Consider the following 57,475-nt stretch of genomic DNA (forward strand, 5'->3'; position numbering starts at 1 on the left):
GGAGGGCGGCGAGTTGCTGCTCGGTATCGGCGAGGCGCTGCTTGAGCTGGTCCTCCTTCTGCCGGAAGCTCGTCTCGGCCTCGCGCTGCAGGCGCTCGACCACCACGAACGGCCGGCTGAACCGGCCGCGGGAGCGCACGCTGATCAGCGCGTCGGTACCCGACAGGTTGTCCAGCGCGTTGACCACCAGCGCGCCGTTGTCGGCCCAGGGCTGCGGCACGCGCTGGCCGAAGAAGTCCTGCACCTGGACCCACATGCGGTCGCTGAGCAGGTCGGTATCGGCCACGACGATGACATTGATGTTGCGCGCCTCCTTCAGGCCTTCGCGATGCCCCTCGATGCCCTCCGCGAAGGCACTCTTCGCCGGCCCCTGGATACGGGCGGCGAGAGTATGCCGCCGGCTGCTCGGGCGCAGCTCGCGCATCAGATCGCCGGGGTCGCGCAGCAGGCCGAAGCGCGAGGCATCGAACGGCATCGCCTGGGTCGAGCTTTGCAGCAAAGGCGTGAAGCTGGTACTCGCTCCGGAGAGCCTTTCGAGGATGCCGGGCGTCGCCAGGGTCAGGCTTTCCAGGCCGGCAGTGGCGATGTCGTCCTGGTCCAGCGCCTCGCGCGGCAAGCTGAGCCAGGCCGGATGCCGGGCCGGACGCTGGTCCCGGCCAAGACTGATGGACATCGCATAGGCGCCGTCGCCGAGCACCTTGCCCGGCAGCAGGCGCAGCCCCCAGGCCTCGAACAGCGGCGCGAGGTCGGACGACTTGTCGCCATCCAGCGTAGCGGCGAAATCGCTGCCGCTGTCGGCCTCGCTGAAGGGGTCGACGAACGCCAGCAGCTTGCCCCCGCGCAGGACGAACTGGTCGATGGCGTATAGCGTCTGCTCGGGCAACTGCTTGGGATGCACCAGCAGCAGCACCGAGACCTCCGGCGGGATTTCCGTGGCATCGCTCTTGAGGCTGCGCAGGTCGAATTGCTGGCGGATTTCCTCCATGACCATCCACGGCGAGGTCGGTTGCCGGCTGGCCATGTCGAAGCCGCCATTGAGCGGCAGCGACGACATCAGGCCGACCACCGGCCGCTGCGGCTGGGCCAGGGTCTGCACCAGGCGGCTGATGTCGTATTCGAGGAACTCCTCCTGATCGAGCGGGAAGAAGGGTATGACCTGGACTCCGTCCAGGGCGTTGCTGCCGGCCAGGCCGAAGTACAGGTTGTCGCCGCCCTGCTGCAGGGGAATTCCTTGCAGGCCGAACTCGGTGGCCTTGTCCTCGTTCTCGGAGAACGGCTCGGGATCGATCACCTGCAGGCGAATCCTGCCGTTCGCCTCGCGCTCGTAGGCACGCAGCAGTTCTTCGACGCGCCTGGCGTAGTTGCGCAGCGGCACCAGTTCCCGGGCACCGCTATCCGAATAGAAGAAGTATAGGTTGATCGGCTCGTCGAGGCCGGCCAGGATCCGCTTGGTTCCGGGACTGATGGTGTAGAGCTTCTGCTCGGTCAGGTCGAGCCGCACGCCGCTGAACAGCAGGCCGGAGACCATGTTGAAGGCCAGGAACGCCAGCGCGATCAGCAACAGCCCGGCGCCAGAGGACAACACGCGTTTCATCGACTCCCCCTCATTCGGCTTTCTTCAGGTCGACCGCCACCGCCGTGGCGGCCAGCCAGGCGACGATCAGGCTGACGAAATACAGCAGGTCGCGCAGGTCGATGACGCCCTTGCTGACAGCATCGAAGCGGGTCAGCAGGCTCAGCGAGGCCACCGCATCGAGCAACCACTGCGGTGCCCACTGGCTGAACGCATCGAGCACCAGCGGAAAGCCGCTGAGCATGAACAGGAAGCAGGCGGCCACGGCGAGGATGAAAGCGATCACCTGGTTCTTCGCCAGGGCCGACATGCACGAACCGATGGCCAGGTAGCCGCCGGCCAGCAGCCAACTGCCCAGGTAGCCGGCGAGAATCGCACCGTTGTCCGGCTCGCCCAGGTAGTTCACCGTGAGCACCATGGGGAAGGTCAGCAGCAGCGCGATACCGGCGAACGCCCAGGCAGCCAGGAACTTGCCGGCCACGGCTTCGAAGCGGGTCAGCGGCAGGGTCATCAGCAGCTCGATCGAGCCGGACTTGCGCTCCTCCGCCCACAGGCGCATGGCCAGCGCGGGAACCAGGAACAGGTAGAGCCAGGGATGGAAGGCGAAGAAGGAGGCCAGGTCGGCCTGGTTGCGTTCGTAGAAGTTGCCCAGGTAGAAGGTGAACACGCCCGCCAGGACCAGGAAGATCACGATGAACACATAGGCCAGCGGCGTGGCGAAATAGCTCGCCAGTTCGCGCTTGAAGATCACCGGCAGTTGCTTCATGCCGCCGTCCCCCGGGTCAGGTTGCGGAAGACCTCGTCGAGCCGCCCGCGCTCCACGTCCAGTTCGCGGACCCGCCAGCCGCGCTCGGCGACCAGCCCGCTGACCTGGGGGAAGATCACCGCGCCCGGCTGCGCCAGGACGGTCAGGCTGCCTTCGGCGGGGTTCTCCTCGATACCCGCCACGCCCGGCAGCACCGCCAGCGCCACGGCATCCAGGGGCTCGTCGCTGTAGAGCGTCACCGCCTGGTGGTAGCGCGAGCGACTGGCCAGCTCCAGCGGCGTGCTGTCCGCCAGCAGCCGCCCGCCGCCGATCACCAGGGCGCGGCTGCACAGCGCCGAGACTTCCTCGAGGATATGGGTGGAGATGATCACGATGCGCTCCTGCGCGAGGCCGCGGATCAGTTCGCGGACCTGGTGCTTCTGGTTCGGATCGAGCCCGTCGGTGGGCTCGTCGAGCACCAGCGCCCGCGGTTCGTGGAGGATCGCCTGGGCCAGGCCGACGCGCCGGCGGAAGCCCTTGGAGAGGGTTTCGATGGTCTGCCGGCGCACCTCGTCCAGCTCCAGCAGCCCCAGTGCCCGCGCGACCCGCTCGCGCTTGCCGGCACCACGGTAGCCACGGATCTCGGCGATGAAATCGAGAAACCCCTGTACGGTCATTTCCGCATAGCAGGGCGAACCTTCCGGGAGGTAGCCGATCAGCCGCTGCGCCTGCAGCGTGCGGTTGCGGATGTCGAAGCCGAAGATGCTCGCGGTGCCGGCGCTGGGCGCCAGGAAACCGGTGAGCATCTTCATGGTGGTGGACTTGCCGGCGCCGTTCGGACCGAGGAAGCCCAGTACTTCCCCCGTCTCCACCTGGAAGGACAGGTCGTCCACCGCCACCCGCGAGCCGAAGCGTTTGCCGAGGTTTCTTGTTTCGATCATGGTCCCCTACCTGTTCCGGCGGCCGCCGCCATGTCCGGCCAGGGCCGCGAAAAACGCGCAGGGACTATAGCCGAAGCGCCCCGCCGCCTGGCAATACGGGGCACCGGGAGAACCTTGGCAAAACGTGACAGAACCCGACCGCCTGCCAAAGGTTCTACATTCGCAACCTGTTCGCCGCCGTTCGCCGTAGGACGCGTTGCGTTCTTTTGCGGCCCTCCGGGGATTGCGGCAAACTAGCCGCGCCCGTCACGCCGGGTCCCGATCAACTGCCAGTAGACACCGTATGCCCCGCTACCCTTTCCGCCGCTTTGGTTTTGGCGCCCTGCGCCGCCTGCTGTACCTCTGGGTACGCTCGGAAACCATCAACCAATCGGCCTTCACCCTGAAGATCGACCGCAGCAAGCCGGTGCTCTACGTGCTGCAACAGCCTTCGGTCAGCGATCTCGCGGTGGTGGATACCGAATGCCGCAAGGCCGGGCTGCCGCGTCCGGTGATGCCGGTAGCGGTAGGCGACGCCATCGAGCCGGCGGCGTTCTTCTACCTGACGCCCGAACCCGACTGGCTCGGCCGCCAGGATAAGCGCGGCGCCTCGCCGACCCTGGTGCGCATGCTCGCCGCGGTCGGCCAGAACGGTCTCGACGACGCACAGATCATTCCGGTCAGTGTGTTCTGGGGACAATCGCCGGACAGCGAATCGAGCCCCTGGAAGCTGCTGTTCGCCGACAACTGGGCGGTCACCGGGCGCCTGCGCAAGCTGGCGCGCATCCTCATCCTCGGACGCAAGACCCGCGTGCAGTTCTCCGCGCCGATCCACCTGCGCGAACTGGTGGAACAGGGCAAGGGCCACGAACGCACGCTGCGCATGGTCAACCGTATCCTCCGGGTGCACTTCCGCAACCTGAAGACCGCGGTGATCGGTCCCGACCTGTCGCACCGCCGCAACCTGGTCAAGGGCCTGCTGCGCGCGCCGCTGGTACGCCAGGCGATCAGCGAGGAATGCGAGAGCGAACGGATATCCCAGGAAAAGGCCGAAGGCATCGCACTGCGCTACGCCAATGAAATCGCCTCGGACTTCTCCTATCCGGTGATCCGCTTCCTCGAAGTCATCCTCAGCTGGTTCTGGAACAAGCTGTACGAAGGCGTCAAGGTCAACCATATCGAACGGGTGCAGGACGTGGCCCAGGGCAACGAGATCGTCTACGTGCCCTGCCACCGCAGCCACATCGACTACCTGCTGCTGTCCTACCTGTTGTTCCGCAACGGCCTGACCCCGCCGCACATCGCCGCCGGGATCAACCTGAACATGCCGGTGATCGGCTCGATCCTGCGCCGCGGGGGGGCCTTCTTCATGCGCCGCAGCTTCAAGGGCAACCAGCTCTACACCGCAGTGTTCAACGAATACCTGCATACCCTGTTCTCCCGCGGTTTCTCCACCGAGTACTTCGTCGAGGGCGGCCGTTCGCGCACCGGGCGCATGCTCCACCCTCGCACCGGGATGCTCGCCATCACCCTGCGCAGCTTCCTCCGAGACTCGCGCCGGCCGATCGTCTTCGTGCCGGTCTACATCGGTTATGAGCGCGTGCTGGAAGGCCGCACCTACCTCGGCGAACTGCGCGGCGCGACCAAGAAGAAGGAGTCGATCTTCGACCTGTTCAAGGTGGTCGGTGCCCTGAAGCAGCGTTTCGGCCAGGTCTGGGTGAACTTCGGCGAGCCGATCCATCTCGACCAGTTCCTCGACCGCCACCAGCCGGACTGGCAGGACCAGGACCTCGGCCCGGAATACCGCCCCGACTGGCTGCCGCAGACCACCAACCTGCTGGCCAAGGACGTCGCCCGCCACCTCAACGACGCGGCGGCGATCAACCCGGTCAACCTGGTCGCCCTGGCGCTGCTCTCCACCAGCCGCCAGGCCCTCGACGAAAGCGCCCTGGCGCGAATCCTCGACCTCTACCTGGCGTTGCTGCGCAAGGTGCCCTACTCGCCCAGCGCGACCCTGCCGGATGGCGACGGCCAGGCCCTGATCGAGTACGTGAAGAGCATGAACCTGCTGGCCGAGCAGAAGGACGCGCTGGGCCGCATCCTCTATCTCGACGAACAGAACGCGGTGCTGGCGACCTACTACCGCAACAACGTCCTCCACGTCTTCGCCCTGCCGGCGCTGATCGCCAGCTTCTTCCAGAGCAACTCGCGGATCAGCCGCGAACAGTTGCTGCGCTTCGCCCGCGCGCTCTATCCCTACCTGCAGGCGGAACTGTTCATCCGCTGGAGCCTGGACGAACTCGACGCGGTGATCGACCAGTGGCTGGCGGCCCTGGTGGAACAGGACCTGCTGCGCCAGGAGAACGACACCTTCATCCGCCCGGCGCCAAGCTCGCGGCAATACGTGCTGCTGATCCTCCTCGCTCGTTCGGTGACCCAGACCCTGCAGCGCTTCTACATGGCCATCGCCCTGCTGCTCAACGCCGGGCAGAACGCCCTGACCGCCGAGGAACTGGAGAACCTCTGCACCGTGATGGCCCAGCGCCTGTCGATCCTGCATGGCCTGAACGCCCCGGAGTTCTTCGACAAGAGCCTGTTCCGCCACTTCATCCAGACCCTTCTCGACCTGCGTGTGCTGCGCAAGGACGAGGCCGGCAAACTGAGCTACCACGAACTGCTCGGCGAACTGGCCGAAGGCGCCGCCAAGCGCGTGCTGCCGGCGGAGATCCGCCTGTCGATCCGCCAGGTGGCGCTGGAGCGTCCCGCCGAGGAAGCCGCCGCCGAAAGCAACGACGCAGCCGCCAACTGAGACCCGGCGCCCGCCCCGCGAGGGACGGGCGCCGCTCCGCTGAAATATCCTGCGACCTTTCCCTGTTCCGGCCCGGCAACCTATGCTGGTTTCCCGGGTCAGAGGCCCGCTCGTTTTTTGTTCCGTCTGAAAGGAGGCTCCCATGAAAAAACTGCCATTGCTGCTCGCCGCCAGCATCCTCGCCGGCTGCGGTACCCAGCAATCGACTTCGAACGCCAGCTTCGATGGTGAGGTCTTCTACCGCGAGCGTATCGCCCTGCCGCCCTCGGCGCGCCTGAGCGTGAGCCTGGAAGACGTGTCCCTGGCCGACGCCCCCTCGGTGCAACTGGCCAGCCAGACCCGCGAGATCACCAGCCAGGTGCCGCTGGCGTTCCACCTGGAGTACGACCCGAAGCAGGTCAAGCCGGGCCACAGCTATGCAGTGAGCGCGCGCATCGAGCTGAACGGCCAGTTGCTGTTCATCAACACCACCCGCCACTCGGTGAAACTCGACGGCAGCGACCCGCAGCCCTATCGCGTGCAGGTCGAATCGGCGCGCTGAAGCACGCAGCGGCAAGCCGCCGGTGCGAACCGGCGGTTCCCTCCAGTACACTCCACCTCCTATTCGCAACCGGTTGCCGATCCACCTCACGACGAGCGGCCGGATACCCCGTACGTTCCACATCAAGGACGCTGTCATGTTCCGACTCACTGCCCTCTGCGCCGGCCTGCTGCTCTCGGCCAACGCTCTCGCCCTGTCCCTCGCCGACCTGTCGCAGAACGACGCCTCCAGCGGCCTGAAGGACGCCCTGACCCAGGGCGCGCAGATTGCCATCCGCCAGCTTGGCCAGCCGGGCGGCTTCAACAACAACCCGGACGTGCGCATCGAACTGCCCGGCAAGCTGGGCAAGGCGGCGAAGCTGATGAAGCAGTTCGGCATGGGCGCCCAGGTCGACCAGCTCGAGGCGAGCATGAACCGCGCCGCCGAGGCCGCCGTGCCGCAGGCCCAGGGCCTGCTGGTGGAGGCGGTGAAGAAGATGACCGTGACCGACGCCAAGGGCATCCTCAAGGGCGGCGACGACGCCGCCACCGAATACCTGGACAAGTCCAGCCGCGAACAGCTGCGCGCGAAGTTCCTGCCGATCGTCAAGCAGGCCACCGACGAGGTCGGCCTGGTCAAGCAGTACAACGCCTTCGCCAGCCAGGCGGCGACCCTTGGGGTGGTCGATGCGAAGAGCGCCAACGTCGAGGGTTATGTCACCGAACAGGCCCTCGACGGGCTCTTCGAGATGATCGCCAGGCAGGAGAAGAGCATCCGCCAGAACCCGGCGGCGGCCGCCACCGGCCTGGCCAAGAAGGTCTTCGGCGCAGCCAGGTGAGTCGACGGCCGGGGCGCGTTCGCCCCGGCCCCTTCTCCCGTCAGGCCGGCGCCTCGTCCTTCTTCACGCGGAACCAGGCGGCATAGAGCGCCGGCAGGAACAGCAGGGTGAGCACGGTGGCGACGATCAGCCCGCCCATGATCGCCACCGCCATCGGTCCGAAGAACACGCTGCGCGACAGCGGGATCATCGCCAGCACCGCCGCCAGCGCGGTCAGCACGATGGGCCGGAAACGCCGCACGGTAGCCTCGATGATGGCGTGCCAGCGATCCAGTCCATGGCTGATGTCCTGTTCGATCTGGTCCACCAGGATCACCGAGTTGCGCATGATCATGCCGGCCAGGGCGATGGTCCCGAGCATCGCCACGAAGCCGAACGGCTGGCGGAACAGCAGCAGGAACAGGGTCACGCCGATCAGGCCCAGCGGTGCGGTGAGGAATACCATCGCCATCCGCGAGAAGCTGCGCAACTGCACCATCAGCAGGCTCAACACCACCACGATGAACAGCGGCACGCCGGCGTTCACCGAACTCTGGCCCTTCGCCGCGTCCTCTACCGTGCCGCCCACCTCCAGCAGGTAGCCGTCCGGCAGCTCGGCGCGGATCGGTTCCAGGGTCGGGGCGATCTGCGCGACCAGGGTCGCCGGCAGCGAATCGTCGTAGATATCGGCGCGCACGGTGACCGTCGGCAGGCGGTTGCGGTGCCAGATGATGCCCTCTTCGAAACCGTATTCGAGCGTGGCGATCTGCGACAGCGCCACGCTCCGACCATTCTCGGTCGGCACCGCCAGGCTCGGCAGCAGCGACAGGTCGCGACGCTCCTGCTCGGTGCCGCGCAGGAGGATCTCGATCAGCTCGTTGTCTTCGCGGAAGAAGCTCACGTGCGAACCGGTCAGCGCGCTCTGCAGGAACTGCGACAGGCTGGCGGTGCTCACCCCCAGGGCACGGGCGCGCTCCTGGTCGATGCTCAGGTACACCACCTTGCTCGGCTCTTCCCAATCCAGGTGCACATTCACCACGTGCGGGTTCTCGCGCATCTTGTCGGCGACCTTGCGCGCCAGTTCGCGAACCTGCGGGATGTCCTCGCCGGAAACCCGGAACTGCACCGGATAGCCCACCGGCGGCCCGTTCTCCAGGCGACTGATGCGGCTGCGCAGGTGCGGGAAGTCCTCGTTCATCCGCTCGATCAGCCACTTGCGCAGCGCCTCGCGCCTCTCCAGGTCCTTGGCCAGCACCACCACCTGGGCGAAGCTGGCCGCCGGCAACTGCTGGTCCAGCGGCAGGTAGAAGCGTGGCGAGCCGGTTCCCACGTAGGCCACGTAGTTGTCGATGCCCTCATGCCCCTGCAGCATCTTCTCCAGGCGCTGGACTTCCTCGCTGGTCGAGCGCAGCGAAGCGCCTTCGGCCAGCTTGATATCCAGTAGCAGCTCCAGGCGCGCCGATGGCGGGAAGAACTGCTGCGGCACCAGGCGGAACAGCAGCAGCGCGCCGGCGAAGGCGGCGAGGGTCAGGACGATCACCGTCTTGCGGTAGCGAACGCACCACTCCACCAGGCGCCGGAAGCGCTGGTAGAAGGCCGTTGCATAGGGATCGTAGCCATCGGCGCTGCCGCCGTGCTTCTGCGCGTACAGCCTGGCCAGGTCCGGCAGCAGCCTGGCCCCCAGGTAGGGAACGAAGACCACCGCGGCGAACCAGGAGACCACCAGAGCGATGGTCACCACCTGGAACAGCGAGCGGGTGTATTCGCCGGTGCCGGACTGCGCGGTGGCGATCGGCAGGAAGCCGGCGGCGGTGATCAGGGTGCCGGTGAGCATCGGGAAGGCAGTACTGGTCCAGGCGAAGCTGGCCGCCTTGAGACGGTCGTAGCCCTGCTCCATCTTCACCGCCATCATCTCCACCGCGATGATCGCGTCGTCCACCAGCAATCCCAGCGCCAGCACCAGGGCGCCGAGGGAAATCTTGTGCAGGCCGATGCCGAAGTAATGCATGGCGGCGAAGGTCATCGCCAGCACCAGCGGGATCGACAGCGCCACCACCAGGCCGGTGCGCAGGCCGAGGGAGAAGAAGCTCACCAGCAGGACGATCACCAGCGCCTCGGCCAGTACCCGGATGAACTCGCCGACCCCGGTACGTACCGCCGCCGGCTGGTCGGACACCTTGCGCAGTTCCAGTCCGGCCGGCAGCGACTGCTGCAGGCGGGCGAACTCGGCTTCCAGGGCCTTGCCCAGCACCAGGATGTCGCCGCCCGGCTTCATCGAGACCGCCAGGCCGATGGCGTCCTCGCCCATGAAGCGCATGCGCGGCGCCGGCGGATCGTTGAAGCCGCGGCGAACCTCGGCCACGTCGCCGATGCGGAAAGTGCGGTCGCCGACGCGGATGGGGAAGTCGCGGATCTCCTCCACCGAATCGAAACGCCCGGAAACGCGCAATTGCACGCGGTCGCTGGCGGTCTCGAAGAACCCGGAGGAGGCCACCGCGTTCTGTTCCTCCAGCGCCTTCTGCACCGCCGCCAGGGGCAGGCCGAGGGTGGCCAGCTTGGTGTTGGACAGGTCGATCCAGATCTTCTCGTCCTGCAGGCCGATCAGTTCGACCTTGCCGACGTTCCTGATCCGCTGCAATTGCAGTTGCAGGCGGTCGGCATAGTCCTTCATCACCGCATAGTCGAAGCCCTTGCCGGTGAGCGCATAGATGTTGCCGTAGGTGGTGCCGAACTCGTCGTTGAAGAACGGGCCCTGGATGCTTTGCGGCAAGGTGGCGCGAATGTCGCTGATCTTCTTGCGGATCTGGTACCAGAGTTCGGGGATCTCGCTGGAATGGATGTCCTCGCGGGCCATGAAGGTCACCTGCGAGACGCCGGGGCGGGAGAAGGACACGATGCGATCGTAGTCGCCGGTTTCCATCAGCTTCTTCTCGATACGCTCGGTGACCTGCCGGGCCACCTCTTCGGCGCTGGCACCCGGCCAGTTGGTCTGCACCACCATGGCCTTGAAGGTGAACGGCGGGTCTTCGCTCTGCCCCAGCTTGCTGTAGGACAGCGCGCCAACCGCGCCAAGCAGGAGCATCAGGTACAGGACGATCTGGCGATTCTGCAACGCCCAGGCGGAAAGGTTGAAGGACATGCGACTACTCCTTGGCCGCCAGTTTCACCGTGCGGTTGGCCCGGTCGATCGGACGCACCTGCTGCCCTTCGCGAAGCACCTGGACCCCGGTGGCCACCACCCAGTCGCCAGCCTTCAGGCCTTCGAGCACCGGCACCCGGTCCTCGGCATAGGGACCGGTGCGCACCGGCTGCCGGCGCAGGGTCGAGCTGCCCGGTTCGACCACCCAGACGAATGCCTGGCCGGCCTCTGCGGTCAGCGCCGACAAGGGAACCGATAACGGCACCGCCTCGGCGGCGGCGACGTAGACCCGCGCGCTCTGGCCCAGTTCGGCCGGAGTCGCGCGGTCGTCGAAGGCCACCCGGGCGGCGAAGGTACGCGATTGCGGATCGGCCGCGGGCGAGAGCTCGCGGATATGCCCGGCGAAGCGTCTGTCGCGTTGCGACCAGAGTTCGACCGACACCGGCTGGCCGATGCGGAAACGTTCGAAGCTGTGTTCCGGCAGGCCGATCAGCACCTCGCGCTCGCCGTCGGCGGCCAGGCTGAAGACCGTCTGCCCGGCCGCCACCACCTGGCCCACCTCGACGCGCCGGCTGGCGATCACACCATCCTGGGGCGAGCGCAGCACGGCGTAGCCGGCCTGGTTGTCGGCGACGTTGAATTCGGCGCGGATCTGCTTCAACCGCGCCTCGCCGGCGCGGTAGCTGTTCTGGATGTTCTCGAACTGGGAATGGCTGACCAGGTTGCGGTCGAGCAAGGTGCGGTAGCGCCGGTACTCGGCGCGCACGGTCTGCAGGTTGGCCTCGGCGGCACTGACCTGGGCCCGCGCCGCCTCCAGTTGCAGGCGCACGTCCTGGGGATCGAGTTCGGCCAGGGGCTGGTCCTTCTTCACCCGCTCGCCGACTTCCACCAGCCGGCGGATGACCTTGCCGCCGATGCGGAAGGCCAGCTCCGGCTCGTGGCGGGCGCGGATCTCGCCGGGAAAGGCCTGGCTCACCTCCCCCGCCGGCTGGGGCTGGACGACGATCGCCGGACGCGCCGCGGCTGGCGGCGGCGTGCCGTTGCCGCAGGCGGAGAGGAACAGGGAGGAAAGCAGGGACAGGGCGACGAGCGGGATATGGCGGTACATGTGACACCTTCCGCAAACTGCGTTCGAGTTCTTATACTGGGCGGTATAGTAAAAATACAGAACCCATCAGTCCAGTATTTCAATTGTATAAGCGCATGTCAGAACCCACCTCCTCCGTCGGTCCCGGCCGGCCCAAGGACCCGGCCAAACGGGAAGCCATTCTCGAGGCGGCCAAGCGCCTGTTCCTCTGCAACGGCTACGACGGCAGCAGCATGGAAGCCATCGCCTCGGAAGCCGGCGTTTCCAAGCTCACCGTCTACAGCCACTTCACCGACAAGGAAACCCTGTTCAGCGAAGCGGTGAAGGCCAAGTGCGCCGAGCAGCTTCCCGCCCTGTACTTCCAGCTGGCCGAAGGCGCGCCGCTGGAAAAGGTCCTGCTGAATATCGCCCGCGGCTTCCACCGGCTGATCAACAGCCACGAGGCGATCGCCCTGACCCGCCTGATGGCCGCACAGGCCGGACAGAATCCCAAGCTCTCCGAGCTGTTCTTCGAGGCCGGGCCAAAGCAGGTGATCGACGAGATGGAGCGCCTCCTCGAGCAGGCACGCCGCAGCGGCAAGCTGGCGTTCCCGGACGCGCGCCACGCCGCCGAACACTTCTTCATGCTGGTCAAGGGCTGCGCCAATTACCGTCTGTTGATCGGCTGCGCCGAACCGCTGGACGAGGCCGAGGGCGAGCGGCACGTGGAAGAAGTGGTGGCGCTGTTCCTGCGCGCCTTCGCCGTAGGCGGCTGAGGCGGCTCAGGCGCGACGGCGGAAACGCACCCGCGCTCGCTGCGGACGCAGGGAAAACCAGCCGCGCGGCGCCAGGTCGCCGTCGTGCATGATGTCCCAGTGCTCGACCCAGTAGGCCAGCGCCGCCGCCAGGTCGATCATCGCCATCGCGGTGCCGGGGCAGGCGCGGTCGCCGAGGCCGAAGGGAAAGTAGGCGCCGCGCGGCCAGCGCGCCGGTTCGAGGAAGCGCTCGGGACGGAAGTCCAGCGGCGCCTCGAACCACCGGGGATCGCGCTGGGTGATCCAGCTCGAGACCATGGTCACGTCGCCGCGCTTCAGCCGCTGGCCGAACACCTCGATGTCCGCCGTCACCTGCCGCGGCGCCAGGCCGTAGGCCGGCGGGTACAGGCGCAGGCACTCCTGCAGCACCGCCCTGAGCAGCGCGCAATCGCGCAGGTCGGCGACCGAGCGGATCGCCGTCCAATTCACTCCCGCCAGCTCGGCGCGTAGCCGCGCGAGCAACTCGGGACGCTGGGCCAGCAGCAACAGGCTCCAGGTCAGGGTCACGCCGGTGGACTGGTGGGACGCCATGAGCAGGGTGCAGAGTTCATCGCGCAGGTCCGCCAGCGGCCGCGGCGAGCGCTCCGCCACCTCGCCCACCGCCTCGCGCAACTGGCCCAGCGCCCAGCGCTTGCGCGGGCACAGTTTGCTCGGGAACCAGTGGCCCAGCGGCAGGCCGGTGCTCATTTCCAGCAACGCCACCCGCGACAGCAGGCGCACCGCCTTGGCGATCCGATAGGCCGACGGTTGCAGGTCGACGTCGAACAGCGCGTGACCGCTGAGGGTGACGCTGAACGCAGCCATTTCCAGGTCGAGGTCGTATTCGCGCCCCTCCTCCACCCGCTCGCCCCACTGCGCTGCCAGGCGGCGAACCTCGCTGGCCGGCGGCGGCGCCAGGTGCGGCCGTACCTCCTTGCGCCGGGCCTGGGCGGGGGCGCCCTCGCGCATCATGAAGCTGCGCCCGTTCCACTGTTTCAGCATGCACAGCGCCGGCTGCCAGCGTTGCAGGTCATCACGGCGATCGACCATCAGCTCCTGCACCGCCTGCGGATGAAACAGGCACCAGAGACGCTGCGGGCCCATGCGGGCGACCGCGAGGTCCGGCTGCGCGACGTGCATCTTCTGCAACCAGGCCAGCGGATCGCGCTGCATCTCCAGCCAGTGGCGGGCGCCGGCACGCCCGTCGTTAGCCCAGGGCAGGTGCGCCAGGCGCCGGCGAATCGGACAATCGATGGTCTGCTGCATGCTCGCCGCCTCCCTGCGGGGTCGACACTCAGCCCTTGCCCAGGGCCTTCTTCGGGTAGATGTCGTAGCGGCTGGACTTGCCTTCCAGGCTATAGCCGGGCTTGGGCCCTTCGATGATCGGCGCCTTGCGCGGGCGCTTCACCACCACCCGATGGCTGGCCAGGGCCAGGGCCGCCTGCAACAGCGCCGGGGCGTCGAGATCGTCGCCCACCAGCGGCCGGAACAGACGCATTTCCTTCTTCACCAATGCGCTCTTGTCGCGATGGGGAAACATCGGGTCGAGGTAGACCACCTGCGGCGCCTCGCCATCCCAGGCGCGCATCAGGTCCGCCGAGTTGCCGCCGAGCAGACGCATCCGCGCGGCGATCGGCGCCACATCGGGATCGCGCCGGGCGCGCTCCAGGCCATCCTCGAGCAGGGCGGCGATCAGCGGCTGGCGCTCGACCAGGGTCACCTCGGAGCCCAGGCTGGCGAGGACGAACCCGTCCCGGCCCAGACCGGCCGTGGCATCCAGGACACGCGGACGGATGCCCGGCTGGACGCCGACCGCCTTGGCGATCATCTGTCCGCTGCCGCCGCCGAACTTGCGCCGATGGGCGCTGGCGCCCTCGACGAAATCGACCCGCACCGGACCGGGGGAGTCCGCCCCCAGTTGCAAGACCTGCAAGCCCTGCTCGCCGACCTGCACGGCGAACTCCGCCTCGTCGTCCGCCGCCAGCGGCAGGCCGAGCCGCTCCGCCCAGCGCCGCGCAGCCTCGGCGCAATCGGCGGACAGGGCTTGGACATGCAGGCGAGGAGCGGCGGAATCGGTCATGGTCGGGCAATCGTCGGGGAAAGCGCGGATTTTGCCAGAGTTGGCCCGCGCGCGCTCAACGGCAGACCTTCCATAGGCCCATGTCGAGGTGAAAGTGATCCCGGTGGGCGGCGTTGTAGTCGGGCCCCAGCACCGCATTGAAACTGGCGCAGGCGCCGTCCCGCACGCGGCGCAGGAAGCGCCCGTCGGCGCTCGCGCCGGCCCAGTCCGTGGCCAGGCGGATCCGCTTCCCGTCGGCCAGGCGGAAGCCGCTGATGTCCAGGGCATTGGCCGAAGCATGCTGGCTGCGCCGGCCGTTCTCGCGGTTGTAGACGTTGCGGCAGGCGAAGCTGCCGACATGCTCGACCCGCGCCAGCGGCTGGCCATAGATGTCCAGGGCTGCCGGTTGCAGCACGTGGCGCTCGAACAACGCATAGCTCACCGCCAGCGGGCAACTGGCGAGGAAGCTGCTGCTCAACTCCAATGCCGCCCCCCGCACGCGCAGGCTGTTGCTCAACGGGCAGGTAGCCGATGGCGGGTCGTCGGCGACCCGCTGGTAGCGCAGTTGCGAGGTGGCCAGGGCGGCATCGCAGAGGCTCCGGTCGTCGGCCAGCCGCCATAGCTTGTAGCGGGTCAACAGGTTCGGCGGTTCGCGCACGTCCAGCGGCAGCCAGGGATTCCAGCGCGCCGGCAGATCGAGCCACTGGTAGCGTAGGGTGCCGGCGCTCCCCGCCAGCAGCAACGGCAGCAACCAGGCCAGGCGGCGCACGGGTTCAGCGGAACAGATCGTTGATGCGGTCGAAAGGCATCGCCGCGCGGGTCGCTTCCAGGTCGCGCCGCGCCAGCGCCTGCGCCGCCTCATGGAAAGCGCCGAAGGCGACCCGGGCAAGATTCGAGCCCAGGCTCACGCGCTTGACGCCGAGGGCTTCCAGCTCGTCCAGCGACAGCTCCAGGCGCGGCGAACCAACCAGCACGTTGACCGGCTTCGGTGCCACCGCTTCGAGCACCGCGACGATCTGTTCGCGGCGGTTCAAACCGGGCGCGTAGAGCACATCGGCGCCAGCATCGGCGTAGGCGCGCAGACGCCGCAGGGTATCGTCGAGATCCTCGCGACCATGCAGGAAGTTCTCCGCGCGGGCGCAGAGGGTGAACGGGAATGGCAACGCACGGGCCGCCTCGACCGCGGCAGCGACCCGCTCCAGCGCGGCGGAGAACTCATAGATGGGTTGTCCGGCGCGCCCGCTGGCATCCTCGATGGAACCACCGACCAGGCCGGCCTCGGCGGCCAGGCGGATGGTCGTGGCGCAGTCTTGCGGAGCATCGCCGTAGCCGTTCTCCAGATCGGCGGCGACCGGCAGACCGGTGGCGGCGACGATCGCCCGGGCGTTTTCCAGCGCCTCGGTCCGGCTCACCGCGCCTTCCGCATCGCGCCGGCCCAGGGAGAACGCCAGGCCGGCGCTGGTGGTGGCAAGGGCGTCGAAGCCGAGGCTGGCGAGCATCTTCGCCGAACCGGCATCCCAGGGATTGGGCAGGACCAGCATGCCGGGCCCCTGGTGCAGGTCGCGGAAACGTTCGGCGCGTTGGCGTTGGCTGGTCATGGCGGCGGGCTCCGTGGCGGGGAAAGGACTCCCTAGCCTAGGCGCAGGCCGGCGGAGCGTCGAGCACCGCGCTCAGAGCAGGCCCAGTTGCTCCACTTCCGGGGCCGGGATCGGCTCGGGTAGCGCCGGCAAGCCTGGCAGGCGCTGACCCAGCAGGGCATGGAAACGCTGGGCCTGCTGGGCCGCCAGGTGATTGTCGGGGGTATGCAGGAAGACGTATGGAGTCAGGCCGGCCTCGATCCAGTCGGCCACCTTGTCGACCCAGGGCAAAAGGAACACCTCGTTGGCCGGCAGCTCGGGGCCGCCGATGAAACGCACCTGCGGCGTATCGCTGAAGGCCGCCGGACGGATCGGCAGGCGCGGCTTCTTCGACTGGGCGTGGAGCACCGCCGGATCGTCCGAACGGCAACTGAACAGCGCCCGCGAATCCAGGCAGATGCGCTCCACGCCACGCTCGCGCAGGTGGCGGTTGAGCAGGCGCTCGTCCTCGCCTTTGTCGAAGAACGCCGGGTGGCGTACTTCCACGGCAATCCGTCGCGGACTCAGCTCATCGAGGAAATACAGCAGTTCGCCCAGGCGCTGCGGGGTGAACGCCGCCGACAGTTGCAGCCACAGCGGGCTGACCCTTTCGCCAAGCGGCGCCAGCAGTTCGAGGAAGTCGCCGGCGGCCTCGAGCCGTTCGCGCAGGTCGCCTTCGTGACTGATATCGCGGGGAAACTTGGCGCAGAAGCGGAACCCCGCCGGCATCGTCTCGGCCCAACGCTGCACGGTTTCCGCCGAAGGCCGGGCATAGAAGGTGGTATTGCCCTCGACCGCGTTGAAGATGCCGCCGTAGTGTCCGAGGTAGTCGGCGGAACGCAATTCGCGCGGATAGAAGCTGCCGCGCCAGGCCGCCTCGTTCCAGGATGGACAACCGAGGAAATAAGGAAGGGAAACCACGGGAGCGCGGGGAGCCGCTCAGGCGTAGAGGTCGAGGCCGAGGACATCCTCGGCGCCGGCGTCGATGTTGAGGCTGGCGGTGGAGTTGTAGCTGGCCAGGGCCATCGCCGCATGGCTGCTTACCGGGCGCTGGAACGCCAGCAGGTCGCGGGCGCTGACCGGCAGGCTCTCGCCGCCCGCCGAACTGGCCTGGACCTTGCGCGCCTGCGGTGCCTGCTCGAAGCCCTGGCTGCCGGAAACCGGCGCCGGCTGCTCACGCCGCGCCTCGACCTCGCGCTGCACGTCGCGATACGGCGTGACCGCGGAGCCCGGTCGGGCGCTGCGCTCCAGCGGCAACGAAGAGGAAGAAAGTCCGTCGATACGCATGATCAAGACCCAGGGAAGTCTCCACACTCTAGCCAGCCCCGAAAGGCTTGGCAATTACCGCTGCGCGGCATTTTCAGGGCGCCTTTTTCGGCGTCGCCACGTTGTCGCGCAGGTACACCGGCAGCGCCTGTTCCGCCTCCACGCCTTCCCCGCGCGCCCAGGCGAAGCCGGCCAGGCTGAGCAAGTCCTCGGCATGCGGCAGCAGGCTCGCGTCCAGCGCGGCCGGGCGCTGCGGCATGCGCTCGACGTAGCCCCAGCCGGTGCCGGCGCCGAACCAGTCCGCGGCAGCGGCGTCCCACGGTACGGCGACCCGCTCGGGCGGCAGTACCGCTTCGCTGCCGGCCAGGCGCATCTCGCCCTGTTGCAACTGGTAGCAACCCCAGTAGACCTCGTCCATCCGCGCGTCGATGGCCGCGGCGACCCGCTCCGCGCCCTGCTCGCGGTAGGCACGCTGGGCCAGGATCGCCAGGTCGGAGATCGCCAGTACCGGGCGCTGCAGGGCGAAGGCCAGGCCCTGGACCACGCCGATGGCGATGCGCACGCCGGTGAAGGCGCCCGGACCGCGCCCGAAGGCGATGGCGTCCACCGCGGACAGGGCGACGCCGGCCTCGTCGAGCAGGTCGCGGACCATCGGCAGCAGGCGCTGCGCATGCAGGCGCGGGATCACCTCGTAGTGACTGAGCGCCCGCCCCTCGTGGAGCAGGGCGACGGAGCAGGCTTCGGTGGAGGTATCCAGGGCCAACAGAGTGGACATCGACGGTTCCGCGTGGTGAAAAAGACGCCGATTGTACCAGCCTTCGTCGCCCCGGAAACGCCGACGGCCCGCAAGCGGGCCGTCGGTGCTACAGCGCTGCGGATCAGCTCAGGGCCGAAAGCACTTTCGCGGTGATCTGCTCGACCGAGCCGACGCCGGCGATGCTGTGGTATTTCGGGGTGCCTTCGGCGGCCGACAGCTTCTGGTAGAAGTCGACCAGCGGCTTGGTCTGCGAATGGTAGACCGACAGGCGGTGACGCACGGTCTCTTCCTTGTCGTCCTCGCGCTGGATCAGGTCTTCGCCGGTAACGTCGTCCTTGCCGGCGACCTTCGGCGGGTTGTGCTCGGTGTGGTACACGCGACCGGAGGCCGGATGCACGCGACGACCGGCGATACGCGACACGATCTCCTCGTCGTCGACGGCGATCTCGACCACGTGGTCGATGGTCACGCCGGCGTCCTTCAGTGCTTCGGCCTGCGGGATGGTCCGCGGGAAACCGTCGAACAGGAAGCCCTTGGCGCAATCGGCCTCGGTGATGCGTTCCTTGATCAGGGCGATGATGATGTCGTCGGATACCAGGCCGCCGCTGTCCATCACGCCTTTCACCTGCTGACCGAGCGGGCTGCCGGCCTTGACCGCGGCGCGCAGCATGTCGCCGGTGGAGATCTGCGGAATGCCGAACTTCTCGGTGATGAACCGTGCCTGGGTGCCTTTGCCGGCACCGGGTGCCCCGAGCAGAATCACACGCATCGATATGCTCCTTAGAATTGGTAAGCGAAAATCTGGATCCGCCTCGTGGGGCCAATCTCGTATTTGCAGGAAACGGCACTGTATGGCGCCGAAAAGGCTGTCCAAGATACACAGCGCCCCCCCACCGCACAAGACACCGAAAGTTGGCCCCCGCCCTCCCTCATCCGGTGTTGCGCAGTCCGGCGGCGACCCCCGCGACCGTCACCAGCAGCGCCTGCTCCAGGCCGCCGCAGGCGTCGCCCCGGCAGCGCCGCGAACGGGCCAGGAGCTCAGCCTGGAGCAGGTGCAGCGGGTCTAGATAGCTGTTGCGCACGCTGATCGACTCGCGGGTCTCGCTGGCGTGGGCGAGCAGCAGCGACTGCCCGGTCAGTCCCAGCACCACGCGCACCGCCTGCGACAATAGGTCGCGTAAACGACGCCCCAGCGGACGCAGCTCGAGCGGCACTAGACGTTCGTCGTAGAGCCGCGCGATATCCGCGTCGGCCTTGGCCAGGACCATTTCCAGCATGTCGATGCGGGTGGTGAAGAACGGCCAGCGCTCGCGCATCTGCCCGAGCAGCGCGCCCTCGCCACGCTCGATGGCGTTCAGCAAGGCGGTCTCCCAGCCAAGCCATGCCGGCAGCATCAGGCGCGTCTGGGTCCAGGCGAAGATCCAGGGAATCGCCCGCAGGCTCTCCACCCCGCCTTCGCGGCGCTTGGCCGGGCGGCTGCCCAGCGGCAGGCGACCCAGTTCCTGCTCGGGCGTGGCCAGGCGGAAATACTCGACGAATTGCGGATCGTCGCGCACCACCCTGCGGTAGGCCAGCAGCGCGTCCTTCGCCAGGCGGTCCATCTGCGCGCGCCAGGCCGGCTCCGGAGCCGGCGGCGGCATCAGGGTCGCTTCCAGCACCGCGGCGAGGTAGAGATTGAGGTTCTGTTCGGCGATGTCCGGCAAGCCGAACTTGAAGCGGATCATCTCGCCCTGTTCGGTGACCCGGAAGCGCCCGGCCACCGAACCCGGCGGCTGCGACAGGATCGCCGCGTGGGCCGGCCCGCCGCCGCGACCGACGGTACCGCCGCGGCCGTGGAAGAGCAGCAACTCGACCTCGTGCTGGCGGCAGATCTCCACCAGTTTCTCCTGCGCCCGGTACTGCGCCCAGGCCGCCGTGAGAGTGCCGGCGTCCTTGGCCGAATCGGAGTAGCCGATCATCACTTCCTGCACCCCGGAGAGCCGCGAACGGTAGCCCGGCAGCGTCAGCAGGCGCTCCATGCAGGGGCCGGCGTTGTCCAGGTCGTCGAGGGTCTCGAACAGCGGCACCACGCGCATCGGCCAATCGACTCCGCTCTCCTTGAGCAGCAGTTGCACCGCCAGCACGTCGGACGGCTGGCCGGCCATAGAGATCACGTAGGAACCCAGCGACGCCGGTGGCGCGGCGGCGATCGCCCGGCAGGTGGCGAGCACTTCGGCGGTCTCCGCCGAAGGCTGGTAGTGCGCCGGCAGCAGGGGGCGGCGGCTGTTCAGTTCCTCGAGAAGGAATTCCAGGCGGGTCTTTTCGTCCCACTCGTCGTAGCTGCCCAGCTCCAGGTACTCGGTGATCTCGCTCAGTGCGGCGGCATGGCGGGCCGAGTCCTGGCGCACGTCCAGGCGTACCAGGAACAGGCCGAAGGTGGCGGCACGGCGCAGGCAGTCGAGCAACGCGCCGTCGGCGATCACGCCCATGCCGCAGGCGTGCAGCGACTCGTGGCACAGTTGCAGCGGCTCGACCAGGTCGTGGTTGTGCTCAAGGACGCCCTCCGTGGCCGGCACCTCGCCGGCCAGGGCCTGGTGGGTCCAGTTGCGGGTCACGCGCAGGCGCTCGCGCAACTGCTTGAGCAGGGCGCGATAGGGCTCGGCGCTATCGCCGACCCGCGCCAGCAGCTGCGGCGAGGCCTGCTGCATGGACAGCTCGGCGGCCAGTCGGTCGATATCGCGCAGGTAGAGGTCGGCGGCCATCCAGCGCGCCAGCAGCAGGACCTCGCGAGTCACGCTGGCGGTGACGTTGGGATTGCCGTCGCGGTCGCCCCCCATCCAGGACGCGAAGCGCAGCGGCGCGGCGGTCAGCGGCAGGCGTTCGCCGGTGCTGCGCAGGAGTACCTCGTCGACGTGCCGAAGGACGTTCGGCAAGGCCTGCCAGAGAGAATGCTCGATCACCGCGAAGCCCCATTTCGCCTCGTCCACGGGGGTCGGCCGGACCTTGCGGATCTCGTCGGTATGCCAGGCCTCGGCCACCAGCCGCTGCAGGCGCTGCTGGATGCGACTGCGCTCCTCCGGCAGCAGGTCGGCATGGTCCTTGGCCGCCAGTTGCGCGGTGATCGCATCGTATTTCTGGATCAGCGTGCGCCGCGCCACCTCGGTGGGATGGGCGGTCAGCACCAGTTCGATCTCCAGCCCGGCGAGTTGGCGAGCCAGTTGACCGGGGGCATGCCCGGCGTCCTTGAGACGCCCCAGCAGCTCTTCCAGCACCAGGTTCTCGAAGGGTTCCGGCTCGTTCGGCCGGCGCCGGCGGATACGGTGGTATTGCTCGGCGATATTGGCCAGGTTGAGGAACTGGTTGAAGGCCCGCGCCACCGGCAGCAGTTCGTCTTCCTCGAGCCCGTCGAGGGTGGCGGTGAGCTGCTGGGCGCCCTCCGCGGAACCGCGGCGGGCAGCCTTGGCGCCCTTGCGGATCAGCTCGATCTTGTCGAGGAATCGCGGGCCGTACTGCTCGCGGATGGTGTCGCCGAGCAATTCGCCCAGTTGGTGGACGTCCTCGCGCAGGCGCGCATCGATTTCCGGCATGACCTGTCTCCACTGCGGGTGGGAAAACAGCTTGGCCCAGGCGCCCCCGCGCTTACAAGCCCGCAGGGTGCCAGTACGGCGCCGCCGGGCCGGAAACGAGGCTACCGGCGCCGATCGGGTCTAGGCTGAAGGAAGTGCCCGCACCGGGGCACGTCCCCACGAGGGCACCCCCAGCACGCCCGCCACGACCGGGCTGAAGAGGTCAGCATGAAGATCCGTGAGCTTGTCCGCCATTGGGAACACACCGCCAAGGGCCGCATGGCCCGCAACCACTACAGCATCCCGCTGGACGTCGAAAGCGCCGCGCGCCTCGCCGCGCTGCACGAGATGTATCCGCGGCGCAGCGTCGAGGAACTACTGGGCGAGCTGGTCGGCGCCGCCCTGGAGGAACTGGAGGCGAGCTTCCCCTACGTGAAAGGGAGTCAGGTGGTGGCCACCGACGAACAGGGCGATCCGCTCTATGAAGATGTCGGCCCTACCCCACGCTTCCTGTCGCTCTCGCGCAAGTACCTGCACGAACTGGTCGCGCAACAGGACACCTCCAGTCACTGAGCGCGGCTTCAGCCATGCCGGCGGTGCACGCCGGGAACGTGCATGTGCCCGGCCTCGGCGCATTCCTCGGGGATAGGCGACAGCGGCGCGGGCTGCTCCAGTTCGCGGAGGATGCCGCAGGCCTGGCTGTTGCCGGCGACCGTGCAGCGCGAACCGAGATCCCGCAGTTGCTCGCGCAATGCCTGGAGTTCGGCGATGCGCACCTCGACGTGATGCAGGTGCTCGTCGATCAGCCGGTTGGCGGTGCCGCAATCCGCCTCGGGACGGTCGCGCAACGCCAGCAGGGTACGGATTTCCTCCTGGGTCATGTCCAGCGAGCGGCAGTGACGGATGAACGACAGGCGCTCGACATGCGCCAGGGTGTATTGCCGATAGTTGCCTTCGCTACGCGTGGGCTCGGGCAACAGTCCTTCGCGCTCGTAGTAGCGGATGGTCTCCACCGGGCAACCGGTTCTTTTCGCCAGTTCACCGATCTTCATGCCAACCCTCCTCCAATCGCCGACGCGGCTACCCGAATTGGCAGTGCCGCTTGACTCTGTAGTTGCTACAGGGTGTGCAATCGCACCCAACACGTCAAACGGGAATTGTTTCCATGAGCCACGAACACGCCGACACTTGCTGTCACGGTCACGGTCACGGTCACGGTCACGGTCACGGACATGATCATGGGCACCGCCACGCGCCTCGCCCGGCGGTGGCCGCCATCGGAACCCTGGCCGGCAACGCCGAGTTGCGCTGGAGCGACCTGCGCATCGAAGCGATGGACTGCCCGACCGAGGAACGCCTGATCCGCGACGCCCTCGGTCGCCAGCCGGCAGTGGAGTCGCTGGAATTCAACCTGATGCAGCGCCTGCTGCGCGTCCAGCATCGCTTCGACAGCGTCGAGCCGCTGCAGAAGCTGATCGCCGGCCTCGGCATGCAGGCGGTGCCGCTGGATGCCGGCGAAAATACCGACGGCCCCTCGCAAGCGCCGGCGAAGCCCTGGTGGCCGCTGGCCCTGGCCGGCGCGATGGCGCTGGCCTCGGAGATCGTCGAATGGTTCGGCCTGGCGCCGGACTGGGTGGTCGCCGGCCTCGCCCTGCTGGCCATCCTCGGCGCCGGCCTGCCGACCTACCGCAAGGGCTGGATCGCCCTGAAGAACCGTAACCTGAACATCAACGCCCTGATGAGTATCGCCGTGACCGGCGCCGTGCTCATCGGCCAGTGGCCGGAAGCGGCGATGGTCAGCGTGCTGTTCGCCATCGCCGAGTTGATCGAGGCGAAGTCCCTGGATCGCGCGCGCAACGCCATCCGCGGCCTGCTGCAACTGGCTCCGGAACAGGCCACCGTGCTGGTCGGCGGCGAATGGAAGGAACTGCCGGCCAAGCAAGTGGAACTGGAAGCCACCGTGCGCGTGAAGCCCGGCGAACGCATCGCCCTCGACGGCGAGGTGACCAGCGGCCGCTCCAGCGTCAACCAGGCGCCGATCACCGGCGAAAGCCTGCCGGTGGAGAAGGAGGTCGGCGAGCCGGTGTTCGCCGGCAGCATCAACGGCGAGGGCGCGCTGGAGTACCGCGTCACCCGTCGCGCCGACGACAGCACCCTGGCACGGATCATCCACGCCGTGGAGGAAGCCCAGGGTTCCCGCGCACCGACCCAGCGTTTCGTCGACAGTTTCGCCCGCGTCTACACCCCGGTGGTATTCCTCATCGCCCTCGCCACCGCGGTGCTGCCGCCGCTGCTGTTCGGCGGCGCCTGGCTGGACTGGATCTACCGCGCCCTGGTGCTGCTGGTGATCGCTTGCCCCTGCGCGCTGGTGATCTCCACCCCGGTGACCATCGTCAGCGGCCTTTCCGCCGCGGCGCGCCTGGGCATCCTGATCAAGGGCGGGGTGTTCCTCGAACTCGGTCGCAAGCTGTCCTGGGTCGCCCTCGACAAGACCGGCACCATCACCCATGGCAAACCGCAACAGACCGATTACCTGCCGATCGCGGAGGCTGACGGGACGGATGCGCGCCTGCTCGCCGCCAGCCTGGCCGCGCGTTCCGACCATCCGGTATCGCGCGCCGTGGCCAACGCAGCGGAAGAAGACGGCCTTGCCCTGGGCGTGGTCGAGGATCTCGCCGCCCTGCCGGGACGAGGCGTCAGCGGACGCATCGACGGCGTCCTCTACCACCTCGGCAACCATCGCCTGGTGGAGGAACTGGGCCTCTGCTCGCCGGCCCTGGAAGAGCGCCTGGACGCCCTGGAGCGCCAGGGCAAGACGGTCATCGCGCTGTGCGATCCGCAGCGCGTGCGGGCCCTCTTCGCCGTCGCCGACGGGGTCAAGGACAGCAGCCGCGAGGCGATCCGCGAGCTGCACGCGCTGGACGTGAAGACCCTGATGCTCACCGGCGACAACCCGCACACCGCAGCCGCCATCGCTGCCCAGGTAGGCATCGACGCAGCTCGCGGCAACCTCCTGCCGGAGGACAAGCTGCGTGAAGTGGAAGCGCGCCAGGCCGACGGCTCGCGGGTCGGCATGGTCGGCGACGGGATCAACGACGCGCCGGCCCTGGCCCGCGCCGACATCGGCTTCGCCATGGGCGCGGCGGGCACCGACACGGCCATCGAGACCGCCGGCGTCGCGCTGATGGACGACGACTTGCGCAAGTTGCCGCAATTCGTCCGGCTGTCGCGCACCACCCACGCGATCCTGATCCAGAACATCAGCCTGGCCCTGGGCATCAAGGCGGTGTTCCTCGCCCTGACCCTGGCCGGCGAAGGCACCCTGTGGATGGCGGTATTCGCCGACATGGGCGCCAGCCTGCTGGTGGTGTTCAACGGTCTGCGACTGTTGCGCAAGCGTTTCTGAAAGGCCCCACTGGCCTCCTCCAGCCCCACTCAGGTGGGGCTTTTTTCTGCCCGAGCGTTCCGTCCTGGAGCGCTGCGGCAGTTGTGCGTTTCGTGGACTAGAGCCCCGTAGGACGGGCTTTAGCGACGAGAGATGGCATTCTGCGACCACGCCGGAAGCCGACTGTTCAGTCAGAAAATTTCAGATTTTTTTTTGAACCCCTGAACGAGCGGGTGAGTCACTAAAAGTACATGGCCAATCGCCAAGCCCCTGAAACAGAGGCCTGGCAGAGGCTTGCTCAGTGAGCAGGAAGAAAAGACCGGAGGGCCGGAAACCCGCCCACGGTAATGGCCAGAGATGAAAGCCAAGGAATCAGCATCCCTGTCAGAGGAAATTTCCCATGGAGCAAAAAGCGATGAGCAAGCAACACACCGGTTCCCTGCGTGGCCTCAAGCTGGCCCTGCTGGCCGTAGGCAGCAGCCTGGTCCTGGCCGGCTGCGCCGGCAACCCGCCGACCGAGCAGTTCGCCGTGACCGAGTCCGCGGTGAACAACGCGGTGAGCGCCGGCGGCCCGGAATATGCCCCGGTCGAGATGAAGTCCGCCCAGGACAAGCTGAGCCAGGCGCGTATCGCCATGAACGACAAGGAATACGACCAGGCCAAGCGCCTGGCGCAGCAGGCCGAGTGGGACGCCCGGGTCGCCGAGCGCAAGACCCAGGCCGCCAAGGCGCAGAAAGCCGTGAAGGATGCCCAGCAGGGCGTCATGGAACTGCGTGAGGAAGGCATGCGCGATACGCAGCACTAAGCCGGATTCCGCCCTTCTTTCGTCGATTCGTGATTAAGGATGACCCCTATGCGTAAGTACATTGCCCCCCCCGCCGTATCCCTGCTGGCCTTGGCGCTGGCCGCCTGCTCCACGCCGCCGAACGCCAACCTGGAACAGGCCCGCAGCAACTTCTCCGCGCTGCAGTCGCAGCCCGACGCGACCAAGGTCGCGGCCCTGGAAACCAAGGACGCCGGCGACTGGCTGGCCAAGGCCGACAAGGCCTATCAGGATGGCGAAGACCAGCGCGACGTGGACCAACTGGCCTACCTGACCAACCAGCGCATCGAACTGGCCAAGCAGACCATCGTCCTGCGCAATGCCGAGGCGCAGTTGCAGAACGCCTCCGCCCAGCGCGCCCAGGCCCGCCTCGACGCGCGCACCGCGCAACTGGACAAGCTGCGTAGCCAGCTGAATGCCAAGCAGACCTCGCGCGGCACCATGGTGACCTTCGGCGACGTGCTGTTCGATCTCGACAAGTCCGACCTGAAGCCCGGCGCCATGCGCAATATCCAGCAGTTGGCCGAGTTCCTCCAGCAGAACCCGGAGCGCCAGGTGATCGTAGAGGGCTACACCGATAGCACCGGTTCCGCCAACTACAACCAGCGCCTGTCCGAACGTCGTGCCGACTCGGTGCGCATGGCCCTGCTCAGCCGCGGCATCAGCCCGGAACGCGTGGCGACCCGTGGCTACGGCAAGGAATATCCGGTCGCCAGCAACGGCACCAGCTCCGGCCGTGCCATGAACCGTCGGGTGGAAGTCACCATTTCCAACGATGCCAAGCCGGTCGCGCCACGCTCCTCCGTCAGCGGCTGACAAGCCCTACGGAAGCCCAAAAGCCCCGCCATCCGGCGGGGCTTTTTCATGGGCGGGGCCGCAGCTCTCCAGGTATCAGCGGGCCACAGGCCGCTCGCCGAGCAAGCGCTGGTAGCGCTCGGCCATCGAGCTATCGAAGGCAACCAGGACGATTTCCTCCAGGCTGCTGTGCGCCGGGCGTTGCCGGCAGACCTCTTCGACGGCGATGGCCGCGGCCTGCTCCAAGGGATAGCCGTAGATGCCGCAGCTGATGGCGGGGAACGCGACGCTGGCCGCCCCGGCCTGCTCGGCCAGCGCCAGGCTGCGCCGGTAGCAGTTGGCCAGCAGCTCCGCTTCGCCGTTGTCGCCGCCGCGCCAGACCGGGCCGACGGTGTGGATCACGTGGGCCGCCGGCAGACGGAACCCGCGGGTGATCTTCGCCTCGCCGGTCTTGCAGCCGTGCAGCAGGCGGCAGGCCGCCACCAGTTCGGCACCGGCGGCACGGTGGATGGCGCCGTCGACCCCGCCCCCGCCGAGCAGCGAGGAATTCGCCGCGTTGACGATGGCATCCACCGCAAGACGGGTGATGTCTCCCTGCCAGACGCGGACCTCGGTCATTTCACTTCCTGCGGGACTTCCTGTCCGGCGCAGCGCACGGCGTGCTTCCTGTTGTCCACCAGCACGCCGGAAAGGCCCTTCTGCTCGGTGTCGAACAGCACCAGGACGCCATCGATGCACTGCGCGACCTGCTTGGCCGGCTCCAGGGACAGCTTCACATCTTCGCCGGGCAGGCTCTTCAGCATGGTGAAGTCGGCCAGCAACAGGGCGTCCTGCGGCTTGGCGAAATGCAGGTAGCCGTAGTACCAGAGCACGCCGACGGTGACGAAGATGGTACCGATGCCGGTCAGGATGCAGGGGAGTACGTTACGGTCGCTCATGGATTGCCTTCGGGTTGCGCGGATTCGCGGTTCGGGATTTCGGCCAGCCGGCGCAGGCCGGTGAAGCCATGGGGATCGTCGAGGAAGCGCAACATCACTTCCTGCCAGGTCGCTTCGGAGAAGGTCTGCACGTGGCCGCCCCGGGTCAGTTGCAGGACCTTCGGCGGCCGCGCCTGGCGGTACAGGGCGATGCCGTTCTCGAGGGGCACAATGGTATCGTCGATGCTGTGAAAGAACAGCATGGGTGCGCCAGAAAGCCGCGCCACCGAATGGATGGCGCTGTCGTCGTCGGGCACCAGCCAGGACAGCGGCACCTGCAGCGGCCAGGTCAGCCAGGAGCCGTCCAGCATGTGCCGGGCGATGCCACGGTAGCTCGCCGGCACCCCGTCGAACACCAGCGCCTTGAACTGGCCCTGGCGCTGCGGATGCTCGACCAGGTAGTGGATCGCCAGCGCGCCGCCGAGACTCTGCCCCAGCAGCACGCGCTCGGTGCCCTTCACCTCCGGCGCCTGGTCGAGCCAGGCGAACGCCGCGTCGATGTCGCGATAGACCTCCGGCAGTCCCGGCTCGCCCTCCGACTGGCCGTAGCCGCGATAGTCGAGCATCAGCACCTGGTAGCCCTCGGCGGGCAGCCACCAGGTGCCGCCGAGGTGCCAGGACAGGTTGCCGCCGTTGCCGTGCAGGTAGAGTACGGTGCCTTTCACCGGCACGCCTTTCTTCGCCGGCAGCCACCAGGCGCGCAGGCGCACCCCATCGGCGGTGGTCAGGGTGACGTCGCGGTACTCCAGCCCGGCGCGCGCCGGGGTGATCTGCACCACCGGCTCGGGATAGAACAACAGCGAACTGCAGCCACCGAGGAACAGCGCGCCGAGTACCAGCAGCGGGATCAGTAGGCGTCTCATCCGTTGTTGGTCCTCACCTCTTCGCGGGCGCGAAAGGTGGCGTCGTAGATGCGCCCGGCCAGGCGCGAGAACGGCAGGCTCTGCAGCCAGACGGTGCCGCTGCCCTTGAGGGTGGTCAGCAGCAATCCTTCGCCGCCGAACAGCATGCTCTTCAGGCCGCCGGCCAGTTGCACGTCGTAGTCGATGCCATCGGTGAAAGCCACCAGGCAACCGGTGTCGACCCGCAGCGTCTCGCCATTCAACTGGCGCCGGATCAGCGTGCCGCCGGCGTGGATGAAGACCAGGCCATCGCCCTCGAGCTTCTGCAGGATGAAGCCCTCGCCGCCGAAGAAACCGGCGCCCAGGCGCTTGGCGAAGGCAATGCCGACCCGGGTGCCATAGGCTGCGCAGAGGAACGAGTCCTTCTGACAGAACAGGCGCCCGCCGACATCGTCCAGGTCCACCGCCACCACGCTGCCCGGATAGGGCGCGGCAAAGGCCACGTGCTGCTTGCCCTGGCCTTCGTTGGTGAAGTGGGTCATGAACACCGACTCGCCACTGAGCTTGCGCTTGCCGGCGCTCCACAGCTTGCCCAGCAGGCTGCCGTCGGAGCCGTCGCCCATCCGCGCGGTGAAGCGGATGTCGCCAGTCATGTAGTTCATCGCCCCGGCCTCGGCAATCACGGTTTCCCCGGGATCGAGTTCGATCTCCACGGTCTGCATGGATTCGCCGAGGATACGGTAGTCGAGTTCGTGGCTGGCCATCGCCGTTCTCCTTGCTTGCCGGTCGACCGCCCGCGCGCACCGGGATGGACCGGCACGGCGGGGGAACGGGCAGAGAATGTTCGCGTAGTCCGCTTCGATGCGGTCCAGGCTGAGGTGGTTGAGGAAGTTCGAGAAGCACATCCAGGCCGACAGCGCGTTGAGGTCGCGGAACTGCGGCGGCAGGTACTTCGGCGGCGCCACCAGGCCCTCGTCCACCAGTTGGCGCAGGGTGCGCATGTCTTCCAGGGTGGTCTTGCCGCAGAACAGCAGGGGGATCTGTTCGAGCTTGCCCTTGCGCACGGCGAGCTGGATGTAGTTGTAGATGAGGATGAAGCCCTTCAGGTACGACAGGTCCTTGGTGAACGGCAGGCCATCCGGGGTCGAGCCGCGGAAGACCCGGCTGGCGTTCTGGTAGCTGTCCTCCAGGCTGTAGCCCTGCTCGCGGTAGAAGTGGAACACGTCGAGGAAATCGGCGCCCTCCTCGGCCATGTGGATCGCCCGGGTGCGATTGGTCAGCTTGCGCAGGCGGGTCGGGTAGGAGGCGAAGGCGATCACCTCCATCAGGATCGCCAGGCCTTCCTGGGTCACGGTGGAGGACGGCGGTCCCTTGGCGAGGAAGGTGCAGATCGGCTGGCTCAGGCCGTTCAGGGTGGTGCCGACGTGCACCAGGCCCTCGTGGACCTCCAGCGCGCGCACGTCGCGCTCGTTGAACAGGGCGTCGGCGCGCACCTTGATGTAGTCGGCGCCGGCCGCCGCGTCGGCGACGATGCCGTCGGACTCGAACACGCGGATGGTGCCCTCCTCCTCGCCGAACACGGTGTTCAGCCGCGCCTGGAGGATCGGCACGACCTCCTTGGCGGTCAGGGTCTTGGGTTCGTCCTTGAGATCGCCGCGGTCGGCGATGTTGTTCAGGTAGTCGGAAAGCATCAGGCCGAGGTCGGCCAGGGTCGGATCGCCGGCATGGAAGGCGTCCGAGGCCGAGCCGTAGAGTTCCTGGGAGATCAGCCCGAGGTCCGGGGTGCCGCGCGCCTCGAGCATGCGAATGACCATCCGGTATTCCTTGCACATCCGCCGCATGATCTGCCCGACCGGGTTGAACTGGCCCAACTGGCGGGTGATGTCGCGCTCGATGTTCTGGAACTCCTGCTTCTTTACGCTGGCATCGAAGGCCAGCGGGCGGCTGTCGTAGTAGCCGCGGTCGACCTTCGGCGCATGCTTGCCGCGGCCCTTGAGGAAGTCCTGGCGGATCCCGTCGTCCCATTTGATCGCATCCAGCACGCGGATCGGCGTCTGCGCCTCGACGATGCGGTCGGACAGGGAGCGGATGATCTTCTGGTAGTCGTTCTGCGCCTTGCGCTGGCTCATCGGCAATCTCATTGGGTGACCCGCTGGAAGCGGGCGGCCTCGACGAACACGTCGGAATTGGCGGGATCGTTCAGGTAGGCGAAGACCTTCGCCAACGGGCTGCGCACCAGCGCGCCCTTGCCCTGATCGCTGTCGACGGTCTCGCCGTCGAGCTGGCCGGCGCCGAGGTCCTCGACGATACGCTCGACGTCGAGGTTGTAGATCACCAATTCGTCGCCGTCGGTGATCTCGAAGCCGGCGATGATGAAGTTGCCGCCCAGGCTCTTCGGCAGGCCGGCCGACAGGTACCAGCGCTTGCCCTGGTGGGAGACGGTGAAGCCGTAGTCTTCCAGGCTCTCGGTATTGTCCTTGCTGTCCACGTAGCTGAGCGCACGGTAGACATTGCTGCCGGAACGGGTGATCTCCAGGAATTGTTCTTCCTTCCACTCGTTCTCGCGGCTCCAGGTCCCGAGCAGATGGCTCGGCGCCGCCTCGCGCGGCGGTATCGGCTCCTTGAAGGTGACCAGGCAACCGCCCAACAGCAGGAAACTCAGGACCACCAGGCAACGCCAGGCTTTCATCACACGCTCCTTAGGAACCCTCCGCAACCTGCGACCGGCTGGCCGAGGGAAGGTTCGGGTATGAAAAACCCCGCCATGGCGGGGTTGACGCTCAGGTCACAGGCCCATGACCAGATTCAGGTACCGTCTGAGTATGGCGCGCATTTCGTCCACGGCCAGTTGCTCGACCCCGTCCACGAGGCCCTGATATTCCATCTGCAGAATAATCGACGTCAACACCTTGGCGTCCTGCTCGGGCTGCCCGGAACCTAGCACCTGGAAGAAATGCACGGCGCCGAGGGAGAGGATCCGCTGGTGGGCATCGGCCAGTTCGCGCAGGCGCGGGTTGAGCAGCGCCTCCTGGCGGAAGGCCTGTTCGGCCAGCAGGTGCTCGCGGCGCTCGGTGAGCTGGACCTGGACATACTGCACGGCCAGTTCGACGATCCGTTCCACCAGCGAGCCACGGGCGCCGGGGTCGCCGGCCAGCACCGCAGCCATCTCCTGGAGGTCGCCCTCCACGCTGCTCCAGAACGCCGACAGCGCCTCTGCGTTGCGTTCGACGAAGAGAGCAAAGGTGTCGGTGATGAGATCGTCGATATCCTTGAAGTAGTAGGTGGTGGCCGACAACGGTACCTGGGCCTCGGCGGCCACCGCGCGGTGGCGCACGGCCCGTACGCCGTCGCGGACGATCAGGCGCATGGCGGCATCGAGAATCGCCTGGCGCCGCTGCTCGCTGCCCTGGCGGCTGGCCTTGCGGCCCTGGTAACGAACGCTTTCGGCTACCGCGCTGGCGGCCTGCGCGGCGCTGTCTCTGGGAGCTACTCGGGACACGGTGTTTCCTCCGCTCGCGGACGATGGGGCATTGTTCGGACTTTTTCGCGTGGAATCAATCGGCCGCTATCGGGGAAGCTCCGATCCCGCTCGCACCTCCCGTGGTCAGCCGGCGGATCGGCGGCCATCTGCCCCTGGCCCGGCGGCCGGGACACCGCGCGGCCATGAAAAAACCGCCCGAAGGCGGCTTTTCCATGGACTGTTGCGGCGCTCAGGCCTGCGGGCGCATGTGCGGGAACAGGATCACATCGCGGATCGACGGCGAGTTGGTCAGCAGCATCACCAGGCGGTCGATGCCGATGCCTTCGCCGGCGGTCGGCGGCATGCCGTATTCCAGGGCATTGATGAAGTCGGCGTCGTAGTGCATCGCCTCGTCGTCGCCGGCATCCTTCTCCTTGACCTGCAACATGAAGCGCTCGGCCTGGTCCTCGGCGTCGTTCAGCTCGGAATAGGCATTGGCGATCTCGCGGCCGCCGATGAACAGCTCGAAGCGGTCGGTGACGCTCGGGTCTTCGTCGTTGCGGCGGGCCAGCGGCGAAACCTCGAAGGGGTAGCGGGTGATGAAGTGCGGCTGCTCCAGCTTGTGCTCCACCAGTTCCTCGAAAATCATCACCTGCAGCTTGCCCAGGCCTTCGTGGCCGAGGACCTTGGCGCCGGCCTTCTTGGCGATGGCCCGCGCCTTCTCGACGTCGTTGAGGTCGGCGGCGGTGATCTCCGGGTTGTACTTGAGGATCGAATCGAACACCGACAGGCGCACGAACGGCTCGCCGAAGTGGAAGACCTTGTCGCCGTAGGGCACGTCGGTGGTACCGAGTACCGCCTGGGCCAGTTCGCGGAACAGTTCCTCGGTCAGGTCCATGTTGTCTTCGTAGTCGGCGTAGGCCTGGTAGAACTCGAGCATGGTGAACTCGGGGTTGTGCCGGGTCGAGACGCCTTCGTTACGGAAGTTGCGGTTGATCTCGAAGACCTTCTCGAAACCGCCGACCACCAGGCGCTTGAGATACAGCTCCGGGGCGATGCGCAGGAACATGGCCATGTCCAGCGCGTTGTGATGGGTCTCGAACGGCTTGGCCGCGGCGCCGCCGGGGATGGTCTGCAGCATCGGGGTCTCCACTTCGAGGAAACCGCGCTCGCTGAGGAAACGGCGGATGTGGGCGATGACCTGGGAACGCACGCGGAAGGTGTGACGGGTTTCCTCGTTGACCATCAGGTCGACGTAGCGCTGGCGGTAACGCTGCTCAGTGTCGGTCAGGCCATGGTGCTTGTCCGGCAGCGGACGCAGCGACTTGGTCAGCAGGCGCACGCTGGTCATGTCGACGTACAGGTCGCCCTTGCCCGAGCGGGCCAGCACGCCTTCGGCGCCGATGATGTCGCCCAGGTCCCAGGTCTTGATCTCGGCCAGGGTTTCTTCCGGCAGGGTCTTGCGGTTGACGTAGACCTGCAGGCGCTCGCTACTGTCCTGAAGGACGATGAAGGAACCGCGATTGAGCATGATCCGACCGGCGACCTTGACCGGGATCGCTGCGGCTTCCAGCTCTTCCTTGGTCTTGTCGGCGTACTGTTTCTGCAGGTCCGCGAAGTAGGCGTCGCGGCGGAAGTCGTTGGGGAAGGCGATGGCCCGGGCTTCGCGCACGGCAGCAAGTTTTTCCTTGCGCTGGGCGATCAGCTTGTTTTCTTCCTGTTGCAGTTCGTGCTGGTCGAGTTGTTGGTCGCTCATGGTCTTGGTGGTTCCTGGTTAGGCTCTCTTGCCTGTGGAAACGGATTGCGCAACAGGGGCGAAAAGCGTAGCGAGCGCCGGCCAGACAAGGCGGGAAATGGCGAGGACGCGGAGTTCACGATCGTAAACGAGCAGTCCGAACCATTTTCCAACGCGGCCTGGCCAGGCGCAGCAGCTCTACAGCCCCTGTTTGAGGCTGGCTTCGAGGTATTCGTCTAGATCGCCGTCGAGCACCTTGTCGCAGTCGCTGCGCTCGATACCGGTACGCAGGTCCTTGATCCGCGACTGGTCGAGCACGTAGGAGCGGATCTGGTGGCCCCAGCCGATGTCGGACTTGGAGTCCTCCAGAGCCTGGGACGCGGCGGTACGCTTCTGCATTTCCAGCTCGTACAACTTGGCCCGCAGCATCTTCATCGCGGTGTCCTTGTTGGCGTGCTGGGAGCGTTCGTTCTGGCACGCCACCACGGTATTGGTCGGCACGTGGGTGATCCGCACCGCCGAATCGGTGGTGTTCACGTGCTGACCGCCCGCGCCGGAGGAGCGGTAGGTATCGATGCGCAGGTCGGCCGGGTTGATCTCGATCTCGATGTTGTCGTCGATTTCCGGCGATACGAACACCGCGGTGAACGAGGTGTGGCGACGGTTGCCGGAGTCGAACGGGCTCTTGCGCACCAGGCGGTGCACGCCGATCTCGGTGCGCAGCCAGCCGAAGGCGTACTCGCCCTTGATGTGCACGGTGGCGCCCTTGATGCCGGCGACCTCGCCCTCGGACAGCTCGATGATAGTGGCGTCGAAGCCGTGCTTGTCGGCCCAGCGCAGGTACATGCGCAGCAGCATGTTGGCCCAGTCCTGGGCCTCGGTGCCGCCGGAGCCGGCCTGGATGTCCAGGTAAGCGTTGTTCGGGTCCATCTCGCCGCTGAACATGCGGCGGAACTCCAGCTTCTCGAGAATCTCGCGCAGACGCTCGACTTCGTTGGCAACGTCGTCGACGGCGCCCTCGTCGTCTTCCTCGACCGCCATGTCCAGCAGGTCGCGGGAGTCGGCCAGGCCGCTGGTCAGGTCGTCCAGGGTTTCCACCACCTGCGCCAGCTGGGCGCGCTCGCGGCCGAGGTTCTGGGCGTATTCGGGGTTGTTCCAGACGTTGGGGTCTTCGAGCTCGCGGTTTACTTCGACCAGGCGATCATGCTTCTGATCGTAGTCAAAGATACCCCCGAATGGTCTGGGTGCGCTCGGAGAGGTCCTTGATGCTGTTGAGGATCGGGTTGATTTCCATGGCTGGCGCTCACTCGCGGGAAAACGTCGAAAAGCTGCGAAGTATACTGCACTTGCGCCCTGCGGGCAGTACGCCGGCCTCTATTTAATGCCGGCCGGCGACGCATGGCCGCCGCGCGCCGCTCAGCCCGCCGGGGCCGGCGGCACCGGCTGTTCCATCAGGCCGACCTGGTTGCGGCCATTGTTCTTGGCCTGGTAGAGCGCCTGGTCGGCCATCTCGATGAGAACCCGGAAGGTTTGCCCGCCGCCGCCCGGCACCAGGGTGCTGACGCCGATGCTGACGGTCAGGTGCGAGCCCGGGCGTGGCTGGTCGTGGCTGATCTGCAGGCTCTCCACCGTACGCCGGACCTTCTCCGCCAGCAACCGCGCGCCGCCCGGCGAGGTACCAGGGAGGACCATGGCGAACTCCTCGCCGCCGTACCGAGCCGCCAGGTCCGAGGAGCGACTGCAGCCCTCGCGGATGGCCCCGGCGACCTGGCGCAGGGCCTCGTCGCCAGCCACGTGGCCGAAGGTGTCGTTGTAGCTCTTGAAATAGTCCACGTCGATCATCAGCAGCGACAGTTGCGACTGCTCGCGCAGCGAGCGGCGCCACTCCATCTCCAGGTATTCGTCGAAGTGACGACGGTTGGAGAGCCCGGTCAGGCCGTCGGAGTTCATCAGCCGCTGCAGCACCAGGTTGGTCTCCAGCAACTGCTGCTGGCTCTCGCGCAGCGCCCGATAGGCCTCGTCGCGTTGCTGCAGGGCGATGTACGAACGCGAGTGGTAGCGGATCCGTGCCACCAGCTCGATGGCGTCCGGCAGCTTGACCAGGTAGTCGTTGGCGCCGGCGGCGAACGCCGCGCTCTTCACCGTCGGCTCTTCCTTGGTCGACAGGACGATGATCGGGATGTCGCGGGTCGCCGGGTTGCCGCGATAGGCGGCGAGCAGCGTGAGGCCGTCGACGCCGGGCATCACCAGGTCCTGGAGGATCACCGTCGGCTTGATCTGGTTGGCCACCGCCACCGCCTGCTGCGGATCGGAACAGAAATGGAAGTCGATGCCCGCCTCGCTCGCCAGCGAGCGACGCACAGCCTCTCCGATCATGGCCTGATCATCGACAAGCAGTACCATGACCGCGCCGTCCAGAGGGGCGCCCAGGTCGGTCTTGCTCTCATGAGGGTTGTGCATGTTTCTCTCCGGGACCGGGGCCCCTCGTATCAAATTGAATGCTGTTCCACGCACCGCCGCGGCGGGCGCCGGCGCCTACCCTGGCGCCTGGCCGGAGTCGAACCCGGCTAATCGAATACCTCCGCCAGGCGCGGGGCGATCTTTTCCAGGGAAAGGATCTGCACCGCGGCATCGATCGCCGCCGCGGCCTTCGGCATCCCGTAGACCGCGCAACTGGCCTGGTCCTGGGCGATGGTGAGGAAACCGCGCTCGCGCATCTGCTTGAGGCCCTGGGCGCCGTCGCGGCCCATGCCGGTCAGCAGCACGCCCACGGCGTCGCCACGCCAGTAGTTCGCCACGCTCTCGAAAAACACATCGATGGACGGCCGGTAGACAAAAGAACGCGGTTCGGCGGTGTACACCAGCGAACCGTTGCGCAGCAGGCGGATGTGATTGTTGGTCCCCGCCAGCAGGATCTGCCCCGGTATCGGCGGCTCGCCATCGCGCGCCAGGCGCACCGGCAGCTTCGATTCGCTGGCCAGCCATTCGGCCATGCCGGCGGCGAATACCTCGTCGACATGCTGCACCAGCACCACCGCGGCATTGAAACTGGCCGGCAGTTGCTTGAGCAACACCGCGAGCGATGCCGGACCGCCAGCCGAGGCGCCGATCGCCACCAGACGCTGGCGCGCCCCGCCGGCCTTCGGCGGCACCACCTGGACCTTGCCACGGTTATCGCGCTGGCCGATCAGCCAGCCGACGTTCTGAATCTTGCGCAACAACGGCGCCGCCGCCGTTTGCGGGTTGCCGATGCCCAGCGCCGGCGTGTTCACCGCATCGAGCGCCCCATATCCCATCGCTTCGAAAACCCGGTGCACATTCTGCTCGATATCGACGGTAACAATCACGATCGCGCAAGGACTTTCCGCCATGATCCGACGAGTTGCCTCGACGCCGTCCATCACCGGCATGAGCAGGTCCATCAGCACCACGTCGGGCGTATCGGCGGCGCACTGGGTCACCGCCTCGGCACCGTTGCTGGCGACCCAGACGATCTGGTGCTGCGGCTCGAAGGCCAGCGCGCGGCGCAGCGCCTCGACGGCCAACGGCATGTCATTGACGATTCCGATCCTCAACCCTGTGCTTCTCCGATCAGGACGACGACGGCATCCAGCAAGGCCTCATCGTGGAAACTGGCCTTCGCCAGATAATAGTCGGCGCCGGCGTCGAGACCGCGCCGACGGTCCTCCTCACGATCCTTGTAGGACACCACCATTACCGGCAGCGACTGCAGGCGGCTGTCGCGACGCACCAGGGTGACCAGTTCGATACCGTCCATGCGCGGCATGTCGATATCGGTGATGAGCAGGTCGAAATGCTCCGAGCGCAGGGCGTTCCAGCCGTCCATGCCATCCACCGCCACTGCCACGTCGTAGCCGCGGCCGAGCAGGAGCTTGCGCTCCAGCTCACGCACCGTGAGCGAGTCGTCGACCACCAGGATGCGCTTGCGTTGCGCCCCGCCGGCCTGCCGCCGGCTGCGATCGATGCGCTCCAGGCGGCCGCTGCTGAGCAGCTTGCCGACCGAATGCAGGAGGTCCTCGACGTCCAGGATCAGCACCGGCGAACCGTCGTCCAGCAAAGCGCCGGCGGAAACGTCGCGCACCTTGCCCAGGCGCGGATCGAGAGGCATCACGACCAGGGTACGCTCGCCGACGAAACGCTCCACGGCGACGCCGTAGACCGCATCGCGGTCGCGCACCACCACCACCGGGATAGCCCCTTCGGTTCGGCTGCTCTCGGGCCGCTGCAGCAGTTGCGCAGCCGAGACCAGGCCGACATGGCGACCCTCGTACCAGAAATGCTGGCGACCTTCGAGCTGGACGATCTCCTCCGCCTCCAGCTCGCACATGCGCTCGATGTGCGCCAGCGGAAAGGCGTAGGCCTCCTCGCCGATCTCCACCACCAGGCTGCGCACCACGGACAGGGTCAGCGGCACCTCGACGTGAAACAGCGCTCCCTGCCCCTGGCGTTGCTCCATGCGTACACCGCCGCGCAACTGGCGGACCATGTGCTGCACGGCGTCCAGTCCGACGCCGCGACCGGACACCTCGGTGACCTGCTCGCGCATGCTGAAGCCGGGCAGGAAGAGAAACGCCAGGAGTTCCTCCTCGCTCAGTTGCGCCGCGGTCTCGGCGGTGGCGAACTGGCGATTGAGCACGGTCTCGCGCAGGCGCTGCAGATCGATGCCGCCACCGTCGTCGCTCAGTTCCAGAACCAGCATGCCGGCGTGGTGGCGGGCGCGGATGGTGATCCTGCCCTCGGCCGGCTTACCGGCGGCGAGGCGGGTTTCCGGCGCCTCGATACCGTGATCGACGGCATTGCGCAGCAGGTGGGTGAGCGGCGCCTCGAGCTTTTCCAGGACATCCCGGTCGACCTGGGTGCTTTCGCCCTCGACCAGCAGGCGCACCTGCTTGCCCAGCGAGCGGCCCAGGTCGCGAACCATCCGCGCCTGGCCGCTAAGGACGTCGGCGAATGGCCGCATCCGCGAGGCCAGCGCCGCGTCGTAGAGCACCTGGGCGCGCTGGCCGCCCTGCCAGGCGAACTCGTCGAGATCGGCGATGTGCTGCACCAGCATCTGCTGGCATTCGCCGATCAGTTGCCGCGCCTCGCCGAGCATGGCCTGGGCCTGCGGGTCGAGGGCGGTTTCCTGGACCGTCTCGCGTACCACGTCGAGCGCGCGGCTGGCGCTGGACTGCAGGCGACGCAGGCGTTGCAGGGAATCGGCCAGCGGCTTGATGCGCTGGAACTCCACCAGCGACTTGCTGGAGATATCCAGCAGCCGGTCCAGGCGTTCGGCGGTGACCCGCAGGACCCGGCTGCGGCGCTCCTCGGCCTGTTCGCCGCCCGCCTGCCCGGCGGGCTCCTCGTCGTTGTCGTCGCTGGCGGCCGCTGACGCCGCTGGCGGCGCCTCGGGGGCCGCTTCCGGCAGACCGGGAGTCGTCGCCGGCAGCTCCGCGCGGGCCAGCGGCAGGCCGCTGCGCACCAGGCCTTCGAGGCGCAGCACCAGGCCGTCGATCTCTTCCCGCCCGGCGCCTTCGGCCCAGCCTGCGTCGCCGGCGGGCGGGGTGCCGATACGCAGCAACAGGTCGCAGCCCTGCAGCAACGCATCGATATGTTCCGATTGCAGGAGCAGGCGTCCGTCCTGCGCCTCCACCAGGCAATCCTCCATGACGTGCGCCACGCGCACGCCGGCGTCCAGCCCGACGATTCGCGCCGCGCCTTTCAGCGAGTGCGCGGCACGCATGCAGGCTTCCAGTTGGTCGGCCTGGGTCGGGCTGCGCTCCAGCGCCATCAGGCCGGCGTTGAGCACCTGGGTCTGGGCCTCCGCCTCGAGCCGGAACAGCTCGAGCAGCGACGCGTCTCTCATCTGGTCCGGGGTCATGCCAGGCTCCGCGCTACGGCTTGCAGGAGAGGGCCTTCGTCGAGCAGGGTGATGCTCCGCTCGCGCCATTGCAGCACGCCGGCCACGTGCCGGCGCGAGGCCTGGCCGTCGGCGTGGTTGGGCGGCAGTATCCGCGCCAGCGGAATCGCATGGATGCCGTCGACTTCCTCCACCGGCGCCACCACCGGACCGCCGGCGGCGGAAATGATCAGCATGCGCGGAACCACCCGTCGCTCGCTGACCGGCGCGGCGCCGGGTTCGAGATCCAGCAGTTCGCCCAGGGAAAGGCAGGCGACCAGCGCGCCGCGCACGTTGGTCACCCCTTGCAGGGCACGCGAGCGCTGGTGCGGCAGGGAATGGATAGGATTCATCGGCGCCACTTCCACCAGGCTGCCGGTGGCCAGGCCGAACCACTCTTCGCCCAGGCGGAACACCAGGATCGAACGCGTCTCGCCGAGGTCGCTCCGTTCGTGCTGGCTGTCCATCGTTTCGGCGCTGTCGAGCTGGTCCTGGCGCAGGGCGATGCGGTCCAGCAAGTAGGTCGCCGCGGCAGCGTAAACCTCGCAGTTGCGGCAATGGACATGCTCGGCCAGGCGTTCGCAGGTCTTGTCGCCATGCACGCCGATGCGGTTCCAGCAGTCATCCACCTGTTGGGTATCGAGCAAGGTCAGGCTCGCCTCAACCATCTTTGTTCACTCCACGGGCCGCACGTTGCTGCAGGCGCCGCGCGCCGGCATGGTCGCCGCGAGCGGCGAGCAGCGCCGCCAGGTGCGCCAGCGCCTCGGCGTGCTGCGGCTCCAGGTACAGGGCCTTGCGGTAGAAATCCTGGGCTTCCTGCTCCTGCCCGGCGACATCGCTGAGCAGCCCGAGCCAATAGAAGACCGTGGCCGACGGCCCACGCGCGGCCAGTTGGCGCTCGCAGGCGGTGCGCGCCTCGCGGTGCTGGCCGGCATCCGCCAGGCGGGCGATTTCGTCGAACTCGCCGACGGGACTGGCAAGGGGCTGGCCGCCGGCTGGTGGAACCAGGCTGGACAGCCGCTGGCGCGGTTTCGCCGGTGGCGGCGGCGAAGGCCGAATACTCGCACGCTCCGCGGCGGCGGCAACGACCGGGCGCGCTCCGTCGCTCACTGCCTTGGGCCGCGCGCCGCGGGGCGCCTCGCTGGTCCGGCGGAACACGAAAGACAGCGGCACGCCGATCGGCTGCATGCCATGCTGGCTGAGTAGGCTCGCCTCGGCCGGGCCGATGAACATCGCGCCGTCCGGCCGCAACAGGCGCTTGAGCACCTCGACCACCTCGCTCTGGGTCGGGCGGTCGAAATAGATCAGCAGGTTGCGACAGAACACGAAATCGTAGGGTGCCTCGCCCGCCAGCAGCCCGGGATCGAGCAAATTGCCGCAGCGGAAGCGCACCTTGCGGCGAACCTGCTCGGCCAACTGGTAGCCATCGGCGACCTCGCTGAAATGGCGGTCGCGAAACCCCAGTTCATCGCCGCGGAAGGAATTCCTGCCGTACACCCCGAGGCTGGCGCGCTCGATCACCCGGGCACTGACGTCCAGGGCGTCGACCTCGAACAGGTATTCGGAGAGCCCGGCATCGAGCAAGGCCATGACGATGGAATACGGCTCTTCGCCGGTGGAACAGGGCAGGCTGAGGATCCTTAGCGCGCGTCCGCCGCCCAGGCTCGGCAGGCGCTCGAAGGCCAGCCTGGCGAGGGTGGTGAACGACTCCGGGTAACGGAAGAACCAGGTCTCCGGCACCACCACCGCTTCGATCAGCGCCTGCACCTCGCCCGGCGAGCCGCTCAGGCGCATCCAGTATTCGTCTTCGTCTTGCAGCGCGAGGCCACTCATGCGCTGGCGTACCGCGCGCTCGATCACCGCGCTGCCCACCGAACTGGCATCCAGGCCGATCCTGCTCTTGAGCAGGCGTTCGAAGCGATCGTTCATGTCGCCCCCTCGCCGCACTCCGGCGGGAACAGCAGGGCGCGCACGTCGTCGGGCAGCAATGCCTCGACCCGCACCCATTGCACCAGTCCCCGCGGTCCTTCATAGACCGGACCGAGATAGCGGGCCCCGCCGTTGTCCAGGCCATAGTCGCGGAACGCCGACGGTTCGCAGCGCAAGGTATCGGTGGCCTGTTCGAGGATCAGTCCGAGCCAGACCGGCTCGCGGTCCAGGCGGGCGCGGTATTCCACCAGCACGATGCGCGTGCTGGTGCGGGCCAGCGCCGCGCGGCCGAAGGCCATTGCGCAGAGGTCGAGCACCGGGACCAGGACGCCGCGATGGGAGAACACCCCGGCGACCCATTCGGGCGCCTCCGGGATGCGTTTCAGGCGCAGCAGCGGCAGCACCTCGACCACCTCGCGGGCATCCAGGGCATAGCGGTCGCCTTCCATGCGGAACAGCAGGAACAGCTTGCTGGGGCGTCGATGATCGCCGGTGGAGCGGGACACGGTCACTGCCTCAGACTTTGAAGCGGGATACGCCGTTGCGCAGCCCGTTCGCCACCAGGTTCAGCTCATCGATGGCGAAGCTGGCCTGGCGCAGCGACTCCACGGTCTGCCCGGTGGCCTCGCCCAGTTGCACCAGCGCCTGGTTGATCTGCTCGGCACCGGTAGCCTGGGCCTGCATACCCTCGTTGACCATCTGCACCCGCGGCGCCAGCGCCTGCACCTGCTGGATGATCTGCGACAGTTGCTCGCCGACCTGGCCGACCTCGGCGATACCGCGGCGGACCTCCTCGGAGAACTTGTCCATGCCCATCACCCCTGCCGATACCGCCGACTGGATCTCGCGCACCATCTGCTCGATGTCGTAGGTGGCGACCGCGGTCTGGTCCGCCAACCGGCGCACCTCGGTGGCCACCACGGCGAACCCGCGGCCGTACTCGCCGGCTTTCTCCGCCTCGATGGCGGCGTTCAGCGAGAGCAGGTTGGTCTGGTCGGCGACCTTGACGATGGTGGTGACCACCTGGTTGATGTTGCCGGCCTTCTCGTTGAGGATCGCCAGCTTGGCGTTGACCAGGTCGGCCGCGCCCATCACGTGGTGCATGGTTTCCTCCATGCGCGCCAGGCCCAACTGGCCGGAACCGGCCAGGGTCGAAGTCTGCTCGGCGGCGCCGGAGACTTCGCTCATGGTCCGTACCAGGTCGCGCGAGGTGGCGGCGATCTCGCGAGAAGTGGCGCCGATCTCCGTGGTGGTCGCAGCGGTTTCGGTGGCGGTGGCCTGCTGCTGCTTGGAGGTCGCGGCGATCTCGGTGACCGAGGTGGTGACCTGCACCGAAGAACGCTGGGCCTGCGACACCAGGCCCTTTAGCTCTTCGGCCATGCCGTTGAAACCGGTCTCGATGGCGCCGAATTCGTCACGCCGGCCGAGGTTCAGGCGTGCGGTGAGGTCGCCACCGGCCATCAGGTCGAGGCTGCGGACGATCTTCTGGATCGGCTGGGTGATCGCCCGCAACAGCAGGAAACCGCAGATGCCGGCTACCACCACCGCCAGCAGCAGGGTCACCAGCATGCTCAGTTCGGCATCGTCCACCGCGTTTACGATGTTGTCCGAGGCGCGGTCGGCGATGTCCTTGTTCAGCTCGATCATCTCGTTGAGGTACTTGCGGCCGTCGCGCCAGTGCTCGGTCAACGGGCCGGCGACGAGTTTGCCGGCTTCCTCGAAGCGCTTCTCGCGGTAAAGCTCGAGCACCTTGTCGTGCTGCTCCAGGTAGGCCTTGCGCACGCCCAGGAAGCCGGCGAGCAGCTCGTGGTCGCGGGCCTCGTCCGGGTTCATGGTCTTCTGGTAGGAGGCGATCTGCTGGTCCAGACGCTCCTCGCTGGCGAGGATGCTGTCGGCCTCGGCCTTGCTCAGCTCGTGGTCGTCGGTGATGCCGAACAGTTCCTGGGTCTGCAAGTAGTTGTCGGTCCACGAACTGCGTACCAGCGTGATGAAGTACATCCCCGGCATGGCGTCGTCCTGGACACGGTAGGCGCCCTTTTCCACCGTCAACATCTTCACGTACGCAGTAGCGGCCATCAGCAGCATGATCGCGATGATCACGGCGAAACTTGCCAGGATTCGCTGGCGAACAGTCCAGTTCTTCACATTTTTCCCCAAGACTCGAGTCCGGATTCGTTCCTGCCGCCACAACGGCCCGTCAATCGCGCGGACTGTATAGGCCGTCCCCGGCACCGGCAAGCAGCGCCATAGGGTATTCCCGCTATTGTAGGCGCTGGGAAGGCGTTTTTTGACGCCAGAAGTGTGGCAGAAAGAGAAAGAAAGAAAACTGGCAAGCCAGACTTTTCTGAGAAGACAGGCTCATCACGGCGGGAATGTCCGCCCCGTCCCCACGCCGGGAACGGGGCGTGATTTCACCGGTGGATGTCGGTATGGCGGGTTTCGCGGAGGAACAGCAAGGCGCAGACCAGGCTACCGCCGGTGATCAGCACCGGATACCAGAGGCCATAGAAGATGTCGCCGGTGTACACCACCAGGGCGAACGAGACCGTAGGCAGGAAGCCGCCGAACCAGCCGTTGCCGATGTGGTACGGCAGGGACAGCGAGGAATAGCGGATGCGGGTCGGGAACAGTTCGACCATCAGCGCCGCCAGCGGGCCGTAGCAGAGAGTGGAGATCAGTACCAGAGCGAAGATGATAGCGATCACCATCGGCTTGTTCACCTGGCTGCCGTCGGCCTGCTGCGGATAGCCTGCCGTCTTCACTGCGGCCGCCATCGCTTCGGCGTCGAAGCCGGCGATCTCGGTCTCGCCGATCCGCACCCTGACGTCGCTGCCGGCGGGCGCCGCCACCGTCGAGTAGGGCAGGCCGGCCTTGACCAGGAAGGTCTTGACCTTGTCGCAGGGGCTGTCGAAGGTCGCCTTGCCTACCGGGTCGAACTGGAACGTGCAGGTCGCCGGGTCGGCCACCACGCTGATCGGCGACTGCCGGCTGGCCTGGTCGATGGCCGGGTTGGCGTAGTGGGTCAGGCCCTTGAACAGCGGGAAGTAGAACAGCGTGGCGAGCAACAGGCCGGCCAGCAGCACCGGCTTGCGGCCGATGCGGTCGGACAGCCAGCCGGCGACGATGAAGAACGGCGCGCCAAGCACCAGGGCGACGATCAGCAGACCGTTGGCGGTGCCGCCATCGACCTTGAGCACCTGGGTGAGGAAGAACAGCACGTAGAACTGCGCCGTGTAGAAGGTCACCGCCTGGCCGGCATTGATGCTGAACAGCGCGGTCAGCACCACCTTCAGGTTGCCCCACTGGGTGAAGGACTCGCGCAGCGGCGCCTTGCTGACCTTGCCCTCGGCCTTCATCTTGAGGAACGCCGGCGACTCGCGCATGGACAGGCGGATCCAGGTGGAGATGCCCAGCAGGACGATGGACAGCAGGAATGGCAGGCGCCAGCCCCAGGTCTCGAACTCGTCGCCGGTCAACTGGCGGCAGGCCAGGATCACCAGCAGCGAAAGCAACAGGCCGAGGGTCGCGGTGGACTGGATCCAGCTGGTGTAGCTACCGCGCTTGTTCGCCGGGGCGTGCTCGGCGACGTAGATCGCCGCGCCGCCGTACTCGCCGCCCAGGGCCAGGCCCTGGAGCATGCGCAAGGTGACCAGGATGATCGGCGCGGCGACCCCGATCGAGGCATAGGTGGGCAGCAGGCCGACGGCGAAGGTCGACAACCCCATCAGCAGGATGGTCACCAGGAAGGTGTACTTGCGCCCGATCATGTCGCCCAGGCGGCCGAACACCAGCGCGCCGAAGGGCCGTACCAGGAAGCCGGCGGCGAAGGCCATCAGGGCGAAGATGAAGGCCGTGGTGTCGTTGACGCCGGCGAAGAACTGCTTGCTGATCACCGCCGCCAGGGCGCCGTAGAGGAAGAAGTCGTACCACTCGAAGACCGTGCCCAGCGAGGAGGCGAAGATCACCTTGCGCTCCTCCTGGGGCGTGGTCGCAGGCACTGTGTAGGAAGGGGTCGTTGCGTACTCGGTCATTGCGGCTCTCCCGCCCCTTGTGGGGGCTCTTATTGTTGTCTGCCATTTCCGTTTTCAGCGTCGACCGCTGCGGCGCCGGACGCCACGCGATACGGGGTGTAGCGATCCTCAGGCCTCCACCGCCTCCTTGCCGCCGGCGGCCATGGCGCTTTCGACGACCTGCGGCGCGGCCTCGCGGCGGCGCTCGGCGAGAATCATCTGCGCCGCCTTCTCGGCGATCACCAGCACCGGCGAACAGGTGTTGCCGGAGGTCAGGCTGGGCATGATCGAGGCATCGGCGATGCGCAGGCCGGGAATTCCGTGCACCCTCAATTGCGCATCCACCACCGCTTGCGGCCCTTGTCCCATGCGGCAGGTGCCGGCAGGGTGGAAGATGGTGGTGCCGATCTCCGCCGCGGCGCGCTGCAGGTCCTCTTCGCTGCGGTATTCCGGGCCGGGCTTGTATTCCTGCGGACGGAAGGCGGCCAGCGCCGGTGCGGCGGCGATGCGGCGGGTCAGGCGTATGGCGTCGGCGGCGACCTTCAGGTCGCGCGGATCGCTCAGGTAGTTGGGCTGGATCGACGGCGCCTCGCCCGGGTCGAGCGAGCGGATGCGCACCGTTCCCCGGCTGTGCGGACGCAGGTCGCAGACCGACGCGGTGAACGCCGGGAAGGCATGCAGCGGCTCGCCGAAGCGATCCAGCGAGAGCGGCTGGACGTGGTATTCGAGGTTGGCCGAGGGCTGCTGCGGATCGGAGCGGGCGAAGGCGCCCAGTTGGCTCGGCGCCATCGACAGCGGCCCGCTGCGGCTCGCCAGGTAGCGCAGGCCCATGCCCAGCTTGCCCCAGAGGCTGCCGGCGATCTGGTTGAGGGTGGGGACGCCGTCGACCTTGTAGATCATGCGCAGTTGCAGGTGATCCTGGAGATTGCCACCGACCCCGGGCAACTCGTGGACGACCCCGGCGCCGAGCCGCTCCAGCAGGTCCCGCGGGCCGATCCCGGAGCGTTGCAGCAGGCACGGCGAACCGATCGCGCCGGCGCTCAGGACGATCTCGCGGCGCGCCTCGAAGCGCTGCTCGCGACCCTGCCAACGGACCGACAGGGCCCTGGCGCGGCCGTTCTCGAGGAGCACCCGCTGGACTTCGGCATGGGTCAGAACCGTCAGGTTGGCACGCTGGGCGATGCCGCGCAGGAAGCCTTTCGAGGCATTCCAGCGCACCCCGCCGCGCTGGTTGACCTGGAAGTAGCCGCAGCCTTCGTTGTCGCCACCGTTGAAATCCTCGACGCTGGCGATGCCGGTCTGCGCCGCCGCCTGCTGGAAGGCATCGAGCAGCTTCCAGGAGAGCCGCTGGCGCTCTACCCGCCATTCGCCGCCGGCGCCGTGCATTTCGCTGGTCCCGGCAAAATGGTCCTCCATCCTGCGGAACAGTGGCAGCAGCTCCCTCCAGCTCCAGCCCGGATTGCCTTCGGCCACCCACTGGTCGTAGTCGCGGGCCTGGCCACGCATGTAGATCATGCCATTGATCGAGGAGCATCCCCCGAGCACCTTGCCGCGCGGGTACTTCAGGGAACGACCGTTGAGCCCGGGGACCTCGTCGGTGTCGAAGCACCAGTCGGTACGCGGGTTGCCGATGCAGTAGAGGTAGCCGACGGGAATGTGGATCCAGGGATAGTTGTCCGGGCCGCCGGCTTCCAGCAGCAGGACACGGTTGACAGGGTCGGCGGAAAGCCGGTTGGCCAGCAGGCAGCCGGCAGGTCCGGCGCCAACGATGAGGTAGTCGTAGGTATCCAGTACCTCGGGCATGGCGAGCCTCGTCTTGTCGTTCTTGTGATGGGCCGTCGGACCTGCGGATGACCGGCAAGTCTCGAACGGCTTGAGGCTAGTCGTTCATTCGCGATAAAAAAACAAACGTTTCGGGGCAGCTATTGTTCGTTTTCTAACAACACCCCCTCGGCCCGGCAGAAGGCACTCCCCATGTTCGACTGGAATGACCTGCGTTTCTTCCTCGAGTTGCAGCGCAGCGGTCGCCTGCTGACCGCCGCCAAGCGTCTCGGCACCACTCACGCCACGGTGGCCCGGCACATCGAGAACATCGAGCGCGACCTCGGCACCCAACTGTTCGCCCAGCACACCGGCGGCTACCAGTTGACTCCGGCCGGCCAGGCGCTGCTCAAGCACGCCGAGGCGATGGAGAACACCGCGCTGCTCGCCCAGGAAGAAATGAGCCAGAGCATCTCGCCGCTGGGGCAGATCCGCATCGGCGTCACCGAAGGCCTCGGCAGCGTCTTCCTCGCTCCGCGCCTGGCGCAATTGATGCGCCACTACCCCGGCCTGGAGGTCGAGCTGGTCTCGGTGCCGCGCTTCGTCAGCATCACCAACCGCGAAGCGGACATCGCCATCTCCCTCGACCGGCCGAGCGCCGACCTGGTGATCACCCGCCTGCTGACCCGCTACCGCCTGGCGTTGTTCGCCAGCCCCGCCTACCTGGAACAGGCGCCACCGCTGCGCGACCGCGACGACCTCGGCAGGCACCAGTGGATCGGCTACGTCGACGACCTGCTGTTCAGCCAGGAACTGATGTTCCACCACAGTTTCTGCCGCCACCCACAGGTCGTGTTCCGCAGCACCAGCGTGGTCGCCCAGCAGCAGGCGGCGCAGGCCGGCATCGGCCTGGCGATCCTGCCGCACTTCATGGGTAGCCGCGATCCGTTGCTGGTATCGGTGCTGCCCGAGGAAAGCATCCAGCGCGAGTACTGGATGAGCACTCGGCGGGAACTGCACCGCTCGGTGCGCCTGCGGGTGGTCTGGGACTTCCTGCTGGAGCTGTGCCAGCGCGAGCGGGAAGTTCTGCTCGGCCCTTCGGCGACGCCGCCGCCATGATGGCGGCGGTTATCCGCGGAACGACGCTCCGCCGTCTCAGGCCAGGCGCTGCAGCGCCTGTCTGGCCTGGTTCTCCAGCTCCAGCTTGAAAGACGGTTCCAGGCGCAGCTGCCGCGCCAGCTCCTCGAGGTAGGAGCGCTCCATGAAGCTTTCCTCGTCGACCATCAGCAGGCTGGCCAGGTACATCTCCGCGGCGATCTCCGGGGTGCTCGCGGCACGGGCGATCTCGGCCGGATCCAGCGGCTTGTTCAGCTCGCGCTCCAGCCAGCCCCGCACCTCGCGGTCGCTGGTCAGCTTGGCCACCTCGCCTTCGATCATCTGCCGTTCGCGCTCGTCGATGTGGCCGTCGGCCTTGGCCGCACCGACGATGGCCTGGAGGATCGCGTGGCTATGCACTTCGGCCTGGGCTTCCGGCAGGCGGTCGACGGTCTGCGGCTGCGCCTGCGGCGCAGCGCCGCTCTGTTGCTGCTGCCAGTTGTTGTAGGCCTTGTAGGCGATCACCCCGAGCGCGGCGAGGCCGCCGTAGGTGATCGCCTTGCCGCCGAACTTGCGCGCCTTCTTGTTTCCCAGCAGCAGGCCGATGGCGCCGGCCGCCAGGGCTCCGCCGCCGGCGCCGGAAAGCAGGCTGCCGAGTTGTCCGCCGCCACTGGCGCCGGGCTTGCCGCCGGTCTTGTTCTGCAACATTTCCTGCCCGGACTTGAGCAATTGGTCGAGCAAACCACGGGTATTCATGAGGAACCTCCAGGACGTTCGGTAACAACCGGATTCGACCGACTCTAGCCCTTCGCGTCCGCACTGCCCGCCGGGAGTTTGCTTCGAGATATTGCCGGCCTCCCCGGACACCGAGGCAAAGCGCGATGCATGTCACATTTCTCCAGATAGAGGCCTAGTGCCAGCAGAAAGCCCTTCGACGCGCCGGCATGGCCCTCTAAACTCCGCGCCCGCCCGCAACTGCGGGTCGGCGTCCGACGCCAGCCGCTCCGCGCGCATTCGCAACAGCAATCTGTGAACATGGCTCCCCCGAGCCACCCACTGCCTCGCAAAGGACTTCCCATGACCATCTCCCGCCGCGACTTCCTGAACGGCGTAGCCCTGACCATCGCCGCAGGCCTGACCCCCGCCGAGATCCTCCGCGCCGCCCCCGGCGGCCGCTACTATCCGCCCGCGCTCACCGGCCTGCGCGGTAGCCATCCGGGCGCCTTCGAAGTCGCACACCAGATGGGCTGGGAGAAGAAGACCTTCGATGTCGACCACCTGCTGATCGAAGAGGAATACGACCTGGTGGTGGTCGGCGGCGGCATCAGCGGCCTCGCCGCCGCCTGGTTCTATCGCGAGCGGCACCCCGCGGCGCGCATCCTCGTCATCGAGAACCACGACGACTTCGGCGGCCATGCCAAACGCAACGAATTCCAGGGCGGCGGGCGCACCATCCTCGGCTACGGCGGCAGCGAGTCGCTGCAATCACCGAACGCCCTCTACAGCGAAGACGCCAAACACCTGCTGAAACGCCTGGGCGTCGAGCTCAAGCGCTTCGAGACAGCCTTCGACACCAACTTCTACCCCGACCTGGGCCTGTCCCGTGCAGTGTTCTTCGACAAGGCCAGCTTCGGCGTGGACAAGCTGGTCAGCGGCGATCCGACGCCGATGGTTGCCGACGAGGTCCCCCGCGATCGTCTCAATGCCCGCTCCTGGCGCGCCTTCATCGGCGACTTCCCGCTGAGCCGCGAAGACCGGGAGGCGCTCATCGCGCTGTACGAATCACCTCGCGACTATCTTGCCGGCAAGAACGTGGAAGAGAAGGAAACCTACCTGGCGAAGACCAGCTACCGCGACTACCTGCTCAAGAACGTCGGGCTCTCGGAAACCTCGGTGAAGTACTTCCAGGGCCGCAGCAACGACTTCTCGGCCCTCGGCGCCGACGCCCTGCCGGCAGCCGACGCATACGCCGCCGGCTTCCCCGGCTTCGACGCCCTCGGCCTGCCGCAACCCAGCGAGGAGGCCCAGGCGGAAATGGACGAGCCGTACATCTACCATTTCCCCGACGGCAACGCCTCGCTGGCTCGGCTCATGGTGCGCGACCTGATCCCCGCGGTGGCGCCGGGCCGAGGCATGGAGGACATCGTCATGGCCCGCTTCGACTACTCGAAGCTGGACCTCGCCGGGCACCCGGTGCGCCTGCGCCTGAACAGCACCGCCGTCAGCGTGCGCAACCGCGCCGGCGGCGTCGATGTCGGCTACAGCCGAGCCGGCCGCCTGCACCGGGTACGCGGCAAGCACTGCGTGATGGCCTGCTACAACATGATGGTGCCGTACCTGCTGCGCGACCTCTCCGAGGAGCAGGCCCACGCATTGAGCCAGAACGTCAAGTTCCCGCTGGTGTACACCAAGGTATTGCTGCGCAACTGGCAAGCCTGGAAGACCCTCGGCATCCACGAGATCTACGCGCCGACCCTGCCCTACTCGCGGATCAAGCTGGACTTCCCGGTCGACCTCGGCAGCTACCGGCATCCGCGCGACCCGCGGCAGCCGATCGGCGTGCACATGGTCTACGTGCCGACCACCCCGAACGCCGGCATGGACGCCCGCACCCAGGCGCGCGTAGGCCGCAGCAAGCTCTACGCGATGAGCTTCGAGCAACTGGAAAAGGACATCCGCGACCAGCTCCAGGCCATGCTCGGCCCGGCGGGCTTCGAGCACCGCCGCGACATCACCGGCATCACCGTGAACCGCTGGTCGCACGGCTACTCCTACTTCATGAATACCCTCTATGACGACGAGGCGGAAAGCGAAGCGCTGATGGAACTGGCGCGGCGCAAGGTCGGCAACGTCAGCATCGCCAACTCGGACGCGGCCTGGGATGCCTATGCCCATGCCGCCATCGACCAGGCGGTGCGCGCGGTACGCGAGCTGGGCTGACAGCATCGGCGGCGGCGCCAATGCGCCGCCGCTTCCACCTCACCCATACCAGAATATTCCGACAGCCAAATCCTGACAGCCGAACAATCAGCAGTCACGAAGGGGGCCATCGAATCATGGCTTAGTGCCACTAAAAGCCGCTATTTGCGGGCTTTCCTTCCAAAAAATCATAGGAAATTTCCTACCTAAATTCAGAAAAATCCTGATTAAACCTACAGAATCGATCTATAGAATTCGAACCCGTCCAGAGCAGATTCCTGTCAGAAAACCAGCCAGACATCGGTATAGGTCCGGAGCTGCGAAAACTCCACTTCAAACGGGTTCGACTTCATGAAAACACGTGTTCTCCTCGTCGACGATCATGCACTCACCCTGATCGGCATGCGTTGCCTGGTCAGCGCCTATGACGATCTGCAGATCGTCGGTCAGGCCCAGGACGCCGACGGCCTGCTGACACAACTGGAAAGCCAGCCCTGCGACCTGCTGATCACCGACCTGATGATGCCCGACAGCCAGCAGGCCGACGGCCTGCGCCTGGTGCAGAGGGTGCGCCGGCGTTATCCGGAGCTGCAGATCATCGTCGTCACCATGCTCAACAACCCGGCACTGATCTCGTCCCTGCTCAAGCTGGGTATCCGCGGCCTGGTGAGCAAGCGCGGCGTCCTCAACGACCTGCCCAAGGCGATCCGCCATGGCGGCCGCCGGCCCTTCCTGTCGCGCTCCATCGAACACCTGCTGGAAGTAGGCCAGGCCGGGCACGGCAAGCCCCTGGCCTGCCTGGCGGACCTTACCCCGCGCGAGGTCGAGGTCCTGCGCCTGTACGGCAGCGGCCTGGCGATCGGCGAGATAGCCCTGCGCCTGAGCCGCAGCAAGCAGACCGTCAGCGCGCAAAAGAGCAGCGCCATGCGCAAGCTCGGGCTGGATACCAATGCCGGGCTCTACCTGTATATCCAGGAGAGCGGACTGGCTTGAGCAAGGGTTCCGCAGCCCCACATGCTGGCGGCATCCTTCGCACCCTGGGGCTGCTGGCACTCTGCGCCATCCTGGCACTGATCCCTCGACCGGCGCCGGCCGATGCCGGTGCGGCGAACGCGCCCCCCAGCAACCTTGCGCAACTGTCGCGGATGCGCCAGAACCTGCCTGAGCGCCCCTTGCGCGTCGCCCGGGTGCTGCGAGATGCATCGCACCAGGAAAGCAAGGGCGGCCAGATACTCAACGGTATCACCGACGACTACCTGCAACTGATCAGCGAATTTCTCGACCTTCCCCTGGAAAGGGTCGGCTATTCCTCGGTGGAAGCCAGCCTGGCCGGCCTGCGTAACGGCGAGGTCGACCTGCTGCCGCGTGCCAGCGATTTCGAGCGGCACCTGCCCGGACTGATCTATAGCAGCCCTTATCTGAACAATGCGCCGATCATCATCGGCCGCAGCGACGATCGGAGCCTGCCCCCCGATCTTCATGGCAAGCACGTGCTGCTGCTCAACCACTATCTGCATCCCGATACCGTCCGCCAGGCCTACCCGGGCGCCCTGCTGGAGAGCGTCACCGGGACCGCCGCGGGCCTGCAGCGGCTGGCAGATGGCAAGGCGGACGCATTCATCGGCGACAAGGCACGGGCGAACTTCCATATGCTGCAACGGCCTGACCTGAAGCTGCAGAACAAGTTCGCCGCCAACCTCTCCAGCCAGGGCTTCGCCTTTGCCGCCCTGGCATCTCGCCAGGAACTGATCGCCCTTATCGATCATGTACTGGAAACCACTCCAGCCTCTCGCAAGCAGGAGTTCCTCCAGCGCTGGACACCGGCCCGGCAGTTGTTCGCCCCGACCGACGCCTTCGCTCTCAGCCCTGGCGAACGCGAATGGCTGAAGCAGAAGCGGGTTCTGAGCCTGATCGTCGAACCCACGCCTCCCTATTTCTTCCGGGATAGCCGAGGGCAATGGAGCGGGCTCGGCCTGGACGTCCTCCGCTCACTCTCCGATACCTACCAGTTACCGTTGGAGATTCTCGACAGCCAATCCCCTGCGCAAGCCCAACGGCGCCTGCAAAACGGCGAAGCACTGCTCGCCAACAGCCTTCTCCCCACTCCGGAGCATCGCCGGCAACTGGCATTCAGCATGCCGTTCGGGGTCCAGGGCTGGACCTTCGTCATCCGCCAGCACTCCAGCTCGCCCAGTTCGTTGGAAGCCATGAGCGGCAGACGCCTGGCCATCGCCCGCAACCATCCGCTGCGCGGCTACCTGGAGCGTCACTATCCTGGAATACAACTGGTCCTGGCCAACAGTGGCCATGAGGCCTTTTCCCTGGTCGAGAGCGGAAGAGTGGACGCCACTCTCCAGGGAATACACAACCCTCCCCATTGGCTGCATGAGCACGGTCTGCGCCAGGGCGAACGCATCGATGCCACGCCGACCCCACAGGTGTTCGCCGTCTCGGCGCAGAACACCGAACTGCTGAGCATCCTCAACAAACTCCTGGGCAACCTCGCTCAGGAAGGTGGCTCCGGCTCTGGCCTGCGCCTCATGGCCAGCTCGCTTCAGGGGGACAATCTCTGGCAGCACCTGCCGGATGGCTTCTGGCACGCGATGCTCCTGGCCGGCGTGATCATCCTGCTGTCGCTGCTATGGAACTGGCGACTGAAGAATCAGGTGCATCAGAAACTTCTCGCACAGAACCAGTTGCGCGACCAACTGGCCTTCCAGTTTTCGCTGCTCAACGGCCTGCCCACGCCACTCTACGTGCGCAACCTGGAGGGACGCCTGAGTACCTGCAACCGCGCCTACGAACAATTCTTCGGCAGATCGCTGGAAGAACTGATCGGCACCACGCCGACCGAACAGGGCATCTGTCCGCCAGGCCTGGCCCATACCCTGGAACTCGAATACCGCGAGCTGCTGCATCATCGCCAGCCGCGCTATCTCGATTGCTGCATCGAGGTGGACGGCGAGACGCACCAGATCTATCAGTGGCTGATGCCCTTCTACAACGCTCGCGGCGAACTCCAGGGCCTGCTCGGCGGCTGGATCGATATCAGCGACCGCCAACGCCTGGAAACGGAACTGCGCGAAGCCCGCCGGACGGCGATGGCTGCCAGCGCCGCCAAGGGCGAGTTCCTCGCCACCATGAGCCACGAACTACGAACCCCGCTGAATGCCCTGGTCGGCCTGCTGGAACTGGAGGGGCAGCGCGCCCCCTCGGAAAACCTGCGCATCGCCCAGCAATCGGCGGGTGCGATGATCGACCTGATCGGCAACATCCTCGATATGGACAAGATCGAGACCGGCCAGATGCTCCTGGCTCCACAGCCTACAGACCTTGGCGCGCTGCTGCGGGAAAGCCTCGAACTGTTCACCGGCCAGGCCCGGCAACGCAACCTGGCCCTGGAGCTGGATTGCTCGCTGACTGCTGGACGCCTGCACCGCGTTGACCCCCTGCGCTTGCGTCAACTGCTACATAACCTGCTGGGCAACGCACTGAAGTTCACCGAGGTCGGCCGGGTGCGCCTGAGCGTCGAGGAGCGTCCGGGGGACGCTGGCCACAGCCTGCTGATATTCCGCGTCAGCGATACCGGCATAGGTATTCCTCGGGAAGCGCAGCCGCACCTCCTGGAGCGTTACCGGCAGGCCAGCGCCGATACGGCACAGCGCTACGGCGGTTCCGGCCTGGGCCTGAGCATCTGCAGCCAGTTGGTTCGGTTGATGGGCGGACGCATATGGATCGATAGCGAACCAGGCCAGGGCTGCGAAGTAGGTTTCGAACTATCGCTGGCCTGTCTGGAAAGGGTCGACGAAGCGCCTCGGGGCGCTCTCGCCGCCGGCAACGAAAGGGTAGGATCGTTGAAGATACTGATCGTCGATGATGTCTCCACCAACGGCCTGGTACTGAGTCAGCAGCTCAAACGCCTGGGACATGTAGCTACCGCAGTGCACAGCGGCGAGGCGGCCCTGGAGGCCTGGGACCGGCAGCATTACGACATCCTGATCAGCGACTGCAACATGCCCGGCACGGACGGCTACGGGCTGGCCCGACGCATCCGCCAGCGCGAAGCGCAGCGGGGGCAGCCACGACGCATGATCATTGGCTACACCGCCAGCGCGCTGGCAGGAGAAGCCGAACGCTGCCGGGCAGCGGGCATGGACGAATTGATGATCAAACCCGTCACCCTCGGTCGCCTGCGCGAAGTGCTCGCCTGCGCGCAACCGGTAAGCACCGCTATCGCTCCCTCCGGTGGCGCCGGATTCGACATCAGCCACGTGGACGGCCTGACCGGCGCCGACCCGACCCTGCTGAACCGTCTGCTGACCGAGTTGCGCAGCAATCTCCAGCAAGAACTGGCAGCCCTCCGACAACCCATGGCAGCCACCGAGGCCGAACAACTGGTTCATCGCCTGAGCGGACTTGCCTGCACCATCGATGCTCCAGGTCTGATCCGTGCCTGCCTGGAACTCGAAAAGGCCGCCCGGCGGGACGACGGCACATTGCAGCGGCAGCAAGAGCGGCTTCTGGCCGTCATCGGCGGCCTGCTGACGGACGTCGAGCGGCAGCTTTCCTGAACGAGTTGTCCGCCTCCCCATGAGACCTACACGAACAACCTACAAATTCAGCCACACCTTTCCTACACCATCCTAGCCATATTCAGACTCGTCCAATGTGAGTCCCGTTCTACCGACGGCATCCTCATTCCTCCTCGCAGCAGCCAGGTTTCGACGGCATCGCCATCCAGTCGGGCGGCTGCTGCGAAGCGACCCGATGAATCATTCAGAACAAGGTAGAACGATGATCCACTCCAAGCGCTCGCGTGTCATGAGCAAACTTCCCCTCGCCCTGGCTATCGGCCTGGCGGCCCTGAGTTCCCAGCAGGCGTTCGCCCACGGCTATATCGAAAGCCCGAAGTCCCGTGCCTTCATGTGCTCCGCCAAAGGCGGCAACCTCAACGCCAACTGCGGCTCGGTCACCTATGAACCGCAGAGCATCGAGTATGCGCCGGGCGTCAACCATCACTACCCGAGCAGCTACTGCCCCGGCGACTTCACCCAGTGCGGCCCGGCTGACGGCACCATTGCGGCCGGCGGCATCGCCAACTTCGCACCGCTGAACGAGCAGACCGCTACCCGCTGGCAGAAAACCACCATCAGGCCCGGCGTCAACGAGTTCAAGTGGCGCTACACCGCTGGCCACGCCTCGGCCTACTACCAGTTCTACATCACCAAGAAGGACTGGAACCCGAACCAGCCGCTGACCCGCGATTCGTTCGAACTCAAGCCGCTGCTGCACCAGGACGCAGGTGGCGTCCGTCCGCAGTCCGGCCAGACCTCCTCCTATAACGTCAACATCCCCAGCGACCGCAGCGGCTATCACGTGATCCTGGCCACCTGGAAGATCGCCGACACCGCCGCGACCTTCTACCAGGTCGTCGACGTGAACATCGACAACAACGCCGTGCCGCCGAGCGAGTGGACCAGCATCGGCGCCGTACAGCCCGAGCAACTGCAGATCGGCGACAAAGTGATGACCCGTGTCTTCACCAAGGCCGGTGAACAGGCCAATCGCCAGACCGTACTGGACATCACCGGCGCCACCGAAGCCCAGGCCAACACCTGGCCGTTCCTGCTCGCGCAGAAGGCCAACAAGGCCAACGCCGGCTACCAGATGGGCATGTTGAACGCAGACGGCGAAGTCGTCCCGAACTATGGCGTCAACAACGTCTACACCAAGGCCGGCAGCGACGTGGTCCGCGTGGAGATTCAGAAAGAGCAGCCGACCGTTCCGGGTGAACTGAGCCTCTCCGGTCTGCAACCGAGCTACACCCTGAAGGGTGGTGCCGCGGACCTGCATTTCACCGCGATCGCCCAGGGCGGCACTTACACCATCGACGCCACCGTGTTCAACGGCAAGGGCGAGAGCATCGCTCACCAGCAGGCCGAAGCCGGCAACAACGCGCCGCACTTCAGCATCCCGCTGCGCAACGCCAGCGCCGGTGACTACGACCTGGTAGTGAAGGCCAAGCCCGAGAAAGGCGAAATGCTGCAGGAAAGCCACCGCTTCAGCCTGAAGGCCGAAGACAACGGTAATGGCAACGGCAAGTACGACTTCGTCTTCCCGGACGGCCTGTCCAAGTACACCGCCGGCACCACCGTCCTGGCGAAGGACGGCAAGACCTACGAGTGCAAGCCGTTCCCGTACAGCGGCTTCTGCAAGCAG

46 protein-coding genes and 1 pseudogene (2 of these 47 running past the window's edge) are annotated in these 57,475 nt (G+C 66.8%); 13 read left to right on the forward strand and 34 right to left on the reverse strand.

All coding sequences use genetic code 11. The features are described 5' to 3' along the window. The 3 genes in view from HMPREF2886_RS26185 to HMPREF2886_RS26195 are tightly spaced (at most 10 nt apart) and all read right to left on the reverse strand, a layout consistent with a single transcriptional unit that may run on beyond the window. On the reverse strand, positions 1-1,594 hold the 5' portion of the coding sequence (locus tag HMPREF2886_RS26185; RefSeq protein WP_070748670.1) for a GldG family protein. It extends 254 nt beyond the left edge of the window; 1,594 of the gene's 1,848 nt are visible here — the first part of the coding sequence; it begins with the start codon at positions 1,592-1,594; its stop codon lies beyond the left edge, outside the window. Between the two features lie 10 nt (positions 1,595-1,604). Beyond that, complete coding sequence (locus tag HMPREF2886_RS26190) at positions 1,605-2,339, reverse strand: ABC transporter permease (RefSeq protein WP_003092451.1); 735 nt, start codon at positions 2,337-2,339, stop codon at positions 1,605-1,607. Next, positions 2,336-3,259 carry an ABC transporter ATP-binding protein gene (locus HMPREF2886_RS26195; protein WP_033969772.1) on the reverse strand — a complete coding sequence of 308 codons (924 nt, stop codon included), beginning with the start codon at positions 3,257-3,259 and terminating at the stop codon, positions 2,336-2,338. Before HMPREF2886_RS26195 ends, HMPREF2886_RS26190 begins: the two co-directional genes overlap by 4 nt. Before the next feature lie 283 nt (positions 3,260-3,542). On the opposite strand from HMPREF2886_RS26195, the gene plsB reads away from it, so the two are divergent. The 3 genes from plsB to HMPREF2886_RS26210 all read left to right on the forward strand — a co-directional run bounded on the left by plsB (position 3,543) and on the right by HMPREF2886_RS26210 (position 7,405). Further along, a complete protein-coding gene (gene plsB / locus HMPREF2886_RS26200) occupies positions 3,543-6,047 on the forward strand; it encodes a glycerol-3-phosphate 1-O-acyltransferase PlsB (RefSeq protein WP_003113856.1) in 2,505 nt (834 codons plus the stop codon). 142 nt (positions 6,048-6,189) lie between these two features. Then, the gene (locus HMPREF2886_RS26205) at positions 6,190-6,588 is read left to right on the forward strand and encodes a YbaY family lipoprotein (protein ID WP_003098642.1); all 399 of its coding nucleotides are present in this window, start codon (positions 6,190-6,192) and stop codon (positions 6,586-6,588) included. A gap of 136 nt (positions 6,589-6,724) precedes the next feature. Beyond that, on the forward strand, positions 6,725-7,405 hold the full coding sequence (locus tag HMPREF2886_RS26210) for a DUF4197 domain-containing protein (RefSeq protein ID WP_033969774.1): 681 nt from the start codon (positions 6,725-6,727) through the stop codon (positions 7,403-7,405). Between the two features lie 40 nt (positions 7,406-7,445). Here HMPREF2886_RS26210 and mexK read toward each other — a convergent pair whose 3' ends face one another. Together mexK and mexJ are read right to left on the reverse strand one after the other, a co-directional pair. After that, the gene (mexK, locus tag HMPREF2886_RS26215) at positions 7,446-10,523 is read right to left on the reverse strand and encodes a multidrug efflux RND transporter permease subunit MexK (RefSeq protein WP_070748672.1); all 3,078 of its coding nucleotides are present in this window, start codon (positions 10,521-10,523) and stop codon (positions 7,446-7,448) included. 4 nt (positions 10,524-10,527) lie between these two features. Further along, entirely contained in the window at positions 10,528-11,631 is a 1,104-nt protein-coding gene (mexJ, locus tag HMPREF2886_RS26220; RefSeq protein WP_033969779.1) for a multidrug efflux RND transporter periplasmic adaptor subunit MexJ, read from the reverse strand. Positions 11,632-11,726: 95 nt separating this feature from the next. On the opposite strand from mexJ, the gene mexL reads away from it, so the two are divergent. Continuing rightward, positions 11,727-12,365 carry an efflux system transcriptional repressor MexL gene (mexL, locus tag HMPREF2886_RS26225; protein ID WP_033969782.1) on the forward strand — a complete coding sequence of 213 codons (639 nt, stop codon included), beginning with the start codon at positions 11,727-11,729 and terminating at the stop codon, positions 12,363-12,365. A gap of 6 nt (positions 12,366-12,371) precedes the next feature. Here the strand turns inward: mexL and HMPREF2886_RS26230 are convergent, their stop codons facing one another. The 9 genes from HMPREF2886_RS26230 to ppc form a co-directional block, all read right to left on the reverse strand. Beyond that, positions 12,372-13,649 carry a cytochrome P450 gene (locus HMPREF2886_RS26230; RefSeq protein ID WP_033969784.1) on the reverse strand — a complete coding sequence of 426 codons (1,278 nt, stop codon included), beginning with the start codon at positions 13,647-13,649 and terminating at the stop codon, positions 12,372-12,374. A gap of 28 nt (positions 13,650-13,677) precedes the next feature. Continuing rightward, positions 13,678-14,463 carry a class I SAM-dependent methyltransferase gene (locus HMPREF2886_RS26235; protein ID WP_070748674.1) on the reverse strand — a complete coding sequence of 262 codons (786 nt, stop codon included), beginning with the start codon at positions 14,461-14,463 and terminating at the stop codon, positions 13,678-13,680. Between the two features lie 55 nt (positions 14,464-14,518). After that, positions 14,519-15,211, reverse strand: a complete 693-nt coding sequence (locus HMPREF2886_RS26240) for an extensin-like domain-containing protein (protein WP_039027556.1) — start codon at positions 15,209-15,211, stop codon at positions 14,519-14,521. 4 nt (positions 15,212-15,215) lie between these two features. Then, the gene (locus HMPREF2886_RS26245) at positions 15,216-16,040 is read right to left on the reverse strand and encodes an isocitrate lyase/PEP mutase family protein (protein ID WP_033969789.1); all 825 of its coding nucleotides are present in this window, start codon (positions 16,038-16,040) and stop codon (positions 15,216-15,218) included. A gap of 72 nt (positions 16,041-16,112) precedes the next feature. Further along, on the reverse strand, positions 16,113-16,979 hold the full coding sequence (locus HMPREF2886_RS26250) for a DUF72 domain-containing protein (protein WP_033969790.1): 867 nt from the start codon (positions 16,977-16,979) through the stop codon (positions 16,113-16,115). An 18-nt stretch (positions 16,980-16,997) separates the two neighbouring features. Further along, entirely contained in the window at positions 16,998-17,345 is a 348-nt protein-coding gene (locus tag HMPREF2886_RS26255) for a hypothetical protein (protein ID WP_039027555.1), read from the reverse strand. 73 nt (positions 17,346-17,418) lie between these two features. Continuing rightward, the gene (gene tsaB, locus HMPREF2886_RS26260) at positions 17,419-18,099 is read right to left on the reverse strand and encodes a tRNA (adenosine(37)-N6)-threonylcarbamoyltransferase complex dimerization subunit type 1 TsaB (protein ID WP_033969794.1); all 681 of its coding nucleotides are present in this window, start codon (positions 18,097-18,099) and stop codon (positions 17,419-17,421) included. Positions 18,100-18,202: 103 nt separating this feature from the next. Beyond that, a complete protein-coding gene (gene adk, locus HMPREF2886_RS26265; protein WP_012074669.1) occupies positions 18,203-18,850 on the reverse strand; it encodes an adenylate kinase in 648 nt (215 codons plus the stop codon). A 160-nt stretch (positions 18,851-19,010) separates the two neighbouring features. Continuing rightward, positions 19,011-21,647: a phosphoenolpyruvate carboxylase gene (gene ppc / locus HMPREF2886_RS26270; RefSeq protein ID WP_033969797.1), complete on the reverse strand. Its 2,637-nt coding sequence runs from the start codon at positions 21,645-21,647 to the stop codon at positions 19,011-19,013. Between the two features lie 207 nt (positions 21,648-21,854). Between ppc and HMPREF2886_RS26275 the strand changes: the two genes are divergently transcribed. Further along, complete coding sequence (locus HMPREF2886_RS26275; RefSeq protein WP_003092488.1) at positions 21,855-22,199, forward strand: hypothetical protein; 345 nt, start codon at positions 21,855-21,857, stop codon at positions 22,197-22,199. An 8-nt stretch (positions 22,200-22,207) separates the two neighbouring features. Here HMPREF2886_RS26275 and cadR read toward each other — a convergent pair whose 3' ends face one another. Then, complete coding sequence (cadR, locus tag HMPREF2886_RS26280; protein WP_039027553.1) at positions 22,208-22,678, reverse strand: Cd(II)/Pb(II)-responsive transcriptional regulator; 471 nt, start codon at positions 22,676-22,678, stop codon at positions 22,208-22,210. A 113-nt stretch (positions 22,679-22,791) separates the two neighbouring features. Here cadR and HMPREF2886_RS26285 point away from each other — a divergent pair, with 113 nt between their 5' ends. The 3 genes from HMPREF2886_RS26285 to HMPREF2886_RS26295 all read left to right on the forward strand — a co-directional run bounded on the left by HMPREF2886_RS26285 (position 22,792) and on the right by HMPREF2886_RS26295 (position 26,650). Further along, a complete protein-coding gene (locus HMPREF2886_RS26285; protein WP_070748676.1) occupies positions 22,792-25,032 on the forward strand; it encodes a heavy metal translocating P-type ATPase in 2,241 nt (746 codons plus the stop codon). A gap of 379 nt (positions 25,033-25,411) precedes the next feature. After that, complete coding sequence (locus tag HMPREF2886_RS26290) at positions 25,412-25,816, forward strand: DUF4398 domain-containing protein (RefSeq protein WP_003092495.1); 405 nt, start codon at positions 25,412-25,414, stop codon at positions 25,814-25,816. A 48-nt stretch (positions 25,817-25,864) separates the two neighbouring features. Continuing rightward, positions 25,865-26,650: a lipotoxin F family OmpA-related lipoprotein LptF gene (locus tag HMPREF2886_RS26295; RefSeq protein WP_033886253.1), complete on the forward strand. Its 786-nt coding sequence runs from the start codon at positions 25,865-25,867 to the stop codon at positions 26,648-26,650. Positions 26,651-26,725: 75 nt separating this feature from the next. Here HMPREF2886_RS26295 and HMPREF2886_RS26300 read toward each other — a convergent pair whose 3' ends face one another. The 18 genes and pseudogenes from HMPREF2886_RS26300 to HMPREF2886_RS26385 all read right to left on the reverse strand — a co-directional run bounded on the left by HMPREF2886_RS26300 (position 26,726) and on the right by HMPREF2886_RS26385 (position 47,284). Continuing rightward, positions 26,726-27,247, reverse strand: coding sequence for an O-acetyl-ADP-ribose deacetylase (locus HMPREF2886_RS26300; RefSeq protein WP_033998944.1), 522 nt, complete (start codon positions 27,245-27,247; stop codon positions 26,726-26,728). Continuing rightward, positions 27,244-27,567, reverse strand: a complete 324-nt coding sequence (locus tag HMPREF2886_RS26305; RefSeq protein ID WP_003092509.1) for a PA3694 family proteiin — start codon at positions 27,565-27,567, stop codon at positions 27,244-27,246. Before HMPREF2886_RS26305 ends, HMPREF2886_RS26300 begins: the two co-directional genes overlap by 4 nt. Then, on the reverse strand, positions 27,564-28,469 hold the full coding sequence (locus HMPREF2886_RS26310; protein WP_033969803.1) for an alpha/beta hydrolase: 906 nt from the start codon (positions 28,467-28,469) through the stop codon (positions 27,564-27,566). Before HMPREF2886_RS26310 ends, HMPREF2886_RS26305 begins: the two co-directional genes overlap by 4 nt. Then, positions 28,466-29,212 carry a TIGR00266 family protein gene (locus HMPREF2886_RS26315; protein WP_033969805.1) on the reverse strand — a complete coding sequence of 249 codons (747 nt, stop codon included), beginning with the start codon at positions 29,210-29,212 and terminating at the stop codon, positions 28,466-28,468. The genes HMPREF2886_RS26310 and HMPREF2886_RS26315 overlap by 4 nt, the downstream gene beginning before the upstream one ends. A gap of 72 nt (positions 29,213-29,284) precedes the next feature. Beyond that, positions 29,285-30,577: pseudogene (locus HMPREF2886_RS26320) on the reverse strand (flavohemoglobin expression-modulating QEGLA motif protein); the annotation flags it as partial. A gap of 8 nt (positions 30,578-30,585) precedes the next feature. Beyond that, complete coding sequence (locus HMPREF2886_RS26325) at positions 30,586-31,137, reverse strand: hypothetical protein (RefSeq protein ID WP_003103725.1); 552 nt, start codon at positions 31,135-31,137, stop codon at positions 30,586-30,588. Positions 31,138-31,233: 96 nt separating this feature from the next. Then, complete coding sequence (locus tag HMPREF2886_RS26330; protein ID WP_033969809.1) at positions 31,234-31,947, reverse strand: TetR/AcrR family transcriptional regulator; 714 nt, start codon at positions 31,945-31,947, stop codon at positions 31,234-31,236. Between the two features lie 211 nt (positions 31,948-32,158). Then, on the reverse strand, positions 32,159-33,664 hold the full coding sequence (lysS, locus tag HMPREF2886_RS26335) for a lysine--tRNA ligase (protein ID WP_003103728.1): 1,506 nt from the start codon (positions 33,662-33,664) through the stop codon (positions 32,159-32,161). Positions 33,665-33,841: 177 nt separating this feature from the next. Continuing rightward, a protein-coding gene (gene prfB / locus HMPREF2886_RS26340; RefSeq protein WP_010895661.1) for a peptide chain release factor 2 occupies positions 33,842-34,937 on the reverse strand; the annotation gives its coding sequence in 2 pieces (ribosomal slippage) (positions 33,842-34,864 and positions 34,866-34,937; 1,095 coding nt in all). Positions 34,938-35,059: 122 nt separating this feature from the next. Further along, entirely contained in the window at positions 35,060-36,103 is a 1,044-nt protein-coding gene (gene wspR / locus HMPREF2886_RS26345; protein ID WP_003103734.1) for a Wsp signal transduction system regulator diguanylate cyclase WspR, read from the reverse strand. A gap of 107 nt (positions 36,104-36,210) precedes the next feature. Continuing rightward, complete coding sequence (gene wspF / locus HMPREF2886_RS26350; protein ID WP_003092534.1) at positions 36,211-37,218, reverse strand: Wsp signal transduction system protein-glutamate methylesterase WspF; 1,008 nt, start codon at positions 37,216-37,218, stop codon at positions 36,211-36,213. Next, the gene (wspE, locus tag HMPREF2886_RS26355; protein WP_033975702.1) at positions 37,215-39,524 is read right to left on the reverse strand and encodes a Wsp signal transduction system sensor histidine kinase WspE; all 2,310 of its coding nucleotides are present in this window, start codon (positions 39,522-39,524) and stop codon (positions 37,215-37,217) included. The genes wspF and wspE overlap by 4 nt, the downstream gene beginning before the upstream one ends. Next, the gene (locus tag HMPREF2886_RS26360) at positions 39,521-40,210 is read right to left on the reverse strand and encodes a chemotaxis protein CheW (RefSeq protein WP_033975704.1); all 690 of its coding nucleotides are present in this window, start codon (positions 40,208-40,210) and stop codon (positions 39,521-39,523) included. The genes wspE and HMPREF2886_RS26360 overlap by 4 nt, the downstream gene beginning before the upstream one ends. Further along, a complete protein-coding gene (locus tag HMPREF2886_RS26365) occupies positions 40,203-41,471 on the reverse strand; it encodes a CheR family methyltransferase (RefSeq protein WP_057388516.1) in 1,269 nt (422 codons plus the stop codon). Before HMPREF2886_RS26365 ends, HMPREF2886_RS26360 begins: the two co-directional genes overlap by 8 nt. Beyond that, on the reverse strand, positions 41,468-41,983 hold the full coding sequence (locus HMPREF2886_RS26370) for a chemotaxis protein CheW (protein WP_070748678.1): 516 nt from the start codon (positions 41,981-41,983) through the stop codon (positions 41,468-41,470). Before HMPREF2886_RS26370 ends, HMPREF2886_RS26365 begins: the two co-directional genes overlap by 4 nt. Before the next feature lie 4 nt (positions 41,984-41,987). Continuing rightward, positions 41,988-43,616 (reverse strand): Wsp signal transduction system chemoreceptor WspA, encoded by a 1,629-nt coding sequence (wspA, locus tag HMPREF2886_RS26375; RefSeq protein ID WP_033969818.1) that lies wholly within the window; start codon positions 43,614-43,616, stop codon positions 41,988-41,990. A 266-nt stretch (positions 43,617-43,882) separates the two neighbouring features. After that, the gene (locus HMPREF2886_RS26380) at positions 43,883-45,502 is read right to left on the reverse strand and encodes an MFS transporter (protein ID WP_003106293.1); all 1,620 of its coding nucleotides are present in this window, start codon (positions 45,500-45,502) and stop codon (positions 43,883-43,885) included. A gap of 108 nt (positions 45,503-45,610) precedes the next feature. Next, on the reverse strand, positions 45,611-47,284 hold the full coding sequence (locus HMPREF2886_RS26385; RefSeq protein WP_070748680.1) for a GMC family oxidoreductase: 1,674 nt from the start codon (positions 47,282-47,284) through the stop codon (positions 45,611-45,613). A gap of 171 nt (positions 47,285-47,455) precedes the next feature. Here HMPREF2886_RS26385 and HMPREF2886_RS26390 point away from each other — a divergent pair, with 171 nt between their 5' ends. After that, complete coding sequence (locus HMPREF2886_RS26390; protein ID WP_016562202.1) at positions 47,456-48,361, forward strand: LysR family transcriptional regulator; 906 nt, start codon at positions 47,456-47,458, stop codon at positions 48,359-48,361. A 36-nt stretch (positions 48,362-48,397) separates the two neighbouring features. Here the strand turns inward: HMPREF2886_RS26390 and HMPREF2886_RS26395 are convergent, their stop codons facing one another. Further along, a complete protein-coding gene (locus HMPREF2886_RS26395; RefSeq protein WP_033969826.1) occupies positions 48,398-49,093 on the reverse strand; it encodes a tellurite resistance TerB family protein in 696 nt (231 codons plus the stop codon). A gap of 321 nt (positions 49,094-49,414) precedes the next feature. On the opposite strand from HMPREF2886_RS26395, the gene HMPREF2886_RS26400 reads away from it, so the two are divergent. The 4 genes from HMPREF2886_RS26400 to gbpA all read left to right on the forward strand — a co-directional run. Continuing rightward, a complete protein-coding gene (locus HMPREF2886_RS26400) occupies positions 49,415-51,277 on the forward strand; it encodes a flavin monoamine oxidase family protein (RefSeq protein WP_070748682.1) in 1,863 nt (620 codons plus the stop codon). Between the two features lie 330 nt (positions 51,278-51,607). Further along, a complete protein-coding gene (locus HMPREF2886_RS26405) occupies positions 51,608-52,249 on the forward strand; it encodes a two-component system response regulator TtsR (RefSeq protein WP_033969830.1) in 642 nt (213 codons plus the stop codon). Then, on the forward strand, positions 52,246-55,827 hold the full coding sequence (locus tag HMPREF2886_RS26410; protein WP_083318618.1) for an ATP-binding protein: 3,582 nt from the start codon (positions 52,246-52,248) through the stop codon (positions 55,825-55,827). Before HMPREF2886_RS26405 ends, HMPREF2886_RS26410 begins: the two co-directional genes overlap by 4 nt. Before the next feature lie 250 nt (positions 55,828-56,077). After that, positions 56,078-57,475, forward strand: the 5' portion of a protein-coding gene (gbpA, locus tag HMPREF2886_RS26415; protein WP_228240828.1) for an N-acetylglucosamine-binding protein GbpA. It continues 72 nt past the right edge of the window; the window shows 1,398 of its 1,470 coding nt (coding positions 1-1,398); the start codon lies at positions 56,078-56,080; its stop codon lies off the right edge, out of view.

Origin of the sequence: Pseudomonas sp. HMSC066A08 (assembly GCF_001813025.1) — a bacterium.
Lineage (GTDB): Bacteria > Pseudomonadota > Gammaproteobacteria > Pseudomonadales > Pseudomonadaceae > Pseudomonas > Pseudomonas aeruginosa.

Excerpts from the sequence above, each read along its gene's own strand:
- wspE (WP_033975702.1), bottom strand. The coding sequence starts at position 39,524 with ATGACCCCGGACCAGATGAGAGACGCGTCGCTGCTCGAGCTGTTCCGG.
- HMPREF2886_RS26230 (WP_033969784.1), bottom strand. The coding sequence starts at position 13,649 with ATGCAGCAGACCATCGATTGTCCGATTCGCCGGCGCCTGGCGCACCTG.
- HMPREF2886_RS26325 (WP_003103725.1), bottom strand. The coding sequence starts at position 31,137 with ATGAAAGCCTGGCGTTGCCTGGTGGTCCTGAGTTTCCTGCTGTTGGGC.
- HMPREF2886_RS26210 (WP_033969774.1), top strand. The coding sequence starts at position 6,725 with ATGTTCCGACTCACTGCCCTCTGCGCCGGCCTGCTGCTCTCGGCCAAC.
- HMPREF2886_RS26235 (WP_070748674.1), bottom strand. The coding sequence starts at position 14,463 with ATGACCGATTCCGCCGCTCCTCGCCTGCATGTCCAAGCCCTGTCCGCC.
- mexL (WP_033969782.1), top strand. The coding sequence starts at position 11,727 with ATGTCAGAACCCACCTCCTCCGTCGGTCCCGGCCGGCCCAAGGACCCG.
- HMPREF2886_RS26285 (WP_070748676.1), top strand. The coding sequence starts at position 22,792 with ATGAGCCACGAACACGCCGACACTTGCTGTCACGGTCACGGTCACGGT.
- mexK (WP_070748672.1), bottom strand. The coding sequence starts at position 10,523 with ATGTCCTTCAACCTTTCCGCCTGGGCGTTGCAGAATCGCCAGATCGTC.
- HMPREF2886_RS26390 (WP_016562202.1), top strand. The coding sequence starts at position 47,456 with ATGTTCGACTGGAATGACCTGCGTTTCTTCCTCGAGTTGCAGCGCAGC.
- HMPREF2886_RS26205 (WP_003098642.1), top strand. The coding sequence starts at position 6,190 with ATGAAAAAACTGCCATTGCTGCTCGCCGCCAGCATCCTCGCCGGCTGC.
- HMPREF2886_RS26380 (WP_003106293.1), bottom strand. The coding sequence starts at position 45,502 with ATGACCGAGTACGCAACGACCCCTTCCTACACAGTGCCTGCGACCACG.
- wspR (WP_003103734.1), bottom strand. The coding sequence starts at position 36,103 with ATGCACAACCCTCATGAGAGCAAGACCGACCTGGGCGCCCCTCTGGAC.
- HMPREF2886_RS26385 (WP_070748680.1), bottom strand. The coding sequence starts at position 47,284 with ATGCCCGAGGTACTGGATACCTACGACTACCTCATCGTTGGCGCCGGA.
- HMPREF2886_RS26365 (WP_057388516.1), bottom strand. The coding sequence starts at position 41,471 with ATGAACGATCGCTTCGAACGCCTGCTCAAGAGCAGGATCGGCCTGGAT.
- cadR (WP_039027553.1), bottom strand. The coding sequence starts at position 22,678 with ATGAAGATCGGTGAACTGGCGAAAAGAACCGGTTGCCCGGTGGAGACC.
- HMPREF2886_RS26310 (WP_033969803.1), bottom strand. The coding sequence starts at position 28,469 with ATGAGACGCCTACTGATCCCGCTGCTGGTACTCGGCGCGCTGTTCCTC.
- HMPREF2886_RS26395 (WP_033969826.1), bottom strand. The coding sequence starts at position 49,093 with ATGAATACCCGTGGTTTGCTCGACCAATTGCTCAAGTCCGGGCAGGAA.
- HMPREF2886_RS26315 (WP_033969805.1), bottom strand. The coding sequence starts at position 29,212 with ATGGCCAGCCACGAACTCGACTACCGTATCCTCGGCGAATCCATGCAG.
- lysS (WP_003103728.1), bottom strand. The coding sequence starts at position 33,664 with ATGAGCGACCAACAACTCGACCAGCACGAACTGCAACAGGAAGAAAAC.
- HMPREF2886_RS26405 (WP_033969830.1), top strand. The coding sequence starts at position 51,608 with ATGAAAACACGTGTTCTCCTCGTCGACGATCATGCACTCACCCTGATC.
- HMPREF2886_RS26195 (WP_033969772.1), bottom strand. The coding sequence starts at position 3,259 with ATGATCGAAACAAGAAACCTCGGCAAACGCTTCGGCTCGCGGGTGGCG.
- HMPREF2886_RS26190 (WP_003092451.1), bottom strand. The coding sequence starts at position 2,339 with ATGAAGCAACTGCCGGTGATCTTCAAGCGCGAACTGGCGAGCTATTTC.
- HMPREF2886_RS26275 (WP_003092488.1), top strand. The coding sequence starts at position 21,855 with ATGAAGATCCGTGAGCTTGTCCGCCATTGGGAACACACCGCCAAGGGC.
- HMPREF2886_RS26400 (WP_070748682.1), top strand. The coding sequence starts at position 49,415 with ATGACCATCTCCCGCCGCGACTTCCTGAACGGCGTAGCCCTGACCATC.
- HMPREF2886_RS26295 (WP_033886253.1), top strand. The coding sequence starts at position 25,865 with ATGCGTAAGTACATTGCCCCCCCCGCCGTATCCCTGCTGGCCTTGGCG.
- mexJ (WP_033969779.1), bottom strand. The coding sequence starts at position 11,631 with ATGTACCGCCATATCCCGCTCGTCGCCCTGTCCCTGCTTTCCTCCCTG.
- HMPREF2886_RS26255 (WP_039027555.1), bottom strand. The coding sequence starts at position 17,345 with ATGCGTATCGACGGACTTTCTTCCTCTTCGTTGCCGCTGGAGCGCAGC.
- ppc (WP_033969797.1), bottom strand. The coding sequence starts at position 21,647 with ATGCCGGAAATCGATGCGCGCCTGCGCGAGGACGTCCACCAACTGGGC.
- HMPREF2886_RS26305 (WP_003092509.1), bottom strand. The coding sequence starts at position 27,567 with ATGAGCGACCGTAACGTACTCCCCTGCATCCTGACCGGCATCGGTACC.
- HMPREF2886_RS26290 (WP_003092495.1), top strand. The coding sequence starts at position 25,412 with ATGGAGCAAAAAGCGATGAGCAAGCAACACACCGGTTCCCTGCGTGGC.
- tsaB (WP_033969794.1), bottom strand. The coding sequence starts at position 18,099 with ATGTCCACTCTGTTGGCCCTGGATACCTCCACCGAAGCCTGCTCCGTC.
- HMPREF2886_RS26360 (WP_033975704.1), bottom strand. The coding sequence starts at position 40,210 with ATGGTTGAGGCGAGCCTGACCTTGCTCGATACCCAACAGGTGGATGAC.
- adk (WP_012074669.1), bottom strand. The coding sequence starts at position 18,850 with ATGCGTGTGATTCTGCTCGGGGCACCCGGTGCCGGCAAAGGCACCCAG.
- HMPREF2886_RS26300 (WP_033998944.1), bottom strand. The coding sequence starts at position 27,247 with ATGACCGAGGTCCGCGTCTGGCAGGGAGACATCACCCGTCTTGCGGTG.
- plsB (WP_003113856.1), top strand. The coding sequence starts at position 3,543 with ATGCCCCGCTACCCTTTCCGCCGCTTTGGTTTTGGCGCCCTGCGCCGC.
- HMPREF2886_RS26245 (WP_033969789.1), bottom strand. The coding sequence starts at position 16,040 with ATGACCAGCCAACGCCAACGCGCCGAACGTTTCCGCGACCTGCACCAG.